This is a genomic window from Bartonella acomydis (genome assembly GCF_039543025.1).
Taxonomy (GTDB): Bacteria; Pseudomonadota; Alphaproteobacteria; order Rhizobiales; family Rhizobiaceae; genus Bartonella; species Bartonella acomydis.
Window position 1 is genome coordinate 288357 of sequence record NZ_BAABIY010000012.1, and the last position, 57671, is coordinate 346027.

General features: G+C 38.8%; 43 protein-coding genes, 1 tRNA gene and 1 pseudogene (1 of these 45 only partly in view). 25 read left to right on the forward strand and 20 right to left on the reverse strand.

What is annotated here, in order from left to right; all coding sequences use genetic code 11:
• A protein-coding gene (hrcA, locus tag ABD909_RS03120; protein WP_345096586.1) for a heat-inducible transcriptional repressor HrcA crosses the window boundary here: on the forward strand, window positions 1-917 show its 3' portion. It extends 154 nt beyond the left edge of the window; 917 of the gene's 1071 nt are visible here — the last part of the coding sequence; the start codon falls outside the window, past its left edge; its stop codon occupies window positions 915-917.
• Between the two features lie 124 nt (window positions 918-1041).
• Window positions 1042-1704 (forward strand): nucleotide exchange factor GrpE, encoded by a 663-nt coding sequence (gene grpE / locus ABD909_RS03125; protein WP_345096500.1) that lies wholly within the window; start codon window positions 1042-1044, stop codon window positions 1702-1704.
• A gap of 115 nt (window positions 1705-1819) precedes the next feature.
• Here the strand turns inward: grpE and thpR are convergent, their stop codons facing one another.
• The 6 genes from thpR to ABD909_RS03155 all read right to left on the reverse strand — a co-directional run bounded on the left by thpR (window position 1820) and on the right by ABD909_RS03155 (window position 6655).
• A complete protein-coding gene (gene thpR, locus ABD909_RS03130; protein ID WP_345096501.1) occupies window positions 1820-2359 on the reverse strand; it encodes an RNA 2',3'-cyclic phosphodiesterase in 540 nt (179 codons plus the stop codon).
• A gap of 419 nt (window positions 2360-2778) precedes the next feature.
• Window positions 2779-3075, reverse strand: coding sequence for an HPr family phosphocarrier protein (locus tag ABD909_RS03135; protein ID WP_345096502.1), 297 nt, complete (start codon window positions 3073-3075; stop codon window positions 2779-2781).
• Between the two features lie 25 nt (window positions 3076-3100).
• Window positions 3101-3490, reverse strand: coding sequence for a PTS sugar transporter subunit IIA (locus ABD909_RS03140; protein WP_345096503.1), 390 nt, complete (start codon window positions 3488-3490; stop codon window positions 3101-3103).
• Between the two features lie 131 nt (window positions 3491-3621).
• A complete protein-coding gene (locus ABD909_RS03145; RefSeq protein WP_345096504.1) occupies window positions 3622-4086 on the reverse strand; it encodes an HPr kinase/phosphatase C-terminal domain-containing protein in 465 nt (154 codons plus the stop codon).
• Window positions 4087-4108: 22 nt separating this feature from the next.
• Window positions 4109-5893, reverse strand: a complete 1785-nt coding sequence (locus tag ABD909_RS03150) for a stimulus-sensing domain-containing protein (RefSeq protein WP_345096505.1) — start codon at window positions 5891-5893, stop codon at window positions 4109-4111.
• Window positions 5894-5932: 39 nt separating this feature from the next.
• Window positions 5933-6655 (reverse strand): response regulator transcription factor, encoded by a 723-nt coding sequence (locus ABD909_RS03155; protein WP_006590020.1) that lies wholly within the window; start codon window positions 6653-6655, stop codon window positions 5933-5935.
• A gap of 375 nt (window positions 6656-7030) precedes the next feature.
• On the opposite strand from ABD909_RS03155, the gene lysM reads away from it, so the two are divergent.
• Window positions 7031-7486 (forward strand): peptidoglycan-binding protein LysM, encoded by a 456-nt coding sequence (gene lysM, locus ABD909_RS03160; RefSeq protein ID WP_345096506.1) that lies wholly within the window; start codon window positions 7031-7033, stop codon window positions 7484-7486.
• Between the two features lie 119 nt (window positions 7487-7605).
• Here the strand turns inward: lysM and ABD909_RS03165 are convergent, their stop codons facing one another.
• On the reverse strand, window positions 7606-8160 hold the full coding sequence (locus tag ABD909_RS03165) for a copper chaperone PCu(A)C (protein WP_345096507.1): 555 nt from the start codon (window positions 8158-8160) through the stop codon (window positions 7606-7608).
• 840 nt (window positions 8161-9000) lie between these two features.
• Here ABD909_RS03165 and dnaK point away from each other — a divergent pair.
• The 5 genes from dnaK to lepA all read left to right on the forward strand — a co-directional run bounded on the left by dnaK (window position 9001) and on the right by lepA (window position 16902).
• Window positions 9001-10893 carry a molecular chaperone DnaK gene (dnaK, locus tag ABD909_RS03170; RefSeq protein ID WP_345096508.1) on the forward strand — a complete coding sequence of 631 codons (1893 nt, stop codon included), beginning with the start codon at window positions 9001-9003 and terminating at the stop codon, window positions 10891-10893.
• Between the two features lie 158 nt (window positions 10894-11051).
• Window positions 11052-12197, forward strand: a complete 1146-nt coding sequence (dnaJ, locus tag ABD909_RS03175; RefSeq protein ID WP_345096588.1) for a molecular chaperone DnaJ — start codon at window positions 11052-11054, stop codon at window positions 12195-12197.
• Window positions 12198-12841: 644 nt separating this feature from the next.
• Window positions 12842-13753, forward strand: coding sequence for an acetylglutamate kinase (gene argB, locus ABD909_RS03180; protein WP_345096509.1), 912 nt, complete (start codon window positions 12842-12844; stop codon window positions 13751-13753).
• A 33-nt stretch (window positions 13754-13786) separates the two neighbouring features.
• Complete coding sequence (locus ABD909_RS03185) at window positions 13787-14701, forward strand: DMT family transporter (RefSeq protein WP_345096510.1); 915 nt, start codon at window positions 13787-13789, stop codon at window positions 14699-14701.
• A gap of 395 nt (window positions 14702-15096) precedes the next feature.
• The gene (lepA, locus tag ABD909_RS03190) at window positions 15097-16902 is read left to right on the forward strand and encodes a translation elongation factor 4 (RefSeq protein ID WP_345096511.1); all 1806 of its coding nucleotides are present in this window, start codon (window positions 15097-15099) and stop codon (window positions 16900-16902) included.
• 77 nt (window positions 16903-16979) lie between these two features.
• Here the strand turns inward: lepA and dapD are convergent, their stop codons facing one another.
• Entirely contained in the window at window positions 16980-17828 is an 849-nt protein-coding gene (dapD, locus tag ABD909_RS03195; RefSeq protein ID WP_345096512.1) for a 2,3,4,5-tetrahydropyridine-2,6-dicarboxylate N-succinyltransferase, read from the reverse strand.
• Between the two features lie 106 nt (window positions 17829-17934).
• On the opposite strand from dapD, the pseudogene ABD909_RS03200 reads away from it, so the two are divergent.
• Window positions 17935-18795, forward strand: a pseudogene (locus ABD909_RS03200) (LOG family protein).
• Between the two features lie 32 nt (window positions 18796-18827).
• Here ABD909_RS03200 and truA read toward each other — a convergent pair.
• Genes truA through def form a run of 3 tightly spaced genes read right to left on the reverse strand, consistent with a single transcriptional unit; the run spans window position 18828 to window position 21032 of the window.
• Window positions 18828-19571: a tRNA pseudouridine(38-40) synthase TruA gene (gene truA / locus ABD909_RS03205; RefSeq protein ID WP_345096513.1), complete on the reverse strand. Its 744-nt coding sequence runs from the start codon at window positions 19569-19571 to the stop codon at window positions 18828-18830.
• 1 nt (window position 19572) lies between these two features.
• Window positions 19573-20502, reverse strand: a complete 930-nt coding sequence (fmt, locus tag ABD909_RS03210) for a methionyl-tRNA formyltransferase (protein ID WP_345096514.1) — start codon at window positions 20500-20502, stop codon at window positions 19573-19575.
• Window positions 20502-21032: a peptide deformylase gene (gene def, locus ABD909_RS03215; protein WP_345096589.1), complete on the reverse strand. Its 531-nt coding sequence runs from the start codon at window positions 21030-21032 to the stop codon at window positions 20502-20504. The genes fmt and def overlap by 1 nt, the downstream gene beginning before the upstream one ends.
• Window positions 21033-21123: 91 nt before the next feature.
• Between def and ABD909_RS03220 the strand changes: the two genes are divergently transcribed.
• Together ABD909_RS03220 and ABD909_RS03225 are read left to right on the forward strand one after the other, a co-directional pair.
• Window positions 21124-22308 carry a DNA recombination protein RmuC gene (locus tag ABD909_RS03220; RefSeq protein ID WP_345096515.1) on the forward strand — a complete coding sequence of 395 codons (1185 nt, stop codon included), beginning with the start codon at window positions 21124-21126 and terminating at the stop codon, window positions 22306-22308.
• A gap of 109 nt (window positions 22309-22417) precedes the next feature.
• Window positions 22418-23005, forward strand: coding sequence for a transglycosylase SLT domain-containing protein (locus ABD909_RS03225; RefSeq protein WP_345096516.1), 588 nt, complete (start codon window positions 22418-22420; stop codon window positions 23003-23005).
• Between the two features lie 294 nt (window positions 23006-23299).
• On the opposite strand, the gene ABD909_RS03230 is transcribed toward ABD909_RS03225, so the two are convergent.
• Together ABD909_RS03230 and ABD909_RS03235 are read right to left on the reverse strand one after the other, a co-directional pair.
• A complete protein-coding gene (locus tag ABD909_RS03230) occupies window positions 23300-23551 on the reverse strand; it encodes a BQ00720 family protein (RefSeq protein WP_345096517.1) in 252 nt (83 codons plus the stop codon).
• 26 nt (window positions 23552-23577) lie between these two features.
• On the reverse strand, window positions 23578-24009 hold the full coding sequence (locus tag ABD909_RS03235) for an Hsp20 family protein (protein ID WP_345096518.1): 432 nt from the start codon (window positions 24007-24009) through the stop codon (window positions 23578-23580).
• 123 nt (window positions 24010-24132) lie between these two features.
• Here ABD909_RS03235 and nth point away from each other — a divergent pair, with 123 nt between their 5' ends.
• From nth to ABD909_RS03285, 10 genes are all read left to right on the forward strand, one after another.
• Entirely contained in the window at window positions 24133-24879 is a 747-nt protein-coding gene (gene nth / locus ABD909_RS03240; protein ID WP_345096519.1) for an endonuclease III, read from the forward strand.
• 179 nt (window positions 24880-25058) lie between these two features.
• On the forward strand, window positions 25059-25262 hold the full coding sequence (gene rpmI, locus ABD909_RS03245; RefSeq protein ID WP_345096520.1) for a 50S ribosomal protein L35: 204 nt from the start codon (window positions 25059-25061) through the stop codon (window positions 25260-25262).
• A 34-nt stretch (window positions 25263-25296) separates the two neighbouring features.
• Window positions 25297-25698 carry a 50S ribosomal protein L20 gene (gene rplT, locus ABD909_RS03250; RefSeq protein ID WP_345096521.1) on the forward strand — a complete coding sequence of 134 codons (402 nt, stop codon included), beginning with the start codon at window positions 25297-25299 and terminating at the stop codon, window positions 25696-25698.
• A gap of 95 nt (window positions 25699-25793) precedes the next feature.
• The gene (gene pheS / locus ABD909_RS03255; RefSeq protein ID WP_345096522.1) at window positions 25794-26867 is read left to right on the forward strand and encodes a phenylalanine--tRNA ligase subunit alpha; all 1074 of its coding nucleotides are present in this window, start codon (window positions 25794-25796) and stop codon (window positions 26865-26867) included.
• 43 nt (window positions 26868-26910) lie between these two features.
• The gene (gene pheT, locus ABD909_RS03260; RefSeq protein ID WP_345096524.1) at window positions 26911-29325 is read left to right on the forward strand and encodes a phenylalanine--tRNA ligase subunit beta; all 2415 of its coding nucleotides are present in this window, start codon (window positions 26911-26913) and stop codon (window positions 29323-29325) included.
• Between the two features lie 290 nt (window positions 29326-29615).
• Entirely contained in the window at window positions 29616-30524 is a 909-nt protein-coding gene (locus tag ABD909_RS03265; protein WP_345096525.1) for a metal ABC transporter substrate-binding protein, read from the forward strand.
• Window positions 30521-31351, forward strand: coding sequence for a manganese/iron ABC transporter ATP-binding protein (locus tag ABD909_RS03270; RefSeq protein WP_345096526.1), 831 nt, complete (start codon window positions 30521-30523; stop codon window positions 31349-31351). Before ABD909_RS03265 ends, ABD909_RS03270 begins: the two co-directional genes overlap by 4 nt.
• Window positions 31348-32214: a metal ABC transporter permease gene (locus ABD909_RS03275; protein ID WP_345096527.1), complete on the forward strand. Its 867-nt coding sequence runs from the start codon at window positions 31348-31350 to the stop codon at window positions 32212-32214. Before ABD909_RS03270 ends, ABD909_RS03275 begins: the two co-directional genes overlap by 4 nt.
• Window positions 32211-33116 (forward strand): metal ABC transporter permease, encoded by a 906-nt coding sequence (locus ABD909_RS03280; RefSeq protein WP_345096528.1) that lies wholly within the window; start codon window positions 32211-32213, stop codon window positions 33114-33116. Before ABD909_RS03275 ends, ABD909_RS03280 begins: the two co-directional genes overlap by 4 nt.
• A gap of 409 nt (window positions 33117-33525) precedes the next feature.
• Window positions 33526-33915, forward strand: coding sequence for a YbaN family protein (locus ABD909_RS03285; RefSeq protein WP_345096529.1), 390 nt, complete (start codon window positions 33526-33528; stop codon window positions 33913-33915).
• 323 nt (window positions 33916-34238) lie between these two features.
• Here the strand turns inward: ABD909_RS03285 and pncB are convergent, their stop codons facing one another.
• The 5 genes from pncB to aroA all read right to left on the reverse strand — a co-directional run bounded on the left by pncB (window position 34239) and on the right by aroA (window position 48285).
• Window positions 34239-35543, reverse strand: a complete 1305-nt coding sequence (gene pncB / locus ABD909_RS03290; protein ID WP_345096530.1) for a nicotinate phosphoribosyltransferase — start codon at window positions 35541-35543, stop codon at window positions 34239-34241.
• Between the two features lie 116 nt (window positions 35544-35659).
• Window positions 35660-44245 (reverse strand): glycoside hydrolase family 94 protein, encoded by an 8586-nt coding sequence (locus ABD909_RS03295; RefSeq protein WP_345096531.1) that lies wholly within the window; start codon window positions 44243-44245, stop codon window positions 35660-35662.
• Between the two features lie 233 nt (window positions 44246-44478).
• On the reverse strand, window positions 44479-46179 hold the full coding sequence (rpsA, locus tag ABD909_RS03300) for a 30S ribosomal protein S1 (protein ID WP_345096532.1): 1701 nt from the start codon (window positions 46177-46179) through the stop codon (window positions 44479-44481).
• A 133-nt stretch (window positions 46180-46312) separates the two neighbouring features.
• Window positions 46313-46960: a (d)CMP kinase gene (cmk, locus tag ABD909_RS03305; protein WP_345096533.1), complete on the reverse strand. Its 648-nt coding sequence runs from the start codon at window positions 46958-46960 to the stop codon at window positions 46313-46315.
• Complete coding sequence (gene aroA, locus ABD909_RS03310; protein ID WP_345096534.1) at window positions 46957-48285, reverse strand: 3-phosphoshikimate 1-carboxyvinyltransferase; 1329 nt, start codon at window positions 48283-48285, stop codon at window positions 46957-46959. The genes cmk and aroA overlap by 4 nt, the downstream gene beginning before the upstream one ends.
• A gap of 188 nt (window positions 48286-48473) precedes the next feature.
• Here aroA and ABD909_RS03315 point away from each other — a divergent pair, with 188 nt between their 5' ends.
• The 3 genes from ABD909_RS03315 (at window position 48474) to ilvD (ending at window position 51429) form a co-directional block, all read left to right on the forward strand.
• A complete protein-coding gene (locus ABD909_RS03315; protein ID WP_345096535.1) occupies window positions 48474-48854 on the forward strand; it encodes a TIGR02300 family protein in 381 nt (126 codons plus the stop codon).
• A 135-nt stretch (window positions 48855-48989) separates the two neighbouring features.
• Window positions 48990-49065: transfer RNA gene (locus ABD909_RS03320), tRNA-Ala, on the forward strand.
• A gap of 525 nt (window positions 49066-49590) precedes the next feature.
• Entirely contained in the window at window positions 49591-51429 is a 1839-nt protein-coding gene (gene ilvD / locus ABD909_RS03325) for a dihydroxy-acid dehydratase (RefSeq protein WP_345096536.1), read from the forward strand.
• A gap of 342 nt (window positions 51430-51771) precedes the next feature.
• Here ilvD and mutS read toward each other — a convergent pair whose 3' ends face one another.
• Window positions 51772-54516: a DNA mismatch repair protein MutS gene (gene mutS, locus ABD909_RS03330; RefSeq protein WP_345096537.1), complete on the reverse strand. Its 2745-nt coding sequence runs from the start codon at window positions 54514-54516 to the stop codon at window positions 51772-51774.
• A gap of 214 nt (window positions 54517-54730) precedes the next feature.
• Between mutS and ABD909_RS03335 the strand changes: the two genes are divergently transcribed.
• Complete coding sequence (locus ABD909_RS03335; RefSeq protein ID WP_345096538.1) at window positions 54731-57028, forward strand: NADP-dependent malic enzyme; 2298 nt, start codon at window positions 54731-54733, stop codon at window positions 57026-57028.
• 54 nt (window positions 57029-57082) lie between these two features.
• On the opposite strand, the gene secB is transcribed toward ABD909_RS03335, so the two are convergent.
• Complete coding sequence (gene secB / locus ABD909_RS03340; protein WP_345096539.1) at window positions 57083-57565, reverse strand: protein-export chaperone SecB; 483 nt, start codon at window positions 57563-57565, stop codon at window positions 57083-57085.
• Window positions 57566-57671 lie beyond the last annotated feature (106 nt).

The window sequence follows — 57671 nt, forward strand, 5'->3', positions numbered from 1 at the left end:
CGATTCGCAATGTGATGAGTGATCTTGAACATCTTGGTTTAATTTATGCACCTCATGTCTCTGCAGGGCGAATGCCAACACAATCAGGATTACGATTTTTTGTTGATGCGTTTATGGAAGCTGGTGATTTGCCAAACGAGGAACGTGAAAGTATTGAAATGCAAGTAAAAGAGGCTGGTCACGCACAATCCGTTGAACATTTTCTTATTCAAGCAAGTCGCGTTCTTTCAGATCTTTCACGTGGTGCAGGACTTGTTTTGGCAACTAAGTACGAAGGAACATTGAAGCATATTGAATTTGTGCGGCTTGATAGAGAGCATGCTCTTGCTGTTTTAGTCACGCAACAAGGTGAGGTTGAAAATCGTATTGTTCACTTACCGGAAGGGGTTACCCATGCGCAATTGACAGAAGCAACAAATTTTCTCAATGCTCATATTCAGGGACGCACATTGAGTGAAGCGAAAGAAGAAATTGCCCGTTTATGCGCAGAAACACGAGCTGCTCTTGATCATTTGACTCATCATCTTGTTGAAACGGGATTAGCCCTCCTAGGAGGAGAAGATGCTAATCATAAAATACACCTTATTGTGCGTGGGCGTAGCAATTTACTTGAAGATGTGAAGGCAGAAGAAGATTTAGAGCGGCTACGGCATTTGTTTGATGACCTTGAAACACTTGAAAGTATGGCGCAACTTCTTGATTTAACGGATGAAGGTTCAGGAGTTCGTATCTTTATTGGTTCAGAAAATAAGTTGTTTTCGCTTTCTGGTTCTTCTTTAGTGGTAGCACCTTATCGTGATTCAAAACAGAGAGTTATCGGTGCTGTAGGAGTTATTGGGCCCACACGGCTTAATTATGCAAGGATTGTTCCTATGGTTGATTATACGGCGCAACTGGTATCACAATTGTTGCGTTAAAATAATCGAGTGCATATTTATAATACGGATATTCGTTGTACGAAGATGTATAAATACCCCTTGATTTTTGTCTGCAAAATTTCGATATCGAGAATAACAAATCTTATGAAGGAATGGAATTTTTATGTCTGATGAAAAAAACAAATTGACTGATGCTTCATTTGAAAATTGCGATTTGAAAAATCCAGCTGATCGCGATGCACTTAAAAAAGCTGCTGATGCATTTTTAAAAACACATAAAGCTGATGCACACGCAGAAGTTGAAGAGGAAAAAAGTGAATTCATTGATCCTGTAGTTGCTTTACAGGAAGAAAATAAAGAGCTGAAAGATCAACTTTTACGTCTTGCGGCAGATATGGAAAATCTTCGACGTCGTACTACGCGTGATGTATCGGATGCAAGAACTTATTCAATTGCTAATTTTGCGCGTGACATGTTATCTGTTTCGGATAATCTTAATCGTGCTTTAGAAGCAATTCCAGAGGGAGCAAAGGAAAATGACGCTGGTTTGAAAACATTAGCTGAAGGTGTGGAAATGACTGAACGTGCCATGATAGCAGCACTAGAACGTCATGGTGTACAAAAAATTCACCCAGAAGGGCAGAAATTTGACCCTCACTTTCATCAAGCGATGTTTGAAATCCCTAATTCTGATGTGCCAGATAATACCGTTCAGCAAGTTGTGCAGGCAGGTTATATTATCGGTGAACGCGTTTTGCGCCCAGCTATAGTAGGTGTGGCCAAAGGAGGGACGAAAAATCCTTCGGATGAATCTGATTCAGCTTAAATTGCACCAATAATAAGACTTTGAACAAATAATAGAGTTTCAAAAATGTATTTCTCATTCGTGAAGCATTTATAAAAGAGAGCTTTCAAAGATAAAAGGGTGTTAAAACACCCTTTTATCTTTGAAGTGGCCAATTTCCTTTTACAATATATGGGCTATTGCTTGAGGGAGATGGCGATAAAAATAAAACAAAATGATCAACCTCAAAAGGAGGAAATGAAAAATCACCTTGAGAGGACAGATAAGGAGAAAGATCTTCAGGTTTAATATCAAGCAATCGTGCAATAGTAATATGCGGAGTAAATTGTTTTTCATCAGGCGTTAGACCTAAATGACTACGAATACATTGCATCTTTTCGTATAAAATATTGAGAATCTCACAAGGTTCAATGCAAACAACAAGAGAATGTGGAGCCTTTTCTGAACCAAAAACGTCAAAACCCTTCATTTGTAGCATAAAAGGAGCGATTTTTATTGTGTCAAAGGCGTGCATAAGCGCATCTGCTGTAGCACTTTCTACTTCACCGAAAAAAGACAAAGTGACGTGAAAATTTTGCGGATTAATCCACTGCGCATTTGGTAAACCATTTTGCAAGGATACGAGTTGTTGTGTTGTTTGTTGAGGGATTTGGAGAGCGCTAAATAGGCGGGACATGGTATCTCCTTAAAGTGAAAAAGCACCACTACAAGTACAATGGCAAATAATAAAGGCAAAGCACACCAGAAAGATAAGGCGATTATGTAGAAAAATAATGTCTAAAAAATGTTTATATTGATAACAATAACCATGTTTACGTGTATTTTATCGCAAAGATATACAGTAAAAGGTAGTTTATAAAAGTTAACGTATCCAGTAAGGGATAAAAGTTTTTCTTTACTGTAAATATTTCATCATACATATTAAGTATGATAACAGCTATAACGGGTAGCAAATGCTTATGATAAACGTAACGCTCATTGTTAGTGGCTATGAATATTGGTACTTTTAAGAAAAACACAGAAAGCCAATCAGAATAATAAAGGCAAGAAGTCTTGTTTCGAGAGTAGCCATATATCTTGATGGGGTTATAAACTCTAGTTTTCTTCTCCAAATTTATTATTGATGAGTTTTTCCAGAGCATTGAGAGCATCAGTTGCTTCTGGTCCCCAAACGCGAATGGTGAGATTACAACCGTGGGAAGCTGCTAACATCATAAGTCCCATGATTGACGAACCGCCGACGATTTTTCCATCTTTTTCAACTTCAACAATGGCATTAAAATTGTCAACAGTTTGGACAAATTTTGCAGAAGCACGTGCATGTAATCCACGTTTATTACAAATATTGAAATGACGGCTTATTTTAGAGGGGAGAGGGTCTTTGAAAAGCATGAGTGGTTAATTATCCGCTATAAAATTATATTGGTACATTGATATATTTACGTCCTGCTTCTTGTGCTATTCTTAAAGCTTCTGATAATGAAATATCAGGGGATTGTCGAATAGAAATAAGTTTAATGAGCATAGGCAAATTAACACCTGAAATCATTTCAACACGTCCTTTTTCAATAGCAGGAATAGCTATATTTGAAGGTGTTCCACCGAATACATCCGTTAATATAATGACGCCATGGTCTGTATCTGTAGAGGAAACAGCGGCTATAATATCACCTCGGCGCTGATCTATGTCATCATTAGGGTAGACGCATATTGTTGCGAATTTTTCTTGTGTTCCAACAACATGTTCTACCGCATGTAAAAATTCAATAGCCAGCTCACCGTGCGTTACAAGCACGAGTCCAATCATTTACACAAACTCCTGTTCACTAAAAATCCAACCGTATTGGTGGAAACTGTATTTTACAAAGCTTTATTCTGCTGCCAAGAAAAATTTACAAAAAAAAGGCAAAAATAAAGATTTTTTTTATATTTTAAAAATTAGACTGATTTATGCCATATTTTTCTAAAGAAGATTGCTTCAATAGCTTGACAAATAGCCGTACAATCAGCTTCGTGAAGGCTTGGGAGTTTTAAAAGAGGAATATGTAGATCTGCAAATTGAAAAGTTTGATTTGTGGAAAAACGTTCATATTCAGGACCAAGAAGAATAACGTAATTAATAATGGTTTTTTTTTCAAACTCTATCATATAAAGGCCAGCGCCGCGAATCTCGATACCACCTTGCAAACCTTCTGGGGTATATCCATAAAGTTTTTCATTTTCCACACGCAGCATTGTATAATCATCACTGATAAGTTTTGCTTCACGTTTTGACCATTCAGCACGCTCAATCAAAGAGAGGGTAAGGGTTGATTTTCCTGAACCCGATGGCCCTATAATCAACAGACCCTTTCCTCCCAGTTGAAGACAATTTGCATGGAGTATTTCATTTTCTGTTGTCATGCCTTTTGCTTTGTATAAAGATTTATTTAGCGAGAGGAAGCATAATAATAAAGCGTGCACCAGTTTTATGATTTTCAAGTTCTGGATCAACAATATTTTCAGCTTTGATTGTCCCATTATGGGCTTCGATGATTTGCCGACTAATAGAAAGACCAAGGCCTGAGTTTTGACCAAAACTATCTTCATTTGGTCGGTCAGTATAGAAACGTTCAAAAATGCGTTCAATATTTTCTGAGCGAATACCAGGGCCATTATCTTCAATGGTCAAGATAAGAGTTGAAGCATGACTGTTCATAGTGATACAAATTTTACCGTTCTCATGGGGAATAAAAGAACGTGCATTTTCAATAAGATTGGAAATAACTTGTCCCAAACGAAGCTCATGTCCCAATACGAGATAGGCTTTTCCATGAGGGCGCGGAACAATATTAAGGCTTATATCAATGGATTGCCTATTACGGTATACTTCCTGAACAGCATGAACAAGACTTTCCAAAAGCAGTGTCATATCAACGATCTGTGCAGTTTCACGTGCAAGTTCTGCATCCAGTCGTGAAGCATCAGAAATATCAGTAATCAAACGATCAAGACGACGCACATCATGTTGAATAATTTCAAATAATTGTTCTTGAGCTTCTTCATTTTTAGCCAAAGGAAGTGTTTCAACAGCACTACGCAGAGAGGTTAGAGGATTTTTTAATTCATGGCTTACATCAGCAGCAAAGCGCTCAATGGCTTCAATACGCATATAAAGGGCGTTTGTCATATCACGAATAGAGGTTGAAAGATGACCAATTTCATCTTCACGCATTGAAAAATCAGGAATTTCCACGCGCTTATTATTACCATTACGCACACGGTTAGCAGAGGCAGATAATTTGCTCAAGGGGTGTGCAATCGTATGGGCTAAAAAGAGAGAAAGAACCAAAAGCACACTCCCTACCACAGCAAAGACTTTAAAAATAACCAGTCTTTCACCTTTTACAATATTATCAATATCTGAACCGGTTGTTGAAAGAAGAAGTGCTCCCACTACTGCACGATAGCGTTGAACAGGAACGGCAACAGAAACGATGAGTTGGCCTTGTCTATTACGTCTTTTGGCAGTTGCAAGAGATCCGTTTAATGCGCGATACACCTCTGGATAAGCAATACCACTGTTTTTCATCTGCTCTCTATCAAGAGCAATATTATTACCATAAAATGTGTGTGAAAACCATGAGGTGAGGCTCTCCCATATGTTTTGTTCCGTTTTAAGTGGAGGTAAGTCATAGCTAAAAACTTCACCACTAGAATAAAGAACACGCGAATCAAGAAGTAAAGTCGCATCACGATCATAGATACGTGCCCTTGTTGTTTTGGGTGTGATGAGGCGTCGTAAAAGAGGGGCAACTTGTTCAGGGTTAATGGGAAAGTCCCAAGAGTCGGTTGACTGAGGTGCAGGTGTAACACTTTCACCAGCATGTAATTCTAAAAGTTTTTGAGGATCAATAAGAATAGAATTGGTATCTACCGTTGCAGAAGCGGCAATGGCTCCAGCGATAATTTTTCCTTGAGTGCATAAACTTTTGATTTTAGCTTCAATGAGACCATCGCGAAATTGATTAAGATATAAAATACCTGTTACCAAAACGGCAAGAGCAGCAATATTTAACATAACAATGCGACGTGTAAGACTGGAAAAAAGCAATTGTCTCAGAAGATGTTGTACTCGAATATGCAAATGAGTAAACATGGGAAATGGCGTTGATGGAATACCATTTTTTGTCGTTTTTTGCAGAGTTTCCAGTTGAATATCTTTTGTCATCGATTTGATCGCTGTTCAAATTTTTGCGACAAAATAGTTTCACACCTCGTGGAAACGATATCCTACACCATAAAGTGTTTCAATCATTGCAAAATCATCATCCACTTGTTTAAACTTTTTACGCAGACGTTTAATGTGACTATCAATGGTGCGGTCATCTACATAGACTTGATCACTATAAGCAGCATCCATTAAAGCATCACGACTTTTTACTACTCCTGGTCTTTGTGCTAGGGTCTGTAGAATCAAAAATTCTGTGACAGTCAAGATAACAGGTTTATCTTTCCATGTACAGGTATGACGCTCTTGATCCATCACTAGATCTCCGCGCTTGAGGGAAGAGGTGGGAGAAGTTCCTGTCGCAAGTGGTTGGTTGCGCGCATTGGAACGACGCAGAATAGCTTTGACACGCTCAATGAGAAGACGTTGAGAGAAAGGTTTGGTAATAAAATCATCAGCTCCCATTTTAAGACCAAACAGTTCATCAATTTCGTCATCTTTAGAGGTGAGAAAAATAACAGGAATATCAGATTTTTGACGCAATCGACGCAAAAGCTCCATCCCATCCATTCGGGGCATTTTAATATCGAAAATAGCTAAATGTGGGGGATGGAGTGTTAAACCTTTGAGTGCAGATGCTCCATCTGTATAGCTTTCGACCCGATAGCCTTCTGTCTCAAGCGCAAAAGATAAAGATGTCAAAATGTTGCGATCATCATCAACAAGTACAATCGTTTGCGTGATTGTTGGTGTATCTTTCATGGCTTCTTAGACCTTTCTATTGCTATGATAGCAAACTATCCACGCTATTTATATGGGAGTTCATATTTTTTTTGCAAAACAAATGTGGTACAAATTGTAGCAAAGTAAACCCCCTTTCATTTTTACGGTAAAATCTTGTCTTATATTTGCAATTTTATAATGCTTTTGTGCATATAAAGATCCCTTCATTTTAGAAAAAAATTGCATTGAAGTGTTTTTTCCCAAAATTGAGTATTGTTTTGTTCCAGAATTAAACAAGTTTGTTTTTGATTGTTGAAGTTTAGAAAAACCGCCTATCTGTTTTTAACAGCAAAGAAAAGAGTGTAGTGACATATGTGCAAAAAAATTGTTTCTACTGCACGAAAGGAGAGCATAATGGGATTGTTTAATTTTATGAAAACAGTTGGCGAAAAATTTGGTATTGGAAATCATGAGCCAGAAGAAAAGGACTTTAAAGCTGCATTTGATAATTTCCAACTTGGTACAGAAAAAGTGAAAATTAAGGTTAAAAACGGTCAAGCTATTTTGAGTGGCGAGGTTTCAGATAGGGAAACACTTGAAAAAGCACTTTTAGTTGTTGGTAATTCGCAAGGTATCTCTTCTGTTGATATTGATCAATTAAAGATTACAGATACTGCACCTGTAAAAGCTTCTCAATTTTATGAAGTTAAATCTGGTGATAACCTTTGGAAAATTGCCGAAAAAGTTTATGGAAAAGGGCAAGGTGATAAAAATACATTTATTTTTGAAGCCAATAAGCCGATGCTAAAATCTCCTGATAAAATTTATCCTGGACAAGTTTTGCGTATTCCTGAGATTAATCACGCTTAAATAAAGGAAGAAAATAAATTTTTTATTTCTTTATAGTTTGTTTTATAGTGTTAAACAAAAATAAAGAGCGTGAAAAAATTTCCACGCTCTTTATTTTAATTGAATAGAGATGAAAGAACTTAGTGATGAGACACTGATTTTGCTGGTGATTTTCCTGCCATAGCGTTTACAGAGAAATCAACATCAATTGTTCCTGCTTTCTCAAATGTCAATTTTGCACTAATTTTTTCACCTCGTTTTAATGGTTGTGAAAGCCCTATGAACATAAGGTGATCACCACCAGGCTTAAGGGTAATTTCACCATTGCCTGGAATTTCAATACCATGGTGCATTTTTTCCATTTTCATAATATCATTAACAACTGCCATGGAATGGATTTCTGTTGTTTGTACCCCTTTTGTTAAAACAGAAACCAAACGATCAGGCAGATTACCATGATTAATGATATAGAGATAACCGCTACCAACTTTTATACCTCTAGGTGTTTCACGCGTCCAAGGGTGAAGGATTTCTATGTCACCAACTTTATATTGTTGTGCGGATGCAGGATAGGCTATACAAGAGAAAAGAAGAGCCCACATGATATTTGTAACAACTTTTTTGAATGAATATTGTGCGCAAGTTATATATTGAGATATGAGTTTTTCTGTTTTTTCGATGATAACTGTTATCATTGATTCACCCTCCTTTTTTAGATTTACTTTGAATGCTGCCTATTATTTTTAACAGAGTTTTTATTCAAAATAAAAGAAAGAATTATCAGAGTTATATAAATCAAAGAAAGAGAGCATAAACCTCTTGGATTTTAATAGTACACTGAAAAGGGCAAAAGAGGGTATTCTTCGCTCTATTGGTGGATTTAATCTGACAAAGAAGAAGGTGATATGAGGTGTATTCAAAGCATAGTTTTTAAATAAGCAGTAAATTTAAGCTTTTAATAGTAGAGTTGTTTAAGAGTAGATTAACAAATAATATTTTCGCAAACGGTACATTAAGAAAGATGAGGTGTAACGCTGTAGATGAGGTGATATAAAAAAATATCACGTTTATGATCATATAAGGAATGGTTATTTCAGATATTTGGTTAAAAGAGCTTATAATATTTATGCGACAAATTATTTACCTTTTGAATGATTTTAAATTCTCTATAAGAATTTTATGTGGCTATGAGAAATTAAGGAAAAAGACGCACTATTATTTTTCCAATTTTATAGGTTGATATGTCTATAAATTTCGTAAAAAAAGATATGCTATAATGCTCGCCTTAAGAGCATTTGCGTGTGAGTAAAATGTCTATTTTAAAAGAAAATTTTTATTTTAAGAATGTTTCTCTCATGACTCTCTTGTAGCGATAAGAGCCTGTTCTTATATACGAGGCAGAAAGGCTTGTTGCGACTTACAGTTTATTGTTTGTGTAACTTGAAATGAAGTACAGGCTTTGAGTGTTATGAGGAGCTGTCTTAGAGAAATGCTTGATGAAGGTTGAGGTAGCTTGCTGAAATGGAGAATATAATATGGCAAAAGTAATTGGTATTGATTTAGGGACAACGAACTCTTGTGTTGCTGTCATGGATGGCAAAAACGCAAAGGTTATTGAAAATTCAGAAGGAGCGCGTACAACACCTTCTGTTGTTGCCTTTACAGATGGGGGAGAGCGGCTTGTTGGGCAACCTGCTAAACGGCAAGCGGTGACAAACCCTGAAGGAACGGTTTTTGCAGTTAAACGCTTAATTGGCCGTCGTTTTGATGATCCCATGGTTGAAAAAGATAAAGCGCTTGTGCCTTATAAAATTGTTAAAGGTGACAATGGTGATGCATGGGTTGAAGAAGCGGGCAAGAAATATTCTCCTTCACAAATTTCAGCGATGATTTTACAAAAGATGAAGGAAACAGCAGAGTCTTATCTTGGTGAAAAAGTTGAGCAAGCGGTTATTACTGTTCCTGCTTATTTCAATGATGCACAACGCCAAGCTACCAAAGATGCAGGTAAGATTGCTGGATTAGAGGTTTTACGGATTATCAATGAGCCAACGGCAGCTGCTTTAGCATATGGTTTGGATAAAAAAGATGGAAAAACCATTGCGGTTTATGATCTTGGTGGCGGTACATTTGATATTTCTGTCCTTGAAATTGGCGATGGCGTTTTTGAAGTTAAATCAACCAATGGAGATACGTTTTTAGGTGGTGAAGATTTTGATATGCGCTTGGTCGGTTATTTTGCCGATGAATTCAAGAAAGAACAAGGGATTGATCTAAAGAATGATAAGCTCGCATTGCAACGCTTAAAAGAAGCGGCAGAAAAAGCAAAGATTGAACTTTCTTCCTCACAACAAACGGAAATCAATTTGCCATTTATTACTGCTGATCAATCTGGTCCAAAACATTTAACGATGAAATTAACGCGGGCAAAATTTGAATCTCTCGTTGATGATTTGGTTCAACGGACTATCGAGCCTTGTAAAGCCGCATTGAAAGATGCAGGGCTGAAAGCTGGTGAGATTAACGAAGTTGTTTTAGTGGGTGGTATGACACGTATGCCCAAGATTCAAGAAGTTGTGCAAAGCTTCTTTGGCAAAGATCCACACAAGGGTGTGAATCCTGATGAAGTCGTTGCTATGGGTGCAGCCATTCAAGGGGGTGTATTACAAGGTGATGTAAAAGATGTATTGTTGTTGGATGTAACACCTTTATCTTTGGGTATTGAAACATTGGGTGGAGTCTTTACACGTCTTATTGAACGCAATACCACTATCCCAACGAAAAAATCGCAAGTTTTTTCAACTGCTGATGATAATCAAAGTGCTGTAACTATTCGTGTATTCCAAGGTGAACGCGAGATGGCAAGTGATAACAAATTATTGGCTCAGTTTGATCTTGTCGGTATTCCACCAGCGCCGCGTGGTATGCCTCAAATTGAGGTTACTTTTGATATTGATGCAAATGGTATTGTCAATGTTTCGGCGAAAGATAAAGGAACGGGTAAAGAGCATCAGATTCGTATTCAAGCATCAGGTGGTTTAAGTGATGCTGACATTGAAAAAATGGTAAAAGACGCAGAAGAGCATGCGGCCGAAGACAAAAAGCGCCGTGAAAGTGTTGAAGCGAGAAATCAAGCGGAAGGTCTTATTCATTCAACTGAAAAATCACTGAAAGAGTATGGCGATAAGGTTTCTTCTGAAGAGAAGGAACAGATTGAAACAGCAATATCTGATTTAAAGTCTGCACTTGATGGTGCCGATACTGAAGAAGTAACAACAAAAATGCAAAAATTAGCAGAAGTGAGTATGAAGCTTGGACAGGCGATGTATGAAGCTTCACAAGCAGCAACAGAAAATACTGAAACAGATACGAAGAATGATGATGTTGTTGATGCTGATTTTGAAGAAATTAATGATAAAAAGAAATAATGTAAGCAAATGTGTTGATTAATGAATAACCCAGCCTTTAAAGATTAAGGCTGGGCTTTGTTATTTGAGATAAGTTGCACTTTTTTTCTAAAAATATAAATTAAAAGTAAATTATGATCCATGAAAATGGATGACAAAGAAATTATCAGGAATACATGATGAAGGTTGATTATTATGAAGTTCTTGGCGTAACGCGCGAATGTGACGATAAAAAGCTAAAGTCTGCTTTTCGTAAGTTAGCAATGCAATACCATCCTGATCGCAACGCAGGGGATAAAGAGGCAGAGCGAAAGTTCAAGGAAATTGGCGAAGCTTATGAAGTTCTCAAAGACCCTCAAAAGCGTGCTGCTTATGACCGCTTTGGTCACGCTGCCTTTGAAAATAATGGCCATGAAGGGGCAAATCCCTTTGGTGGTTTTGCTGCAAGTGGTGGTTTTGCTGACATTTTTGAAGATTTTTTTGGTGAAATTATGGGTGGAATGCAGCGTAAACGTGGCGACAGGCGCGAACGTGGTGCTGATTTGAGTTATAATATGGAAGTGACTTTGGAGGAGGCATTTTCAGGAAAAACTGCACAGATTAATATTCCAAGTTCCGTTACTTGTGATGCGTGTGAAGGATCAGGCGCGAAAAAAGGCTCTCAACCACAAGTCTGTGGAACTTGTCATGGAGCTGGTCGTGTGCGTGCTGCACAAGGTTTCTTTTCTATTGAGCGCACATGCCCTGCTTGTCACGGACGTGGTGAAACCATTACGAATCCATGCCCAAAATGCCAAGGGACAAGACGGGTGGAAAAAAAACGTTCATTGAGTGTGAACATTCCAGCTGGTATTGAAGATGGTACACGTATTCGTCTTTCTGGTGAAGGAGATGCGGGCATTCGTGGTGGTCCTAGCGGTGATCTTTATATTTTTCTTTCCATTAAACCGCATGAGTTTTTTCAGCGAGAAGGAGCAGATATTCACTGTCGAGTTCCTATTTCAATGGTAACAGCTGTTTTAGGAGGTGAGTTTGAGGTTTCTGACCTTGATGGTGTCAAAGCACGTGTGAAAGTTCCAGAAGGTACACAAAATGGACGTCAATTCCGCCTTAAGGGAAAAGGTATGCCCATGTTGGGTCGTCAGCAAGAAAGGGGTGATCTTTATATTCATATCACGATTGAAACACCGCAGAAATTAACACAAGAACAACGCGAATTGTTGCAAAAATTTGAAACGCTTTCAAATCATGAGAATTCGCCACAGTCTCATGGTTTCTTTTCACGTATGAAGGAATTTTTTGAAAATATTTCGAGACAAAATTAATGAATGTGCATGAGTATTTATTGTGGGAAAAAATGTGCATCTTTAAATGGTTTTAGCTATACGCAGAGACCACTTTATGTATAGAGGGTCGGTTGTATTGGTTCATTTATGAAGAGTTACATTTAAGTTGAAAATGATAAATTATTATAATAAACCAATATATTGTATCTTTCTATAACATTTGTAATAATAAATAATTTAATTGATCTTTTCTTATTTTCAATGATTGGGAAAAAAGCAGGATAGATACATGATAGAGCTATTTTCATTTATGATAATATGGTGTTTCAGTTAATCATTATTTTTTATTTTCATCTTATGAAATCAATGGTTGTATATCTTTTTATTCATTGTTAAAGATTCAAGAGTAAATCAATAAGTTTAGATGTATAAAGGCGTGGCTTGAAAGTTCTTCTGATTCTGCTTCCATTTGATATAAGGTCATATAACAATGACATTTTGTATGTCTATTTTGTTTCATTTTAAATGCTCATTGTTTTAAAAAAGCTACCTTTGTTCACCTCGTTATAACTTTGGTATTAATTTAAAAAATAAGTGTTTTCAGGTGAATGGAGTAAAATTTGTTTTCACTTTTTCTAATTTTTCCCTAAGAGAGGGTAAAAAGTGATGAGGAGGCCTTTTTGATGTCTAAAGTCGAAAATAATAATGATATTGCAGATGTTTTTGAAAAACAAGCGGCATTCTTATCATCTGCCCTTCCCTATATGCAAAAATACGAAAATGAAACGGTTGTTGTAAAATACGGCGGTCACGCTATGGGTGATCCTTCTTTGGGGAGGGCATTTGCGCGTGATATTGCTCTGTTGAAGCAATCAGGAATCAATCCTATTGTCGTCCATGGTGGTGGACCTCAAATTGCTGAAATTTTAATGAAAATGGGGATTGAATCAAGGTTTGAAAATGGTTTACGCGTCACCAATGAGCGAATTGTTGAAGTTGTTGAAATGGTTTTGGCAGGTTCCATAAACAAAGAAATTGTTGCTCTCATCAATGCAGAGGGTGAATGGGCAATAGGGTTATGTGGCAAGGATGGCAATATGGTTTTTGCTGAGAAGGCCTATAAAACTGTCATTGATCCTGATTCGCATATAGAACGTGTTTTAGATTTAGGTTTTGTTGGTGAACCTGTTGAAGTTGATCGTACATTGCTAGATCTCTTAGCATGTTCTGAGATGATTCCAGTTCTTGCTCCTGTAGCTCCAGGTCGTGATGGTAAAACCTATAATATTAATGCTGATATTTTTGCTGGAGCTATTGCCGGTGCATTAGAGGCCAAACGTCTTTTATTTTTAACCGATGTTCCTGGTGTTTTAGATAAACAGGGTAAACTTTTAAAGGAATTAACAATTTCTGAAGCTGAAAATCTCATTAAAAATGGAACAATTTCAGGTGGTATGATTCCAAAAGTGGAAACTTGTATAAAAGCCCTTCAAAATGGTGTAGAAGGTGTTGTCGTTTTAAACGGCAAAACTCCTCATTCTGTCTTACTAGAACTATTTACCGAACCAGGAGTTGGAACACTTATTGTTTCATAAGGTATAGAGAAGAATTGGAAGAAGAAACCTTTCATGGTTAACATAAAACAGTTGAAACATTCTTTATTAAGCAAGCCAGAATTAGCATTATTTGCGGCGACCATATTGTGGGGTGTTACATTTTTAGTGATACACATTGCAGTATGCTATAGCGGCCCTCTATTTTTTGTTGGATTCCGTTTTATTGTTGCATCACTGATATGTGGAGCAATTTTTTGGCGCTCTATGAGAGGTATAACTGTTTATGAGATTTTTGCTGGGATGGCTATTGGTATAGGAATGTTTTTGGGTTACGCCTTACAAGCAATGGGGCTTCAAACCATTATTAGTAGTCAGTCTGCATTTATCACGGCGCTTTATATTCCGATAGTTCCAATATTACAGTGGATTGTTTTTAGAAAGCCTCCCCGATTAACTTGTTGGGTTGGTATTATTTTTGCTTTTGTGGGGCTTATTTTTATTTCTGGACAAAAGCCGGGAAATTTTGATTTTTCAAAAGGTGAAATTCTTACTTTGTTAGGTGCTTTAGCAATTGCTGGGGAGGTTATACTCATCGGTATTTTTGCCAATAGAGTTGATAGCCGGCGCGTAACAATTATACAGTTATTCTTTAGCGGTCTTTTTTCATTTTTTTGTATGCCTTTTATGGGTGAAAGCATTCCTGAATTTTCATGGGTATGGTTGACTATCGGAGTAGGTTTGGCATTGATGAGTGCGATCATTCAATTGGTGATGAATTGGGCACAAAAGTCTATTTCGCCAACACGCGCAACACTCATTTATGCAGGTGAACCTGTATGGGCTGGTATTGTTGGGCGTTTGGCTGGTGAGCTTTTATCCCCTTTAGCTTTATTGGGAGGAGCGCTCATTCTAATTGGGATTGTGGTGGCTGAATTACAACCTTCACAATGGCGTAAGAAAGCTAAAAGAACTGAAAAGATTAATTAATTTTTCTTTAATAAGATTAAGTGAGTTATTGTTACAATTAATTATAACATATTGATTTATCGTGATAATTTATATGTTTAATGAGAAACTCTTATTTCAAACCCTTTATATATTACAGAAAATGAAATCAGGTTATTTGCATATCATAAGTAGCGGGCATGTGGATAAAATCATTTTAAAAAGAAGTAAAAAGTCTTTTTATGAATACTTTCAAATGTAATGGCTGTTGGCAACATCGAGAGTTGTTATAATGGTGATAGCTTGTATGCTTCGTAAGTGTAAAAGTTTGTGATGTCTCATGGACACTACACCATTTTCATTTATATTTTTGAAAGGTTTTTGGAGAGGTATAATTGGTCTTTGCCTTTTGTACTATTCTCTGCTAAATCGCCCCTATGACATTAGATCGTAATTATATCCGTAATTTTTCCATCGTGGCGCATATCGACCATGGAAAGTCGACTTTAGCCGATCGTCTGATTCAAATGACAGGAGGGCTTGAGACCCGAGAGATGAAAGAGCAAGTGCTCGATTCCATGGATATTGAGCGCGAACGTGGGATTACCATTAAAGCACAAACGGTACGTTTGCATTATGAAGCAAAAAATGGTGAAACCTATATTTTAAATCTCATTGATACACCAGGTCATGTGGATTTTGCTTATGAGGTTTCGCGGTCGCTGGCAGCGTGTGAAGGTTCACTGTTAGTGGTAGATGCGAGTCAAGGTGTAGAGGCACAAACCTTGGCAAATGTTTATCAAGCGATTGATAATTCACATGAATTAGTTGTTGTGCTTAATAAGGTTGATCTGCCTGCGGCAGAACCTGAGCGTGTAAAAGAACAAATTGAAGATGTGATAGGCATTGATACATCTCAAGCTGTGGAGATATCGGCAAAGACAGGTTTAGGCATTCCTGATGTTTTAGAAGCAATTGTTACACAATTACCACCTCCCCATACAGGTGATGTTCATAAGCCTTTAAAGGCGATGTTGGTTGATAGCTGGTATGATGCATATCTTGGTGTTATCGTTTTGGTACGAGTCATTGATGGTGTGTTGAAAAAAGGTCAAATCATTCGCATGATGGGGACAGGGGCAAAATACCCAGTTGAACGCGTTGGGGTTTTTACGCCGAAAATGATTCAGATGGATGAATTAGGTCCGGGCGAGATTGGCTTTATAACTGCTTCTATCAAAGAAGTTGCAGATACACGGGTCGGTGATACCATTACAGAAGAACGCCGCCCTTGTGAAGAGGCATTACCAGGTTTTAAATCTGCACAACCCGTTGTTTTTTGTGGACTTTTTCCTATAGATGCAGCTGATTTTGAAAATTTGCGTGCAGCTATGGGCAAATTGCGCTTAAATGATGCGAGTTTTTCCTTTGAAATGGAAACATCAGCGGCTTTAGGATTTGGTTTTCGTTGTGGTTTTTTAGGGCTTCTTCATCTTGAAATTATTCAAGAGCGACTAGAGCGCGAATTTAATTTGGATTTGATTGCCACTGCTCCTTCGGTTGTTTATCGCATGAATATGAATGATGGTTCTATCAAAGAACTCCATAATCCAGCAGATATGCCTGATATTGTTAAAATTTCTTCTATCGAAGAACCATGGATTAGAGCAACGATTATGACTCCTGATAACTATCTTGGGCCAGTTTTGGAACTTTGCCAAGAACGCCGAGGAATACAGGTGAGTTTGTCTTATGTTGGAATACGTGCCATGGTGACGTACGATTTGCCACTCAATGAAGTTGTTTTTGATTTTTATGATCGTTTAAAATCAATCTCAAAGGGTTATGCTTCCTTCGATTATCAGATAAAGGATTATGCGGAAGGTGACTTAGTGAAAATGTCTATTTTGGTGAATGGAGAGCCTATTGATGCATTATCTATGCTTGTACACCGCACGATTGCAGAAAAGCGTGGGCGTTCATTGTGTGAAAAACTAAAGGATCTTATTCCACAGCATATGTTTCAGATTCCAGTTCAAGCAGCAATAGGTGGTAAAATCATTGCACGTGAAACAATTCGTGCCTTGCGTAAAGATGTAACAGCGAAATGTTATGGAGGCGATGTCACGCGTAAGCGCAAACTTTTAGAAAAACAAAAAGAAGGCAAAAAGCGGATGCGTCAATTTGGAAAGGTAGAAATTCCACAGTCGGCTTTTATTCAAGCACTCAAAATGAGTAAATAACAAAATAAGGGAGGATACTCCCTTAATGAATTGTGCTTTTTTATTTTATTTATTGGCCAGAGTTTTTAGAAAGCACGTTAGTGGCGCAAAAGGTCATTAATAGATGTTTTTTCTCGTGTTTTTTGATCAACACGTTTCACTATAACAGCACAATAAAGGTTTGGACCTGCTTCACCGTTTGGCAGTGGTTTACCGGGGAGAGAACCTGGAACAACAACAGAATAAGATGGCACTTCTCCTATAAAAGTTTCACCTGTTATACGATCAATAATCTTTGTGGATTTTCCAATAAAGACTCCCATTCCTAAAACAGCGCCTTCACGAATAATACAGCCTTCAACAACTTCAGAGCGTGCACCAATAAAACAATGATCCTCAATAATAGTTGGATTTGCTTGCAGTGGTTCTAAAACACCTCCGATTCCGACACCACCAGAAAGATGAACATGTTTGCCAATTTGTGCACAAGAGCCAACGGTGGTCCATGTGTCAACCATTGTGCCCTCATCGATAAAAGCACCAAGATTGACAAAAGATGGCATCAATATAACATCAGGTGCGATAAAAGCAGAATGACGTACAATCGCTCCTGGAACAGAACGAAATCCCGCTTTTTGAAAGTCAGCTTCTTGCCAACCAGAAAATTTCGAAGGGACTTTATCCCACCAACATGATTGATTGATACCACCAGAAATGATATGCATGGGATTGAGGCGAAAAGAGAGAAGGACAGCTTTTTTCAACCATTGATGAACATGCCATTGTCCATTTTTTTGACGTTCTGCAACCCGCATTTCTCCTTTATCAAGAAGGTTTAATGCATGCTCAACGCTCTCACGAATTTCCCCTTTTGTTGTGGTATTGATAGAATTGCGGTCGTCAAATGCTTTTTCAATAATCATTTCAAGTTGTGTGAGATGAGTCATGACCAGATTTCCATTAAACAAGTTGAAAACTTCAAAATTTATAACTCTATGAACTACGCGAAGAAATCTATTCAGTCAATAAAACGATAAGAAATAGGAAAGATGTATGAGAAAAGGCTATAAAAAAATGCGAAGTGAAACAAAACAATTGGACACCACTTCTTCATGCGAAGGATGCTTTGCAACAGGTAAAAAAAGTCTCTGATTCAGCACAAATGCGTTCATCTACTTACCGTTTGGCTTATATTGATCAAGAATTTATGATGCGTCCAGAACTGCGTTCACAAAGAATTGGTCTTGAGTTTTTAAAGCCAGAAATAACCTTTCAAGAATATGATATTCAATCAACAGTTGTTTTATTTGGTGGTGCGCGGATTCCTGAAACTGGACAAGTAGCATGGGCAGCAAAAAATGAAACACAAAAGAAAAATTTGCATGCTATGTCGCATTACTATGATGAGGTAATGGAGTTTGCACGTTTATGCTCACGCTATTCTGCTACCACTGAGTATCGTGAATTTGGCGTTGTCACAGGTGGGGGACCAGGCATAATGGAAGCCGGAAATCGCGGTGCCGTTGATGTGGGAGCACCAACGGTTGGTTTGAATGTTATGTTACCCCATGAGCAAGAACCTAATCCTTATGTGCCCCCCCATTTATGTTTTAACTTTCACTATTTAGGGATGCGCAAAATGCACTTTCTCATGCGGGCAAAAGCATTAGCAATTTTTCCTGGAGGATTTGGAACTTTAGATGAGTATTTGAGTCATTAACTTTAATACAGACGGGACGTATGAAACAAGTTCCGATTTTACTCTTTTGCAAAGAATTTTGGCATAATGTGATTAACTTTGATTATTTGTCAGAGCAGGGTACAATCTCTCCTTCCGATATTGATTTGGTAAAATTTGTCAACAGTGTAGCGGAAGCTTTTAAAGAAATTCGTTCTTTTTATAAGCTTCCTTAATTACTTTTGAAAAAGTTATTTTTATGAGACAGTTAATATTCCACTTTCGTTAAATAAAGTCCTGAAGGTGGTGCAACAACACCACAACGTGCGCGATCTTTAGCATGGAGAGCTTCTTCAAGATCTTGCGCACTCCAGCGCCCAACACCAACTTCCATGAGGCTTCCTGCAAAGGAACGGATTTGATGATGCAGAAAAGAACGCGCTCGTGCATAAAGAAAAATTTCTTCTCCTTTTCTCTTTACATCAAGGCTTTCAAGGGTACGAATAGGGCTTTGGGCTTGACAATGTGCAGAGCGGAAAGTGGTAAAATCATGTTTTCCTACAAGTCTTTGGGCCGCTTCATGCATGGCTTGCGCATTAAGGGGTTTTGGCAACCACCACACGCGTTTAGCATTTAGAGCTGGTGGAGAGCGGCGATTGAGAATTTTAAAAAGATAATGGCGTTTGATAGCGGAAAATCGCGCATCAAAATCAACAGAGACATTTTCTACATTTAAGATTGAAATATTTTCACCCTGTTTTTGCAAATACGCATTAAGTGCGTCATGGATAGTATGTGTGTGCCAGCTTTTTTTAAAATCAACATGGGCAACTTGCCCCGTGGCATGAACACCTGCATCCGTCCGCCCCGCTGTTGTGATGGTTAATTGTTGTCCACTGAAGCGAAAAATTGCCTGTTCAAGAGCACCTTGTATAGTGTGAAGCTCTGCTTGACGCTGCCAGCCAGCATAATTTGAGCCGTCATATTCAAGAGTGAGTTTAAAACGTGGCATATCAAAAAACAGCAGAGATATGAGCGCCTCGCAAAAAGGTTGCGCTCTCAAGGATTTTACCACCAGCTCTTTGTAAATGGGTTATTTCAAGGCGTCCTTGTCCACAATGGATAATCAAAGAATCTTGTTCTATTCGACCAATTTCAAGAGATGGACCTGTTGTTAAGCGGCTTCCAAGAATTTTTACGCGTTCTTCTTGTCCTCCGATATGCATGTTACACCAGCAACCAGGAAAGGGAGAGAGGGCGCGGATATACCTATGAATAAATTCAGCAGGCTTTGCCCAATCAATGCGTGTTTCTTCCTTTTTGATTTTTGCAGCATAGGTGATGCCTTCTGCTGATTGCGGGGTAAGTTGGAGTTGTCCTTTTTCTAGAGCTAATAGAGCTTCTATCATAAGTTTTGCACCGATATGGGCAAGCTCGTTTGAAAGTTCATCCGTGGTGGTGGTATCAGTGATGGGAATGGAGCGTGAAAGGGCAATAGGCCCTGTATCAAGCCCTTCGTCCATTTTCATAATCATCATTCCTGTTTCTTTATCACCAGCCATAATTGCACGCTGAAGAGGTGCAGCACCACGCCACCGTGGTAAGAGTGAAGCATGGGCATTAAAACAACCAAAACGTGGTGTTTCAAGAATAGCTTTCGGTAAGAGGAGTCCATAGGCAACCACAACAGCAACATCAACACAAAGTGCTGCAAATTGGGCTTGCTGTTCGGCTGTTTTGAGTGTTTGGGGTGTGAATACAGGAATAGATTTTTCTTCTGCTGCATTTTGCACAGGTGTGGGGATGCGTTTGAGACCACGTCGTCCTGTTGGGCGAGGGGGTTGACTATAAACGGCAACAATATCATGCCCAGCATCTAACAAAGCATGCAAAATGGGAACAGAAAAACTTGGTGTTCCCATAAAACTCAACCGTAATGCCATTACAAAACTGCTTCCTGTGTTGTTTTTTCTTTTGCGCGCTTTTTAAATTTTCGTATCACCATATCACGTTTGATTTTTGAAATATAATCAATAAACAAACGACCATCTAAATGATCAATTTCATGTTGCAAGCAAGTCGCTAATAGACCATCTGCTTCAATTTCTGTCTGTTTTCCTTCACGATCTTGATAGCGAATACGCAGGCGTTTAGGGCGTTCAACTTCAGCAAAATATTCCGGAATAGAAAGACAACCTTCTTTGTGAATATTACGTTCTTCTGAAAGCCATAAGATTTCTGGATTGATAATAACAAACGGATTTTTGGGCGCATCATTTGGAGATACATCCATGACCAGCATGCGCAGTGGTATGCCAATCTGAATAGCAGCAAGACCAACGCCGTGGGCATGATACATAGTTTCCAGCATATCATCAGCAAGCTTTTGTAGGGTCGTATCAACATGCTCGATAGGCTTGGAGACTTCCCGTAAAATCGGATCTGGTAAAATAACTAAAGATCGTATTGGCATGGAGAATAGATTAATCAATGCTTTATTATGGGTCAATATTGAATAACAAATTCTTGCGCTTTTTTACGATGAAGGCGTTATATTCTTTCTCATGTTTGATTCGTTTTTTTCTTTTATACTTGCTGATGAGTCTTTGACGAAATTAAGTATTCTGCTTTTATTTATATTCGTTTGCTTAGCATTTTTTATGTTGGTGTATTCTCATCGAAAAAAGGCATTTTTAGAAAGAGAGGTTGCTAAGCATGCTCGTGAGGCACAAGAGCAAATGGCTACATTGCTTAAAACGCAAGCTGAAATGCAAGGACGAATGCAAACTATGGCTGAGATTTTTGGTCAACGGCAGGCTGAATTGAATAAGTCACTTAGTGAGCAACTCAATGGCATGACGGCCAATATAGGTCAAACACTTCAGGTACAGACAAAATCGACTTATGAGAATTTGAATCGTTTGCAAGAGCGTTTAGCGGTTATTGATGCAGCACAAAATAATATTCAGTCGCTAACTGGACAGGTTGTGCAACTGCAAGCCATTTTAAGCAATAAGCAGACGCGTGGAACTTTTGGCCAAGGGCGGATGGAAGCTATTATTGCAGATGCTTTACCAACAAATTCTTATGTTTTTCAGGCTGTTCTTTCAAATGGAAAACGTCCAGATTGTCTCATTCACATGCCAAATAAAGCACCTTCTCTTGTTGTGGATGCTAAATTTCCTCTGGAAGCTTGGAATGCCATGCGTAAAGCAACGACAGCTCAAGAACGTCAAGAAGCAGAACGCCAATTTCGCACCGATATGGAAGTTCATATTCGTGATATTGCACAAAAATATTTCATTCCTGGAGAAACCCATGACACCGCTTTTCTTTTTGTGCCATCGGAATCTATTTTTGCCACAATTTATGAGGATTTTGAACCAGTAGTACAAAAAGCCAATAAAGCCCATGTAATTATTGTATCACCGTCTTTGTTGATGCTTTCTGTTCAGGTTGTCCAAACCATTATGAAAGATGCGCGGATGCGAGAACAAGCGCATTTGATTCAGTCAGAAGTGGCAAAATTAATGGAAGATTTTGGACGAATGGATAGCCGTGTTCGCGCTTTACAGAAGCATTTTTACAAAGCTGGTGAAGATATAGAAGGAATTTTAATATCATCCTCCAAAATTATGAAACGGGCGAACCGTATTGAGTCGTACGAATTAAAAGGTAATGACGTTAAGCAAAACGAAATGGCAACAGCTCTTCAGTCCCAAACATTGCGTTTGGTTGATGAGGAATAAAACAAAGTTCCCAGTGACAATAACTATGCGCATATTCTTTATGGATTGGTAATAATTTTTTAGTATTCATGCTTTGTATTATTTCATAAGATTAAGAGGAAGAAAAAATATGCGGCACCTTTTGTTTTTAGGGGCACTGGTGTTTCTGTTGGGAGGATGCGCAACAACTTCCCACATTCCTACACATAACGCTTGTGCCATTTTGGCACATAAGGATGGTATTTTTGATAATTGGGGAAAGGCGTCTAAAAGAGCAGAAATGCGCTACGGGATTCCTATGCCTATTATTCTTGCAACCATTAATATGGAATCGAGTTTTCGTCACAATGCACGCCCTCCACGCAAAAAATTGCTTGGTTTTATTCCATGGAAACGTCGGTCGACAGCTTATGGTTATTCTCAAGCGCTTGATAGTACATGGGCAATGTATGTTCGCTCTACGGGCAAGTCTTTTGCATGGCGTACCAATTTTGCAGATGCTGCTGATTTTGTTGCTTGGTACCATCGCCAAAGTGTTGAACGAAATGGTGTGAGGTTTGATGATGCCTATAACCTTTATTTAAATTATCATATGGGGCATGGAGGTTATGCACGAAGCCGAGGATATACAACGGGCGCACTTGCACAAGCGGCACAGCGTATGACAAGAATGTCTAGGCAATACGATCAGCAATTAAGGGCATGTGGGCGTCGTTAGGAAGGATAATGAAGACCTCAATCAAGAGATAAGCTTCATCTTCAAATGAAAAAAAGAATAGTGATATCAGTTTGTACCTTCATGAACGTAAAGATGGTGGTATCCAAAGGCGTTTACGTTTTGAATACAAAAAATAGTACAATATTTGCAGTTGGAAAATAGAATAATGATGAGATCTTTATACTTTCACAACTATAAAGATAGATATCTCCAATGAAACTGTAACCACACTCTATTACGAAAAACAACGAACAGAATTGATGAAAATAGTTCTGCTGTTTTTTGTGAAGCAATTTAATGTAGAGTTACAATTTGTAACTCATGTTCATTAGCTCCTGCAAGAGCAATAGCGCGCTCATCGGATAAAATAATTGGATAACCTGTTTCACCAAAGAGAGCCCATATTGTAATGCCTGGGGTCATTGGTGGAAGATCTGGAAAATTTTTAGCCAAATCATCTGTACAAACTTTTTTCAAATAAGCAATCTGCCCCACATCAGGATAGGATGCATTTTGTAAAGACAAGTTTTGTTTATGTTCTCCCATTTCCTTATTCCTTTACACTTTAACTCTTATACCTCACCATTGCTAACTTTAATCGGAATCTGTTTTGTTTGTTTTTTTAACTTTGGTTGATGTAGGTTAATGGATAACAGTCCATTTTTCAACTCAGCATTTGTAACGTGCATTCCTTCAGCAAGAACAAAGACCCGTTGGAATTGGCGTGACGCTATGCCATGATATAAATATTGGTGATTTTGATTGTCTGTTTGTTTACCATGAATGATCAGTTGATTGTCGTCGAGGAGGATATTGAGATTATCGACTTTAAATCCAGCAACAGCTAAAGTTATGCGTATATGATTTGCCTCATCATTTTTATGCAAACGCTCGATATTGTAAGCTGGATAAGCCTCATCAGCTTTACCAATACGTCGCAGTGTTTTTTCTATCGTTTCAAATCCTAAAAGAAAGGGATTGGAGAAAGGCGTCACATGTGTCATTGTGAATATCCTCTTTAAAGCGGCTTTACTTGACCAAACTCTATAAAAGTGTTCGCTGCATTTCTCTCACATATGGCGAGTGTAGATGATAACTTCAAGAGAGAAGATGGAGAGACTTCAAGAATGACTCAAAGAACCATAAAAATAAAATTGTCAAAAGTACAAAAATCTTCTGGAAATTTATACAGGGAAGGTGAAATTGAAGAAATATTTTATCGTTTTTCTATTCAACGTCCGACCCCTAGGAGTGATTTGATCTATACAAATGTTTTTACTCTTTTGATTGCTGTTGTACTTTCGGCTCAAGCGACAGATATCAGTGTTAATAAAGCAACAAAAGAATTATTTCGCATTGCTGATAGACCAGAACAAATGTTTGCATTGGGAGAAGAAGAAATTGCCCATCATATTCGTAGTATTGGTCTTTGGCGTGCAAAAGCACGCAATGTTTATGCACTTTGCAGTTTTTTAATTGAGCATTATGGTGGTCAAGTGCCAAATAACCGTGAAGCACTTATGGCACTTCCTGGAGTAGGACGTAAAACGGCGAATGTTGTTTTAAATATTGCTTTTGGTCAGCCTACACTGGCGGTTGATACTCATATTTTTCGCTTAAGCAACCGTATTGGTTTAGCGCCTGGTAAAACACCAGAGAGTGTTGAAGAAAAGCTACTCAAGATTATACCACCCCATTATTTACGCCATGCGCATCATTGGCTCATTTTGCATGGGCGTTACGTTTGCCAAGCACGTAAAGCACAATGTATACACTGCATTATTGCTGATCTTTGTAAAGCAGCAATTAAAACGAATGCAATTCCAGCACCTTTGGTTGAAGTTCAAGACAATGGATCTCCCATTTTTTTTTGATATGCCCTTGCTATTTTGTGTATATTAGCTTATGAAAACCCTGTTGGAACCGTCCGGCAGGGCATGCCGTGTCTGTTTAAATGCTTGTTCAAGCGTTGGTCCGCTTGAGTGAATAAATCCACTTTTATGAACAAAATAAATTTTATGAATAAATATTGTATATTGTATGGAGTAGCAAAATGCCCAAGATGAAGACCAAATCATCCGCTAAAAAGCGGTTTAAAATCACTGCGTCAGGCAAAGTTAAAGTAGCGGCTGCAGGTAAACGTCATGGCATGATTAAACGTTCGAATAAATTTATTCGCGATGCACGTGGAACGATGGTTTTGTGCGAACAAGATGCCAAAAAAGTTGTTCAGCATTATTTGCCAAATGGTCTTTAAACCTTACGCTTTATGATTTTAAGGAGAATGTTACATGGCACGTGTAAAAAGAGGTGTAACGACGCACGCTAAACACAAAAAAGTTTTGAAACAGGCTGAAGGTTTTTACGGTCGTCGTAAAAATACCATTCGTGCAGCTAAGGCAGCCGTTGATCGTTCAAAACAGTATGCTTATCGTGACCGCAAAAATAGAAAACGTACTTTCCGTGCGTTGTGGATACAAAGAATTAATGCGGCTGTTCGCGCGGAAGGTTTAACGTATGGGCGCTTTATTGATGGTTTATCGAAAGCGGGTATAGAGGTTGATCGTAAAGTTCTTTCAGAGATAGCAATTCATGAAAAAGCAGCGTTTTCTGCTTTAGTGGCTTCTGCAAAGAAGGCGTTGGAATATTTGAAAAATACAACGCCTAATGCTTTTGAAGGCGCTGTCAAATAAGCCAGTCGTGTTCTCTTAAAGCATTCATTTATTCGGGATCCCGTACTGGTTTTTGCTAGTGCGGGTTTTTTTCTATTCAAAAAATAGGCAATGATATGAGCGACATTGAGCGTTTGGAACAAGAAATTTGTTTAGCTTTAGAAGGGGCTCGCGATGAACAAGCACTTGAAATAGTGCGTATTGCGGCATTAGGCAAAAAGGGCAGTATCTCTGAAAGATTAAAAGCATTAGGAAAAATGGATGCTGATGAGCGCCAAAAAATTGGTCCAGTCCTTAATGGGTTAAAAAATCGCATTTTAGAATTATGGACGCAAAAGCGTGATTTTTTGAGGCGCCAAGCCATGGATGCACGCCTTTCTTGTGAAAAAATTGATGTAACTTTACCTGTTCGCTCTTCGCCTATGGAACAGGGGCGTATTCATCCGATTTCACAGGTCATTGAGGAAATTATAGCCATTTACACGAAGATGGGTTTTTCTCTTGCAGAGGGACCAGATATTGAAACAGATTATTATAATTTTACGGCATTGAATTTTCCTGAAGATCATCCAGCGCGTGAAATGCACGATACTTTCTTTTTTGATGTTGATAAAATGGGAAAGCGGAAATTATTGCGCACCCATACCTCGCCCGTACAAATTCGTACCATGGAAAAGCAAAAAGCACCGATACGCATTATTATTCCTGGGAAAACATATCGTATGGATTCAGACGCAACACATTCACCCATGTTCCATCAGGTAGAAGGCCTTGTAATTGATAAAACTTCTACCATTGCCCATATGATGTGGCTGCATGAGACTTTTTGTAAAGCCTTTTTTGAAGTTCCCTCTGTAAAGATGCGTTTTCGTCCCTCTTTTTTCCCTTTTACCGAACCATCTATGGAAGTCGATATTCAATGTGATCGTTCTGGTTCAGAAGTAAAATTCGGGGAAGGAAAGGATTGGCTGGAAATTTTAGGATGTGGAATGGTACATCCTCATGTTTTAAAAAACGTTGGTTTAGATCCCGATGAGTATCAAGGTTTTGCATGGGGCATGGGCATTGATCGCATTGCCATGTTGAAATACGGTATGCCTGATTTGCGGGCTTTTTTTGATGCTGATTTGCGTTGGTTAGATCATTATGGTTTTCGTTGTTTTGATATGCCAGCTTTTTCCCGAGTTTAAAAAATGTGTGATCTTATCAGAAGCTTTGATGTGAGGTTTTAAAATGAAATTTACATTGTCGTGGTTAAAAGATCACTTAGAGACAGATGCATCTTTGGATGAAATTTGTGAGAAACTAACGGCTATAGGCCTTGAGGTTGATGATGTTGATGATTGCTCTGCTTTAAAAGGGTTTGTTATTGCGAAAGTTTTAACAGCAGAAAAACATCCTGATGCAGATAAACTTCAGATTTTGTCAGTAGATACAGGCTCTGGTACACCTCTACAAGTTATTTGCGGAGCACCAAATGCACACGCGGGGCTTATTGGTGTTCTCGCACTACCAGGGACTTATATTCCAGGACTTGATGTGACACTATCGGTAGGAAAAATCCGTGGTGTTGAGAGTTTTGGGATGATGTGTTCATGGAACGAGCTTGCGTTATCAAATGAACATGATGGGATTATCGAGCTTTCAGAAGATGCACCTATTGGAGGGGTATTTGCGGCTTATGCTGGTTTAGATGATCCAATTCTTGATATTGGTTTGACCCCCAATCGTTCTGATTGTACAGGTGTTCGCGGTATTGCCCGTGATCTTGCTGCTGCTGGAATAGGAAAATTAAAAGAATTATCCTTGCCACAATTTGATGCTACCTTCGAAACATCGCTTGATGTTTCTTTAGATTTCTCATCAAGCGCTTCGTTATGTTTAGGGTTTGCCTGGTGTGAAGTGCGTAATGTTCAAAATGGTCCATCACCGCAATGGATGCAACAGCGTTTAAGTGCAATCGGTTTGAGACCGATTAATGCGCTGGTTGATATGACAAATTACATCAGTTTTGATCTTGGTCGTCCGCTTCATGTTTTTGATGCGGATAAGATTAAAGGCAATTTGTATGTTCGTTGTGCTCATGAAGGTGAACAGCTTCAGGCGCTGAATGGAAAAATCTATCATTTGAGCATGAAAGATTGTGTCATTGCCGATGAAGAGGGTGTTGTTTCCATTGCTGGTATCATGGGTGGTGAAAGAACAAGCTGTGATGAGACAACGCGTCGTGTGATTATTGAATCCGCATTGTGGGATGCACAGAGCATTGCACAAACAGGTCGTGGTTTAGGTCTTATCAGTGATGCGCGTTATCGGTTTGAACGAGGCGTTGATCCAGCTTTTATGGAAACAGGACTTGAGATTGCAACGGAATTTGCCTTACGTCTTTGTGGTGGTGAAGGTTCCAAGAAAAGGGTTGTTGGTTATCAGCAACCAGAAATCAAACAGATTGCTTTTCCTTTTTCTGAAATTAAACGTTTGACACATTTGCAAATAGAGCGCGAACAAGTCATCACTATTTTAGACAAGCTTGGTTTTTATGTTGAAGGAAAGGGAGATGTGGTTACGGTTAAAGTTCCAACATGGCGTCCTGATGTTGTTGGTAAAGCCGATTTAGTGGAAGAAGTGATGAGGATTTATGGGTTAGATAAAATTGAGTCGATTCCATTGGAAAATTTTACAGAAGATAAAGGCCCAGTTTTAACAGTTTCACAGCTTCGTTCACGTCTTACACGTTTGGCTTTAGCGCATCGCGGTATGAAAGAGGCTGTGACGTGGTCTTTTATTTCTGAAAATCAAGCGCTTGCTTTTGGTGGCGCTAGGGCACAGCTTAAATTGGTAAATCCTATTTCTGCAGATATGTCGGTGATGCGTCCTTCTCTTTTGCCTGGCTTGCTAATGGCAGCGCAAAGAAATGCTGATCGTGGTTTTCCAGATCTTGCTTTGTTTGAAGTCTCCAGCGTTTATGAAGATGATACGCCTGATAAACAACATCGTGTTGTGAGTGGTATTCGTCGTGGAACAGAACAATTTAAAGGAGCTGGGCGCTTTTGGGATGGAAATGCGACAGCTGTTGATGTTTTTGATGCAAAAGCAGATGCATTGGCTGTTTTAGAAGCATGTGGTATAGACAGTGACAAGGTGCAAATTGAAATTGGAACCCCTGATTGGTATCATCCTGGTCGTTCAGGAATTATGAAGCTTGGATCAAAGATTATCCTTGGTTTTTTTGGTGTTTTTCATCCAGCGACTTTAGAAAAGTTAGATGTTAGTGGTCCCGTATGTGGTTTTGAAGTTTTTCTTGATCAAATTCCAGAATCAAAGAAAAAAACAACTAAAAGCCGTCCTCCTTTGAAACTCTCACCTTTTCAAATGGTACGGCGTGATTTTGCCTTTGTAGCGGATAAAACTGTTGCCTCGTCTCTTATTGTGCGTGCTGCAAGTGGAGCCGATAAAAAGCTTATTCATTCAGTGCAGGTTTTTGATATTTTTGAAGATTCAAGCCTTGGTGAAGATAAAAAATCTGTTGCGATTGAAGTAACTATTCAGCCTATGGAGCGAACTTTAACAGATGAAGATTTAGAAGAGCTTGCTTTAAAGGTGGTGGAGAATGTTAGCAAAATGACAGGTGCATGTTTGCGCTGTTGAGTGTTCTCATTTTTTATAAGATATTTCCATAAAGTGGGAGCATTTTTGAGTGCTGCCTTTTTGTTTAGCATTCAAGAATTAGAGAACTTCTTGAAAGAGATTTTTTATCAAAACAAGCCCACTTTAAATCATCAATTTTTTTCAAGATGCAAAGGGCTATTTTGAAACATTTTAAAAAGTTATTTTTCTCCTCATCCTTCATTGCAAATGAAAAAGATAACTGCTATTGCTAAATGATAATGCAAATTATTCGCAATAAAGATAAGGCATATAAAGGAAAGAGAGAATTAATGAACGTAAGAATGTTTTTCACCATAGTTTTTGGGAGTATTGTTTTTTTTATGCCCAATTTCGCTTTGTGTGCTGGTAAATTTAAAGCTGTTACGACATTCACTATCATTGCTGATATGGCACGCAATGTAGCAGGTGATGCAGCTGATGTTGAATCCATTACAAAACCAGGAGCTGAAATTCATGAATATCAACCCACCCCTCGTGATCTTATGCGTGCTCAGGGAGCAAATCTTGTATTATGGAATGGATTAGAGCTAGAGCTTTGGTTTGAAAAGTTTTTTCAAAATATCAAAGATGTTCCAAGTGTTATTGTTTCAAAAGGTATTGTACCCATTACAATTGGTGAGGGCCCCTTTAGTGGTAAACCAAATCCTCATGCATGGATGTCACCGACTTCTGCTTTGATTTACGTTGATAATATTCGCGATGCTTTTGTAAAATATGATCCTGAACATGCGGCTATTTATAAAGAAAATGCTGAAATTTATAAGCAGAAGATTCGCGCTACGATTGATCCCATTAGAGCTGCATTAGAAGTGGTACCGCAAGATAAGCGTTGGCTTGTAACCAGTGAGGGTGCATTTAGCTATTTGGCGCGTGATTTTGATCTAAAAGAACTTTATTTATGGCCCATTAATGCGGATCAGCAAGGAACACCGCAGCAAGTTAAGCATGTTATTGATATGGTTCGTAAATACAATATTCATGCAGTTTTTTCTGAGAGCACTATTTCCCCTGCGCCTGCTAAGCAGGTTGCCAGAGAAACAGGGGCTAAATACGGTGGTGTCCTTTATGTTGATTCTCTAAGTGAGAAAAATGGTGAGGTACCCACTTATATTGATTTATTACGTGTTACAAGTGGACGTATTAGCAATGCCTTATTAGAGGGAGTGAAAAGCCAATGACAAAATCTGGAATATTTGCTCAAGGGGTAACAGTAACTTATCGTAATGGACATACAGCTTTACGCGAAGTAAATTTTGAAAGCCCAATGGGTTCTATTACGGCATTGGTTGGCGTGAATGGATCGGGTAAGTCAACATTATTTAAAGCGATTATGGGGTTTGTGCGCCCTTCAAAAGGAAAAATTCGCATGTTTGGTTTGCCCGTTGATACGGCTTTGAAAAAAAATCTCATTGCTTATGTTCCTCAGAGTGAAGATGTTGATTGGAATTTTCCTGTTCTTGTTGAAGATGTTGTCTTGATGGGACGTTATGGCCACATGAATTTCTTTCGTTATGCACGGGCACGGGATTATGAAGCTGTCCGTGTTGCCTTAGAACGGGTTGATATGTTGGCATTTGCCAAGCGCCAAATTGGTGAACTTTCCGGTGGGCAGAAAAAGCGTGTTTTTCTAGCGCGTGCTCTAGCACAGCAGGCAAAAGCTATTTTATTAGACGAGCCATTTACAGGGGTTGATGTCACAACAGAGGATAAAATTATTGCTTTGTTACAAGATCTTCGTAAAGAGGGTGCAGTGATATTAGTTTCTACTCACAATTTAGGCTCTGTTCGTGAATTTTGTGATCACACAGTTTTAATAAAAGGAACAGTTTTGGCTTCGGGGCTAACAGAAACTGTTTTTACCAAGGAAAATTTGGAGAAAACTTTTGGTGGCGCTTTGCATCATCACATTTTTGATCTTCAATGTGTGAACAAAGAAGATGTTTGTATGGGGGAAAAGCAGTCTGCTGTTCATGAGAATGTTCAAAGAATGGAGCACGTTGCATGATTTCTTGGTTGCTTGAGCCACTGAGTTATCAATATATGGTGAATGCGATGTGGGTTTCGGGATTAGTTGGCTGTGTTTGTGCCTTTCTTTCTGCTTTTTTGATGTTAAAAGGTTGGTCGCTCATTGGCGATGCACTTTCTCATTCTATTGTTCCTGGTGTCGCAGGGGCTTATCTTCTAGGCTTACCTTTTTCTGTTGGAGCTTTTTTTTCTGGCGGTCTTGCTGCGGCAGCAATGCTATTTTTTAATCAGAGGACAAAACTGAAAGAAGATACCATTATTGGGCTCATTTTTTCTTCCTTTTTTGCTTTTGGATTGTTTCTCAAATCATTAAAACCAATGGCTGTCAATATTGATACGATTGTTTTAGGAAATATTTTAGCAGTGAGTTCATCAGATATTATACAGTTGGCTTTTATTGGTTTTTTCTCTTTATTGGTATTGCTTTTGAAATGGAAAGATCTTTTTGTTTCTTTATTTGATGAAACACACGCCCGTGCCATTGGATTGAACATCAAGTTTTTAAAGATTCTCTTTTTCACATTGCTTGCTGCTTGTACTGTTGCTGCTATGCAAACGGTTGGAGCATTTTTGGTCATTTGTTTGGTTGTAACGCCTGGGGCGACAGCTTATCTTTTAAGTGATCGTTTTGTGAATGTTTTGATCATTGCAGTTATCATTGGGACATTCACAAGCGTATTGGGTGTTTATGTGAGTTATTTTTTGAATGCGCAAACGGGTGGTGTTGTTGTGCTTTTTCAAGCATTTCTCTTTATGTTAGCTTTTATTTTTGCTCCTAAACATGGTTTTATTGCTGCGCGTTTACGGATAAATGCAGCAAAAAAAGGTGTGATGTTATCATGATTGATCAATTACTACTTCCTTTTCAGTTTTCTTTTATGCTGAAAGGCATGCTTATTGTTATGATTCTTTCCGTTCCAATGGCGATGCTTTCCTGTTTTCTTATTTTGAAAGGATGGGCGCTGTTAGGCGATGCTATTTCCCATGCAGTTTTTCCTGGTGTTGTCGTTGGTTATATGACAACACCGTGGGTGATAGCATTTTTGACTTCTTTGCCATTTGCTTGGTTCCAGCGTATACGTCCAGAGAATGTTACAATGACTTTAATTACTTGCGGTGCTTTTGTTGCCGGTATGGTTTGTGCACTTACAACAGGTTTTTTGGGAAGCAATAGTCGTATCAAACAAGATACGGTGATGGGCGTTGTGTTTTCATCGATGTTTGGTTTAGGGCTTGTTTTAGCAACATCTATTTATAGTAGCTTAGATTTAAATCATATTCTATTTGGTAATCTTTTAGGAGTTAATTGGCTTGATATTACTCAGACAGCGGTCATTTCCGCTATTGTTACTTTTATTCTAGGGGCAAAATGGCGCGATTTTATGCTGTATATTTTTGATTCAGCGCAAGGTCGTGCAATGGGATTGCGAATATCACTGCTCCACTATACTCTTTTAACGATGATCTCTCTCACGATTGTTGCAGCTTTGAAAGCAGTTGGTATCGTTCTCGTTATTTCTTTATTAATAGCACCAGGGGCAATTGCTTATCTCGTTACGAAGCGGTTTTCTTTTATGTTGGTGATCGCTGTCTTTGTTGCAGCTTTTTCTGGTTTTTTAGGAATTTATCTAAGTTTATTTATTGGCTCTGATTCTGCTTCCACCATTGTATTGATTTTGACACTAATTTTTATTGCTATTTTCATGTCGATTTTTTTTCGTCGAACCACGATTAAAGAAATTTGAGTTTGCTAAAATTTATTGCATATCAGCCATGCATTTTTATGTGTTGTTTCTCGTGTTTTTTTTGAATAAAAGCCGCACGGCGCTAGGTTATTTTCCTTCTAACACCTAGCAGGATGAATGCAGTCTGTATTTCTCCCCCCCCCCCCAACACTGCATTCATAATTAAGAGGCTGCATTGATTTATTCTGCAGCCTTTTTATTTTTTCTTTTTCTGAAAATTTATTCATATTTCTTGAAAATTTTAAAATCGTCATCATATTGCGTAAGCTGTTTTGTGCTTTAGAAGCAGTTATCACAGAAAATACAGTTATGAATAAAGTAATATGTGTGCGTGATTGTGTAGTTAAAGCTTATAAAAAGCAAAAAAATATTTAGAGTCATCTTGCATGGAAAGAAATAGTACGAGAGGATGAAAAAAGATTTTAAAATATCTCCCCCTTTGCGTATTTGCTATTATATAGCAGGTTGGGCAATGATTGTATTCGCAGTTGTCGGTATAGTATTACCTATCATGCCAACTGTACCGTTTTTATTAATTGCTTCATGGTGTTTTGCTCGCTCCTCACCGCGTTTTCATCGTTGGTTGCATAATCATCGCATTTTCGGTCCACCTATTAAGCAATGGGAAGAAAAAAGGGCTATTTCCACATTTGTTAAAGTTTTAGCGGTCGTAAGTATAACAGGTGGTTTTTTATCTTTTCTCGTAATAGCACATCCTGTTTTATGGCTTGCTTTATTGGTTTCTGCACTTTTACTGTGTATTGTTCTTTATATAGTGACGCGTCCATCTCCATCGTGAAAGAAAAGGCACAAACCAAATAGTTTTTTGATTGGCAGATTCACAAGAGCTAAGAGATTTTTCACTCAAAATTACCGGATAACATCTAAGTATCAAAAGTGTATATGAGATAATAAGCTTTTTTAGGGGGATTTATTGGAGAAAATGATATATTCGTAAAGTCATAAATACCTTAATCAGAGGTTGGTAAAGCCGCTTTTGGGGGAATGATAGAGTATCTTCATAGAAGACCTAATTTTCACCCTAAGAGAATCTGCAACTATCTATTAGCATCAAATGACTCTTAATTATTTGTTTTAATTTTATAAAGATACGCTTATGATTTAAGTTTTTATAGGTTTTGCAATACGTTTTTTATTGCCAAAAAAATTGAGATAACGTTGTATTTCTTGTAGTTCACCGATGGTTTTTTCAGGATTATCTGAAAGTTTTACAGCTGGTTTCCCGTTAGCATGGGAAACTTTACAAACAAGAGAAAGAGCATCAAAAGTTGCAATTTCTTGTGGTGCACAGCCCGCAAAATCATTTGTCAAGTCTGTTCCCCAGCCAAAACTCATACGCACTCTTCCATGGAAGTGGTGATAAGTTTTTTCAATGGTATCGACGTCAAGTGCATCGGAAAAAATCAAGAGTTTTTCCAGTGGATTTTTTCCCTTTTCTTTCCACCATTGAATAATGCGTTCACCCCCTTCAATGGGAGGGGCACTGTCAGGTCTAAAACCTGTCCAATCAGCGACCCAATCTGGCGCATTGTGCAAGAAAGCTTCTGTGCCAAAGGTATCAGGCAAAACAATGAGAAGATTGCCACCATAATAACGGTTCCAATCTTGCAAGACTTGATACGGTGCTTTGTGTAAATCATCATCATTGTTGCTGAGAGCAGCAATGACCATAGGTAATTCATGTGCATTTGTCCCAAGGGCTTCTAAATCGGTATCCATGGCGAGAAGCACATTGGAAGTTCCAGTAAAAGAATCGCCAATACCTTCTTTTAATGCTTCAACACACCAACGTTGCCATAAAAAAGAATGACGACGTCTTGTGCCAAAGTCAGATATTTTAATATCAGGTAATTTTTTGAGACGTTCAACTTTACTCCACATTTTTGCTTTAGCACGGGCATAAAGCACATCAAGAGCAAAACGATCTAAGTTTTTCATAGCAGCACGTGAACGTAATTCACTAATAATAGCAAGGGCAGGAATTTCCCACATGGAGCTATGGGTCCATGGGCCATGAAAATGGAGGGTATATTGTCCATCTTTGCGGGTGAGTTCATATTCTGGAAGCTGAAAATTTTCAAGCCAACGCAGGAAATCCGGTGCAAAAATTTGTTTACGTCCATAAAAAGTGTTACCAGCAAGCCAGATCATTTCTTTTTTCGTAAAGCGCAAACTGAGGGCGTGATCAAGTTGGGCACGCAATTCACTCTCATCAATATCGTCAGCAAGCCGTATTGTTTTTGTGCGGTTTATGAGAGAAAAGGTGACATTGACATTGGGATAAAGTCCCCAAATCATCTGTACCATAAGAAGTTTATAGAAATCTGTATCAAGCAGTGAACGAATAATAGGATCAAGCTTCCAGGTATGATTGTAAACACGTCTCGCGATATCTGGATGATTCATAATCCTTTTTCTTTCGGTTTTATAGAATTTAAAATTATTGTGTTCCAACATCGTCCATATAGGAATGAGAGCAACTATAACAACTCTAAGATTTTGGGCAAGAATAAAAAAGCCTTTTATCTTTTCTGTTTTAAGGATTGAAGTGTACGAATGATTTCATGTTTTCCTGTTTTTTCTAATTTTATCCCTGCTTGAACATGAGCATATTTTTTCCCATTAACAGTAAGTGTATTTTCAGATCCCCATTTTACTTTAAGAATATAAACAGCCTCATAAAATTTCATTTTTGCTTCATATTCGGGCCAGAAGGAAGGCAAATGTGGACGTAAAAATAATTGATCATTTTGACGATCAATGCCAAGAATAGCTTGTGTTGCAGCGCGGTAAAACCAACCTGCTGAGTCTGTATACCATGTCCAACCGCCCTGTCCACGATGTGGTTCAACGGCATAAATATCTGCTGCCATGACATAAGGTTCAACACGATAGATTTCAGGATTTTGTCCGTGATGAATAGGATTAATCATGGAAAATAAACGATAAGCTTTATCGCTTTCATCCATTTGTGCAAGCGCTAAAATGCTCCAAATAGCACCATGGGTGTATTGCCCACCATTTTCTCGAATGCCTGGGGGATACCCTTTTATATAACCGGGTTCGAGAGTTGTTTTATCAAAAGGGGGCCAGAAAAGGCGTAGAAGTTTTCCTTTTTCGTCATAAAGATGTTCAAGCATTGAAGCCATAGCTTGTTTTTGGCGCTCCAGTGGTGCCATTTGAGAAATAACAGCCCAAGATTGAGCAATGGTATCAATTTGGCATTCATCATTGTTTTGAGAGCCAAGAGGAGTCCCGTCATCAAAATAACCACGTCGATACCAAGCACCATCCCAAGCATTTTTTTCTAGGGATTTTTTCAAACGCTTAAAATATGCAGTCCATGTTTCAACACGGGTATTATCACTAAGGTTTTGAGCTAAAGGGATGAATGCTTGTAGTGTTGTACCAAGAAACCATCCCAACCAAGTGCTTTCCCCTTTTCTTTGTATACCAACTAAATTCATACCATCATTCCAATCACCTCCTAAAATAAGCGGAAGTCCATGTGGCCCACAGCGTTTGATGGCAAGGTCTAAGGCCAAAGCACAATGTTCATAAACTGTTGCAACTTTTGAAGATTGTGTGGGCCTAAAATAAGCATCTTTTTGTTCTGTGGTAAGGGAGGCTCCTTCAATAAAAGCAATGGGAGTATCAAGCAGTGTAGTGTCGCCAGTGGCATTGACATAAAGAGCTGTTCCATAGGCAAGCCAAACGATATCATCACAGATGTGCGTGCGGATACCAGCTTGCGTATCAGGCAACCACCAATGTTGTACATCGCCTTCAAGAAATTGATGCGCGGCAGCATTTAACAATTGTTCACGTGCCAGTTGTGGTTTCAGTAGTAATAAAGAAAGGCTATCTTGTAATTGATCCCGAAAACCAAATGCACCACTGGCTTGATAAAAGCCAGCACGCGCCATGAGGCGGCATGCATAGATTTGATAAGGTAGCCAGTAATTGACCATAATATCAAAGGAGGGATCAGGTGTTTTTACTTGGAGTGGAGCAACAAAATCGCTCCAATATTGTTTTTGTTGGGTAAGCAAAGTTTCAAAATCACTCGTACGTACTTGATTGAGTAATTTTTCTGCCTCTTGCCTGTTTTCAGCACTGCCAAGGTAGAAAATGATTTCTTTTGTTTGTCCTGGGAGAAGATCAATATCATAAGTGAATGCTGAGCAGGGATCACATCCTGCTTCTACTCTATTTGAAAGGGCGAAAGCTTTACGGATTGCCTGTGGATGTGTCACTGTTCCTGTGAGGCCGATAAACTCGCTACGATCACTGGTAGTACTGGTTGGCATTTCTGATGCTGATAAAAATGTTACCTGTTGGGATTTTTCGTGATGATAGGGATTTTGAATAAAATGTGCCCCATTTATGGGATCATAACAGGGAACAATGAAGGGTGCATATTTTGTACAAGTATTACCCAAAACCCATTCAACATAGTTATAAAGGCGTAAATTGTGTGTTTTTTTTCCTTCATTTTTAAGGGTGAGACGTGAAAGCCGAACCGGTTTTTCTTGATCGAGTGTATGGGTCAACTCTAATGCAATGTCTGAATGTGTGGATTTAAAGGTTGAAAATCCAAAACCATGGCAAGCTTCATAGACAACACTTTCATCACGTTCTACAGCAGAAACGGGTGAAAAGCGCTTTAAAGACAAGCGGTCTACAAGATAAAGGGCTTCCCCTGGGTGATTAGAAACAGGATCATTGCTCCAAGGGGTTAATTGATAATCGCGACTATTGTGAGCCCAAGTAAAGAGTGCACCTTCAGCAGAGACATGAAAACCAAAATGTTTATTAGCAATAACATTAATCCATGGATGTGGCGTGGTGGTATGTCCATGAAGACGTATCACATAATGATTATGATAGTTAAAACCACCATACCCATTCCAATATTGTAGATCTTCTCCATTAATGGGGAAAGTGATACGTTTTTGTTGACTGAGAAGACCAAGGGAAGCAAAGAGGCTCTGTTCTGTTTGTGTTGTATTTTGTCCTCTTTCATGATGTTTTGGGATGTTTAATTCATCATGAGATCTTTGATGGTTTTTACGGATTGTGAGAGTGAAATCACTCTCATCAAGCTGTTTTAGTTGTTCAAACAAAGAACCATTTTGAGCATCAAGAATAATGCGCGCTGATGCAAGAAGCGTTTTAAAACTCTGTTCACTTATTTGATCACGTTGAAGCGTGAAAATATGTTTGCGTTCATTCGTTTCATGGTTGTGGTGGCGGTAAGATTCGCATATCGATTCAAGAGTGCGTTGCGTATCTTGTATATAGGAGAAAGCTTGTTCATTAAGAATGACAAGATCAACGGTAAGTCCGCGCATACGCCAATATTCATGTGCTTTTAGAATTTCATGCACAACAGCAATATCTCCCTCGTTATTTAATCTGAGAAGACAGAGTGGAATGTCACCTGAAATAGACATAGGCCAGAGATCAGATTGTTTACCAAGAGTTTTTGCTAAGTTGTTTGGAGACAGACGCCATGTTTGCTCAGGATAGATAAGCGGTGTTGCATATTTTTGATATATAAGAGCTTCTTTAAGCTGGGTCGCGCTTTGATATAGTGAAACTTGCGAACGTGTCCATGCCTTTGAAAGTTCTTTCTGGAATATATCGGGTTGTCGATAATGTTGAAGATGATGATGTAAGATTTCTTTTGTGTTGGCAGCAAACGTCCAAAAGATAAGTTCAGCTTTTTCATGGGCTGGAACTTTTATACGGCATCGCAGTGAAATAATGGGATCAAGAACACAACCTTGACTGTTACTAAAATGAGCATTTTGATCAAATGCAGCGGGATGATGAAGAGAGCGCCCTCGGCCAATAAACAACGAGCGATCTGTTTCAGCTTCTGTTTCTTGGAGAAGATCTGTTGTACTCGTGACAAAATGGGCAATGTGGATCTCGGAGTCATGAGGAGAGCATTTACGCCTTTTAGCAAAAATTGTTGTACCTTTCTCAACAATTTCTGTTTCTATAAACATACGTGAAAAAGCAGGATGAACTTGGTCTGTATTTATTTTAGCAAGCGCTAATTCACCATAAGAAGTTACTTCAATGAGTCGGTCTTCATTTGTTGTATTCATAAGTTGAATACGTCTACCTTCACCATTTCCCTCAGAGGCAATAAGACATTCCAATGTTGATTTGATGCCATCAACCATTTTTGTATATTCAGCTTTTTCATCAGTGAAAATGCTAATGGCTTCTTCTTCAACAATACGTGTTGGCTCACTGGTCACAGACCACCAGCGTTTACTGTGTATATCACGTAGGAAGAATAAAGTCCCTTGTTGATCTTCTGTCGTATCAGGAATAAAGCGCGTAATCGCATAATCGTGCCAACGGCTATAACCAGAGCCTTTGGCTGTTAACATGAGAGAATAAGAGCCATTAGATAAGAGCAAAGTTGCACGTGGTTTAAGCAGTGGGTTCGTGATTATGCGCGAAGAAACAGCATCAAATCCTTTGGAGCTCTTGCGTATGCGATGAACTGTTTTATTATGAATGACAGGAATGAGATGTGGTGCTCTTTCCTGGAGGAGTAATTGAGTAGCTTCAATGATGGGATCACGATGAAAGCGATCGCGCATACGACCTTGAAAAATGACATTGTTAAGAGAAAGAATGGACATACCATGATGATGCGCATAATAATTGCGCACAACAGCGTATTTTTCTCCTGTTTTTATGCGCGCAGGGGTAAAGTCGATAGAGTCATAATAACCATATGTTCCTAAAGCTCCAAGATCACGCAGTTGCTTTAAATTTTTTACAGCTTTATGAGGTACATATTGTGCCGCTAAAAGACTAGCATAGGGAGCAATGACAGTATTGCGTGAGAGACCACGTTGGAGCCCAAGGCTTGGAACACCAAAATGAGCATATTGGTAATTCATTAAGTGATCGCGAACATTAAAGGCTGCTTCTGAAATACCCCACGGTAATCCTTGTTTATGGGCATATTGTATTTGATGATGAATAATCAATCGATTGGTTTGATCAAGGAGAGATCCTAACGGTTCATGCATAACAAGAGATGGCATGAGATATTCAAACATGGAACCAGACCATGATAATAATGCACCTTTCCAACCGATGGGAACAAGGAGTCGACCAAGATGAAACCAATGTTTAAATTGAATATCTCCTTTTGCGATGGCAAAAAAGCTTGCAAGACGCGCTTCTGAAGCAAGTAGATCATAACAATTTTCATCGAGTTTATTTTCTTCAACACGATATCCAATAGACAAAAGATGCCGTTCAGGTTGTTCTAAAAAATCAAATTCCATATCAAAGGCGATTTGCCGCGTCTCGATAGCCAAACTATTTAATTTTTTGGATAATTTTTCACTGTCGTAGTCATAACAAGCATCATGATGATGGGCATCACAGGTTTCTAAAAGACATTTTGCCCAAAAGAGAGCATGAGTAGATTCTATCGTTTGAATTTTTTGATGAAGCTTATCTATTAAGCGCACAATATCACGGGCGATAAATGAAAGATTCGTGATGTGAGAAAGAAGCGTATTTGATTGTTCTATGAATGCAATAGAGGAGAAATGAAAATGGGCGATACGCTTTTCGATTTGTTGGCGTAAGGGGCGTAAAATGGCTTTATTATCTGGAATTTCTTTGACAGTTTCTTCAAGAATAGCATGAACATCAGAGAAGCCTTCTCGATGACTTTTAAGAAAAATATTAGGTTTTTCAGCCCACCTTCTTAAAGCTGAAGAGAGTGTGACCAGATGTCCAGCAAGGTTTCCTGAATCAACGGTTGACACATAAGTAGGCAAAAGAGGTTTAAGGCTATCAGTTGCATACCAATTATAAAAATGCCCACGAAATTTTTCCATTTTTGCAAGAGAATTTAATGTAGATTCAATGCGGCTTATGGTTTCTTTACAGCTAATCCAGCCGAAATCACGTGCAGCTATAACAGAAAGAAGATAAAGCCCAATATTGGTAGGAGATGTGCGCTGTGCAATCAGAGGCTCAGGATCTTCTTGGAAATTATCGGGAGGCAAATAATTGCTTTGTGCATTGACAAAACTTGCATAATAAAGCCATGTCCGTCGTGCAATAGACCGTAGAATTTTTTTATCTTCAGAAGATCCCTGAAGTGTATCTTGAAAGGTTGAAGGTTGACTGACTATCCACGCAATGAAGGGTGAAAAAAACCATGCTACCCCGAAAGGCAAAGCAAGAAAGCTTGCAAAAGTATCAAAAAGAAGGGGCAATGCTATGGCAAAAATACCAAGAAGCGATGCTGGCCACATGATAAGGATATAAAAACGCAAGCTATTAGGAGTCAATTTTGTTGCAGCTGAGGTTTTCCACTCAAGGAGATGATGTTTTGAAATTATCATGCGATAGAGTGCACGAAGAATAGCATCCGTCATAAAATAAGCGGAATGAGCAAGAAATGTCATTTTAAGAAATATATTTGCGTGTGTAAGGGTTATTTTATTCACAATTAATTGAATTTGTTCGCGCAAGGAATAGTCAATATGGGATGGAATGAGCGTTTTTAATACGTCTAAAATGGGTGAGATGAAAAGGCTCAAGAGTAAGAATATTTGCCAGATGATTGCGCTTTTTAATGGTAAAAGAGACCATCCTGTAATTGCCGCAATCAACCACATTAGTGGTGTAAGAGAACGGCGCAAATTATCTTGGATTTTCCACCGTGTAATGGAGCTTATTCTATTGCGGGAGAAAAGATAAGGCAAAAGTTGCCAATCACCGCGAATCCAACGGTGATATCGCATAACATCAATATTATAGGCTGTTGGATAATCTTCAATGACTTCTACATCACTCACCAATGCAGTACGTGCATATCCTCCTTCCAAAAGGTCATGACTGAGAACAGTATTTTCTTTAATTTTTCCGTCAAGTGCTTGTTGAAAGGCATCAATATGATAAAGACCTTTACCAATAAAACTTCCTTCTCCCAAAAGATCTTGATAGGTATCCGAAACAGCAAAGACATAAGGATCTATACCACGGTTGGTAGAAAAAGTCCGCTGTAGAAATGATGTTTCTTTTCCTGTTGTAAGAGAAGGGGTAATACGGGGTTGTAAAATACTATATCCCTTTAAAACATTTCCGTTTTGCAGGTCGAAAATGGGATAATTAAGCGGATGGTTAAGTTTTCCAACGAGTTTTGTGACGCTTTCAGGGGTAAGACGTGTATCGGCATCCAGTGTCATAACAAAACGGCAATCCATAGGGAGATCTGGATTGGTTGGATAAAAACTCGTATTTTTATCACCTCTTAATAATAAATTGAGTTCATGAAGTTTGCCACGTTTGCGTTCCCATCCCATCCAGCATTTTTCGCTAGAATTATAAAGACGTCGACGATGTAAAAGGAAAAAGAGGGGAACATCAGCACGATGATAACAACAATTGAGTTTATCAATACTCTTTTGTGCATAATGCAAAAGATCAAGATCATCTTGTGTTTGCTCGAGGGGAGCATCAATCCAATCTGTGATGAGTGCAAAATGGATGGCACCGTTGGGATTGCAAAGATAATGGACTTCAAGATTGTGCACTTGTTCATCAATAGAGTCGCGTGAGGTGATTAAAGTAGGCACAACAACCATTGTGCGTGCGTCTTTCGGAATACCTTCTTTATATTCATAACCGATGAGTTGTTTTGGTGGAATAGTCCATGAAACAATAGTGTTAAAGAAAGCAAAAGCAGCATCCATAGCAGGGAAAAGCGCTAATGCAATAAAAAGCACAGACATCCATGGTGATATACTAGATGTTTGTAAGAGAGTGTAGATTGCAAGTAAAAGAGTAAGCGTTAAACAAGAAATAGGAATGGCAATAATTCTTATCTTTGAGCAGATAAAAAATCGTGCCCATTTTATAAGCAAAGATGGGGTGTAGCCACAGGCTTTTTCAAAAACATAACGCCCATCACCGACAAGATACCACCCAATAGAGGAATAATAATGTGCCTTTTCAGAAGTGGAATGTACCATTTCTATAGCTTTGCGTGCAACTTCCAGTTCATTAAGAGGTGAAAAGCGTGCAATTTTTTCTATGACTTGCCGATAGATATTGCGTGAATGAGAATCGATCGCGGAAAAATCACTCTTTTCACGCAAGATAGAATCTACAGAACTGACAGTTTCAAACCACACTGTCCAATCAATGTTATCAATAGCCTTAAGAGCACGGATAATATTGCCCATAGTCACACCATCTGCAACTTGGTGTGTATGTTCATTAGCTGTGGTAATTTCTGGGCTACTGTTTTGCTTTTGTAATTGTTTCTCAAGCCAAATTAATGCTGGTGTTGAATCAACAGATGCATTGCGTAGACGATAGAATAAATGTGCTGAAAAGGTTGGATCAACAGTAAAAGGTTCATAACGCTTAAGAAGAGAATGTAATTTTGTTTCATTATCTGCAAGAAAAATTTGATGAGCAACTTTATTGGCGAGATAACGCATATGCCGTGTTTGTTCGATGCGCAGTGAAAGACGACGTACATTTTCAATGAGCAACATTTGTATGACAGAAGGAAGTGCCCATAATTCACCAATTTTTAAGGCACAAATTTCTTGAAATCCATCGATCATAGCTGTGAGATTTTTTTGTGAAAATCCACTATCCGTATGGGCAATATAAAGCCAAGCTAAAGCAAAGATACGTGGTATATTTGTTCCTTGTTGATAAAGAGGAAGTTGCTTGATGAAGGATTTAGATAAGTTGCGGCGTAGCTGTTGTATGGTTTTGTCAATTGTATAATGATTATCAATAAGCCATTGAGCAGATGGTGCAATGGTTTCATCATTATGAGCGGCAATATCACAAGTTTGAAAGGCACGGAGGATGAGTTTGGCATTTTCAGTCAATCTTTTGTGAAAATGACTTTCTCCTTTATATTCAGGAAGGAAAATTTCTTTTTTAGATGCTATATCCTTGCCTAATTTGTAAAGTTCATCCTGTGATTTATAAGTTGAGCGAAGAGGAGAATGGGTTTTCGTAAAATGATGCCTTTTGTTTTTTTGAGAAAAAAAACACTTCATGAAAGATATTGTGAATACCATAATATTCTATTGCTATTCAATATGGAGTTTTTTACATTTAATAAGTTGTGAGCATTTTATCTCAATAATGAGCGGTTTATAGGCAAAAAACAAACTTTTTGTTTTTCTTTGAGAATATTTGCAATTTTTAATGAAGCAACTGAAAAAGCAAACAATATATTTTTTGAAAAATAAAAAAGGTCGCCTAAAAAATGAGCGACCTTAATTTAAACAATCATTTTAACAATTGCATATTAATCCTGTTCTTGCTTTTTCAAAGCAGCACCAAGAATATCACCAAGAGAAGCACCTGAATCTGTAGAACCGTATTGTGCAACAGCTTCTTTTTCCTCTGCGATTTCTAACGCTTTGATAGACACTGAAATTTTACGTGTTTTCTTATCAAATGCAATGATGCGAGCATCTACTCTCTGACCAATGGAAAAGCGTTCAGGGCGCTGCTCATCACGATCACGCGCAAGATCAGCACGACGAATGGTTGTTTCAAGATTGTGATCAATCAATTTTACATTGATGTCATTTTCATTTATGGCTGTCACTTCACATGTCACCACAGCGCCTTTGCGAAGTTCACCAGAAGCGGCTGCTTCTCCAACCTTATCGCTGGAAAGTTGTTTAATTCCAAGAGAAATACGTTCTTTTTCAATATCAACATCCAAAACCACAGCTTTAACGATATCGCCTTTATTGTAGGTATCAATGACCTGTTCACCAGGACGATTCCAATCAAGATCAGAGAGATGAACCATACCATCAACATCGCCTTCAAGACCAATGAAGAGACCAAACTCGGTTTTATTTTTAACCTCTCCTTCAATTTGTGAATTGACAGGGAATTTATTCGCAAAAGCTTCCCATGGGTTTTCAAATGTTTGCTTTAAGCCAAGGGAAATACGCCGTTTAGAAGGGTCAATTTCAAGTACAACCACTTCCACTTCTTGTGATGTAGATAAAATTTTCCCAGGATGAACATTTTTCTTTGTCCAACTCATTTCGGAAACATGGATCAATCCTTCGATTCCAGGCTCTATTTCAACAAAACCACCGTAATCCGTAATGTTGGTAACAGCTCCAGTAATTTTTTTACCCACAGGGTATCTTGCACTGATGCTTTCCCAAGGATCACTTTCAAGTTGTTTCATGCCAAGAGAAATACGGTGTGTATCTTGATTGATGCGAATAATTTGGACTTTAATCGTTTGCCCAATGGTGAGCACTTCAGATGGATGGTTAACACGCCGCCAAGCCATATCTGTAACGTGTAAAAGACCGTCGATTCCACCAAGATCAACAAAGGCTCCGTAATCAGTGATATTTTTAACCACACCTTCAACGATTTGGTTTTCTTCAAGATTTTGTACGATTTCTGAACGTTGTTCAGCACGACTTTCCTCTAAGACAGTACGACGTGAGACAACAATATTGCCACGACGACGATCCATTTTTAAAATTTCAAAGGATTGTGCATTATGCATGAGAGGTGAGACATCACGAATGGGGCGAATATCAACTTGGCTACGAGGCAAAAAAGCAACAGCACCATCAAGATCAACCGTAAAGCCACCTTTTACCTGGCTAAAGATCACACCGTCAACGCGCGCGCCCGCATTGAATTTTTCTTCTAAACGAATCCAGCTTTCTTCACGCCGTGCTTTTTCACGTGATAAAACAGCTTCTCCCATGGCATTTTCAATGCGCTCAATGTAAACTTCAACTTCATCGCCAATTTGCAAGGAGCCATCTTTTCCTTTAGCTCCAAATTCTTTGAGTGGAATACGTCCTTCGACTTTTAGTCCAGCATCAATAATGGCCATGTCTTTTTCGATTGCAATGATACGGCCTTTAACAACGGATCCTTCACTAAGGTCATTGGTTTGAAAAGATTCCATAAGAAGAGCTTCGAAATCCGCTGTTGTAGGATTGTATTGTGACATAAGAACTCCTGATACATACCTTAAATTTAAAAGGTATAAGCGCTAGGTTAGTGTTGATACAATGTAACTTCCTGCCTTTTCCCTTAATACAGGAAGAAAAATTAGCGCACGGCCGGAAATCACCTTAACGGTTTCATTCAATTATATGCGCTTTTATGATTGGATCAATAAAAGTGCATGCAATTGCAAATGTTGCTTCTATACCCAATTCTGACGTATCAAGCAAGTATGCGTTTTTTGCTGGTCTTAGTGGGCTTTGTTTGCGGGTTATATCGCGGCTATCACGCTGTTCAAGTTGTGCCAAGATTTCATAATAGTCTGCTTGAATTCCCTTTTTTAAAACCTCTTGATAACGACGTTTTGCGCGTATTTGAACATTGGCTAGAACATAAAGCTTAATATCAGCATCAGGACAGACGACAGTGCCAATATCACGCCCATCAAGCACACTGCCGGGTAAAATTTTAGCAAAATCACGTTGTTTGGCGACAAGAATTTCACGCACAGCAGAATTGAGAGCTATTTTAGAGGCAACTTCACCAAGCTCATGAGAAGAGAGAAGAGCTGGATTTAGAGTATTAAAATCAAGTTCTTTAGCATAAATGAGAGCACTTTTTTCATCATCAAGAGGCAATTTTTGTTGTAAAAGTGCATGGGCAACACCGCGATAAGTAAGACCAGTATCGAGATAATGAAGGTGATAATGTGTAGCAATTTTACGTGCTAACGTTCCTTTTCCTGAAGCTGCTGGTCCATCAATTGCAATCACAAAAGGTTTCAAGCGATTTTCCCCCCAAGTTGTCTTATAAAAGGGATAAATTTTGGAAAACTAGTAGCAATCATTCGTTCATCATCAATACTAACAGGTTTTTCTGAGGCAAGTCCAAAGACAAGAAAGCACATAGCAATTCGATGATCAAGATGAGTGGTAACATGTCCACCACCCAAACCTTTAGCGGAACCTGTTCCATGCACAATAAGAAAATCTCTTCCTTCTTCACAATCAACATGATTGATTTTGAGTCCTTGAGCAAGTGCAGAAAGTCGATCTGATTCTTTAACACGTAATTCTTCAATTCCGAGCATCATTGTTTTGCCTTCAGCAAAGGCTGCAGCTACCGCCAAAGCGGGATATTCATCAATCATGGATGGGGCGCGTTCTTTAGGCACCCTGACACCCTTTAGCGTTGATGATTGAACCCGTAAATCGGCCGCATCTTCGCCTCCTGTTTGGCGTTGATTCAAAAGTTCAATGTGAGCTCCCATTTCCCATAATGTTTCGATAAGTCCCATGCGAGAAGGATTTATAAGAACATTTTCAAGTATGATATCAGAATTTTCTACAAGAAGAGCAGCGATAAGTGGAAAAGCAGCGGAAGAAGGGTCGCCTGGAACATATATCGTTTGTCCAGTAAGGTGTGGTTGACCACTCAGATGTATAAAACGTTCACCTTTTTCATCAATTTCTATTGCAATTTTAGCACCAAATGCTTTTAACATCTTTTCCGTATGATCTCGGGTGGGAACTGGTTCAATAACTGTTGTGATGCCAGCGGTATTAAGCCCAGCAAGTAGGATTGCGGATTTAACTTGGGCAGAAGCCATGGGAATACGGTAGCAAATCGGATTAGCCATTTTGGGTCCGTAAAGCGTTACAGGGAGACGATCACCATGGGTTGCTTCAATTTCAACACCCATGAGACGTAGTGGGTCAAGAATACGCCCCATCGGGCGTTTGGAGAGAGAGGCATCACCGATAAAGGTTGTTTTCATATGATAAGGTCCAACCATTCCCATAACCAAGCGAGCACCTGTTCCAGCATTACCAAAATTGAGAGGTTTTTGTGCCGCTAAAAGACAGCCATTTCCTGTTCCTCGAATAGTCCAAAGTCCATTTTTTTGAAGAATACAAGCACCCATAGCTTGCATAGCAGCAGCTGTATTGAGTACATCCTCACTTTCAAGCAGTCCATGAATCTGTGTTTCACCATTTGCGAGCCCTCCCAATATAAGAGAGCGATGAGAAATTGATTTATCTCCTGGTATTTTAATTTTTCCAGAAAGACTACTGGATTTGTAAGCGGTTATGGGGATTGCTTTTTGCATAGAAATTTTATTCAATTTTACCTATATTTTACTAAATTAAGCTCTCTTTAGCATATGCTTTGAAGAGCGTCATGGGGAAATCAATGTGGAATGATGTATTTATCTTTGACAAAGACATTATTTTTTGATTAAGCACCATAAAATTTATTTTTTAACGAAATTATAGTTAACCAAAAGAGGCACGGTTCATGGCAAAACAGGATCTTGGAACTAAGCGTGTTGATCCAGAAACGGGAAAAAAGTTTTATGATCTTAACCGCGACCCTATTGTGTCGCCTTACACAGGGATTTCTTATCCGCGTTCTTATTTTGAGGTTGCGGCAGCTGAAGCAAATAATGAAGAGGATGTTGATACTGAAGAGCTTGATACAGCGCTTGAAAAATCTGCCTTTATGCTTCTTGAAGAGGATGGCGATGATTCCAAAGATGATGATCTTCCTGATTTAGAGGATGGTGATGTTGATCTTGGTGATGATGATGATACTTTTTTATCTCACGACGAGGATGATGAGGATGATGATGTTTCCGATATTCTTGGAGGTGGCGTCTCTAACGACGATGATTCTTAAAGATTTAAGAGAATTGTAAAGATCTCATTTATCATGGAATGCAAATACTTCTTGATCTTCGATTGTGATCGTTCTAAAGATTTTTTCTCAAGGCTCTTAAGCTATCTTTACTTAAAGAGATAGGCGTCTTGATGTGGGGCTATAGCTCAGCTGGGAGAGCGCTTGCATGGCATGCAAGAGGTCAGCGGTTCGATCCCGCTTAGCTCCACCAAAAAAACCAATTTTTTAAGAGAATATTGATATTTAAAAATTTATATGTTGCGGTAAGAAACGTATTTTTAATCTATAGGAATGTTTCTTCATATTTTCAACAGTTCCATAATTGATCTTGTTATAATATTTGCTATGCGCTAATATTTATGCATGCAGTAATAGTAAATTGGGATTTTTTTGTCATAAAAGCGCAAGAGCATATTGGTGATATTTGGTAATTTAGCAAATATCTCTAGAATAAAAGTGAACATTTGTTCTCATTATTATTTACTTAAGTTTAAAGATTTTTATGCTGCTAAAAGATAGCTTTTATAAATTCTCAAAAGTTCTCGTAATCGTTTTTGAAGAATTTTATTTGGATGACAAACAATAGTTGTCACATAGAGCTTATGCATGGGCTTTTAATTTTGTGATTTAAATACCTCAATAACAGGCTTTTTTTATTTCACATGTGAGAACTCTTGTTTTTTAAGGTAGATTACAGCACAACAGAAAAACTGGAATTATTTGAGGGGAAAAAATAATGCCTTCTTACCGTTCAAGAATATCGACCCATGGGCGCAATATGGCAGGGGCTCGTGGTCTTTGGCGTGCAACAGGGATGAAAGAGGCTGATTTTGGCAAACCTATTATTGCCATTTCTAATTCTTTTACACAATTTGTGCCTGGGCATGTTCATTTAAAAGATCTTGGACAATTGGTCGCACAACAAATAGCTATTGCTGGCGGTGTTGCAAAGGAATTTAATACTATTGCTGTAGATGATGGAATTGCAATGGGGCATGATGGAATGCTCTATTCTTTACCCTCACGTGAAATTATTGCTGATTCTGTTGAATATATGGTCAACGCCCATTATGCTGATGCCCTTGTTTGTATTTCCAATTGTGACAAAATTACGCCTGGTATGTTAATGGCATCCTTACGCCTGAATATTCCAACAATCTTTGTTTCAGGTGGCCCTATGGAAGCAGGGAAGATTAAATGGAAAGATCAAGATCTTAAAGTTGATCTCGTTGATGCCATGGTTGCTGCGGCTTCGGAAGAAAATTCAGAAGAAGAAGTTGCTGAAATAGAACGTGCTGCTTGTCCTACATGTGGTTCTTGTTCAGGAATGTTTACTGCGAATTCTATGAATTGTTTGACTGAAGCATTAGGGCTTTCTCTTCCAGGCAATGGATCAGTATTAGCGACGCATAGAGATCGTCAGATGCTTTTTGAAGAGGCTGGACGACAGATTGTTGCACTGGTCAAGCGCTATTATGAACAAGGCGATGAGACAATTTTGCCACGTTCTATCGCTTCACGCAAGGCTTTTGAAAATGCCATGACTGTGGATATTGCTATGGGGGGATCAACCAATACTGTTCTGCATCTTTTAGCTGCGGCGCAAGAAGGTGAGGTGGATTTTACCATGTCCGATATTGATCGTCTTTCACGCCGCGTTCCTGTTTTATGCAAGGTTGCCCCTTCTGTTGTGAATGTGCATATGGAAGATGTTCATCGCGCTGGGGGTGTTATGGGGCTTTTAGGCGAATTGGATGCAGCCGGACTCATTGATACTTCTGTTTATACGGTTCATGCAAAAACAATGAAAGAAGCGCTTTATCACTGGGATGTAAAACAGACCGATGAGCCAATGATTCATCAATTTTATCGTGCAGCACCCGGTGGTGTTCCAACACAAACAGCCTTTAGTCAATTTTGTCGCTATGAAACCCTTGATCTTGACCGTGAAAAAGGTGTGATTCGCGATAAAGAACATGCTTATTTGCAAGATGGAGGATTGGCTGTTCTTTATGGCAATCTTGCAAAAGATGGCTGCATTGTGAAAACAGCAGGTGTTGATCAGTCTATTTTAACTTTTAAAGGTCCAGCAAGAATTTTTGAAAGCCAAGATTCTGCTGTTGCAGCAATCTTAAATGATAAAATTAAATCAGGTGATATTGTTTTAATCCGTTATGAAGGTCCACGCGGTGGACCTGGAATGCAAGAAATGCTTTATCCAACGAGCTATCTCAAATCCAAAGGATTAGGAAAAGTTTGTGCACTTATAACAGATGGCCGTTTTTCAGGGGGAAGTTCGGGGCTCTCTATAGGACATATTTCTCCAGAGGCTGCTGAAGGTGGAGCAATTGCTTTAGTAGAAGAGGGCGATATCATAGAAATTGATATTCCTAATCGTACCATTCATATGTTAGTTGATGATGTTGAGATGATGCAGCGTCATGCCAAAATGGAAGCAAAGGGAAAAGCAGCTTGGCAACCAATTGAGAAGCGTGAACGTAAGGTTTCGAAGGCTCTCAAAGCTTATGCAGCGATGACAACTTCTGCTTCAAAAGGTGCAGTCCGTAGCATATGATTGCGTGAAAAATTCGGTTTATGGAAAAGGAACAAAGTTATGAGAGCTTTTGGCAGGTATTCTTTGTAATATTCCAAGCTGCTGATTTTATGTGCTCTGGAAAAATTTTAAATTAAAATGAATAAGGTTTTAGAAGAAAAATAAAAATCAGAGCTTTAATTGCTGGGTACTACGAATTTCTTTTTTGTAGGAAAATAAGCAATTTGTTTTAGGAAATATCTAGCACTTGCTTTCTTTGTATCCATATGCTCTTAAAAGATTTTTCGTAAAAGCGATGATAACATTAAGTGCAAAGTCTAATATATTTAAGAACACTCAAGAACGGACATTTCGTTTGATTTGTTATAAGAGATTATTTTTTTCCAATTGTTTGAGATGATAAAGTGCTTCTAAAGCTTGCTTAGGAGATAGTTCATCAGGATGAATATTTGCTAAAGCTTCTTGGAGAGCGCAATGTTTTTGTGTTTGTTCGTTTACAGGAGATGCTGCTTTAAGGGAAAAGAGTGGTAAATCATCAATGAGTTTATGTCCTTTTCCAGCCATTTCACCCTGTTCTAATTGATGTAGCACATCTGTAGCGCGGGTAATAACGGCTGATGGGAGTCCAGCAAGTTTTGCAACTTGTACGCCATAAGATCGGTCTGCGGCTCCAGGTGTTACTTCATGAAGAAAAACTACATCGCCATCCCAATTTTTAACTTTCATTGTAACATTATGAAGGCGTTCAAGCTTTTCAGTCAGTGCGGTCATTTCATGAAAATGTGTAGCAAGAATAGCACGACAGTGATTCACTTCATGAAGATATTCAACGGCAGCCCAGGCAATGGAAAGTCCATCAAAGGTTGATGTTCCCCGTCCAATTTCATCAAGAATCACAAGAGACTTGTGACTCGCATGATTAAGAATTGTTGCTGTTTCGACCATTTCCATCATAAAAGTCGAACGTCCTCGTGCAAGGTCATCAGAAGCGCCAACACGGCTAAATAAGCGATCAACGACACCAATATGTGCTGAAGTTGCTGGAACGAATGAACCCATTTGCGCCATAATAACAATGAGAGCATTTTGCCGTAAAAAAGTAGATTTTCCTCCCATATTGGGACCAGTCAAAAGCCAAATTGCCGCATATTGATGATTTTCTTGTACAGAGAGATCACAGTTGTTGGCAACAAAAGGTTCTGCGGCTAGTTTACGGAGTGCTTGCTCTACAACAGGATGACGTCCTGCCGTGATATGAAAGGTGAGAGAGTGATCAATTTTAGGACGGCAATATCCTTGTTCTTCAGCCAGATGTGCTAATGCAATCGATACGTCTAAAATAGCAAGTGCTTCAGCAGCTTTACGAATGAAATCAACCTGCTCAGTAATTTCATGCACAAGAGTATCAAAAATTTCTAGCTCAAGTGTCATAGCATGGTTGGCGGCATGGGCAATACGGCTTTCAAGATCGGCAAGTTCTGTTGTGGTAAAGCGCATGGCACTTGCCATTGTTTGCCGATGAATAAAACGCGCTTTGGCTTGTGGACCATTGGTAAGTGCGGCTGCTTGTATATTGGTAACTTCAATGAAGTATCCTAGAATATTATTATGCTTGATTTTAAGAGTCTTAATATCTGTTTCTTGGGCATATTGCGTTTGAAGTTCCAAAATAACACGGCGAGATTCATCGCGTAAAGCACGCATTTCATCAAGCTCTTTATGATATTGCGGGCGAATAAAACCACCGTCACGTTTAAGCAGTGGCAGATCATCTGCTAATGCTTGTTCTAAATGATCATGTAAAGTAGTCGGCAACTGCGAGAAAATCTGTTGAACGTCACTTATTTCTTGAGGAAGCAATTCATTGTTAAGAAGTTGGTGAATTTCACGAATAATTTCAAAGCCGCGCTGAATGGCTGCCATGTCACGAGGCCCGCCTCGTCCAAGCGCCAAACGTGAAACTGCGCGGGGCATATCTGGTCCGCCTTTTAAGATAAGCTTTATGGCTTCTGCAAGGGAGGTGCTTCGTAAAAAAAAGGCAACTGAATCGAGACGATGATCAATAGCCGAAGGTGTGGTAAGAGGAGCAATAAGGCGATCGACAAGAAGGCGTGATCCACCTCCTGTTACCGTACGATCAATGGCTTTTAGTAAACTTCCATCTCGTTGTCCCGATGTGGTTCGGATCAATTCAAGACTGAGTCTGGTTGCAGCATCAATGAAAAGGGTCGCACTTTCATTTTGGCGTTCAGGGCGCATGAGTGGAGGACGATGTGTAATTTGTGTTTTTTCAATATAACGAATAGCAGCAGCAATTGCAGAAAGTTCGGGACGTGAATAATCGGCAACACCTTCAAGAGTTGAGAGTTTAAAATAACTGCAAATATCACGTTCAGCGGTGATTGCATCAAAGAGGTTCGCAGGTTGAGGAGAAATGATGCGGTCCAGCACATGAAAAAGTGATTTGTGGGATTTGTCATGAAAAAAAGAATCAGCCACAATGATTTCTTGTGGGTCCACGCGCATAATGTCTGCCAAAAGTTTTTCATGACGGCTTTCAGTTACACGAAAAATACCTGTTGAGATGTCAATCCAAGAAAGAGCAAAATCCTCTCCATCATTGGTTTGTATGCGGGCAAGGGTCATCAGATAATTTGCACGCATTGGATCAAGGAGCTTTTCTTCGGTGAGAGTTCCAGGTGTTACAAGGCGAACGACATCACGGCGAACAACCGATTTTGATCCACGCTTTTTAGCTTCTGCAGGATCTTCTGTTTGTTCACAAACAGCAACACGGTAACCACAAGTAATAAGTTTTTGCAAATAATCATCAGCGGCATGAACAGGGACTCCACACATAGGAATGTCTTCACCCAAATGTTTTCCACGTGTTGTGAGTGTGATTCCTAAAGCTTGAGCAGCTTCAACTGCATCATTAAAAAAGAGTTCATAGAAATCACCCATGCGATAAAAAAGCAAGGAATCATTATGAACTGCTTTGATTTCTATATATTGCTCCATCATAGGTGTAAGACGTTGTTGATGGGAAGCAGATGAAGGGGCAGGCTGTAGGATTAAATTATTTTTATGGTTTATTTTCTTCTCCATGTTTTACACGCCTGTCTTTTTCTCAAGTGAAGCTTTGATATCCTTTTTTATTTACTTCAATGTTTATCTTTATTATCTCTAAATTGAAACGCATAAATGAGATTGGTTAGAGCAAGCATAGCGATTTCTCGCATATGAATCAAATTTTAAAATTGGACAATGACACCCAATTATAGCGGAGAATTTACACTGTTTTTAGAGAAGATTGAGTGAAATGAAAAAAATTGAACAGGATCAAAAAATACCTCAAATGATTTATAATGCTAGTGAGCGAGAAGCCCTTGATTTTCATAGTCGTGGTCGGCCTGGCAAGCTTGAAATTATTGCAACAAAGTCTATGGCAACACAGCATGATTTAGCACTTGCTTATTCACCGGGTGTTGCTGTTCCGGTTAAAGCAATTGCTCAAAATCCAGCCTGTGCTTATGATTACACAGCAAAGGGCAATCTTGTTGCTGTTATATCAAATGGAACAGCTATTTTGGGTTTAGGCAATTTAGGTGCACTTGCATCCAAGCCGGTGATGGAAGGCAAAGCAGTGCTTTTTAAGCGCTTTGCCGATATTGATTCCATTGATCTAGAAATTGATACAAATGATCCAGAAGATTTTATCAATCTGGTGCGTCATTTGGAACCTTCTTTTGGTGGTATTAATCTTGAGGATATTAAAGCACCAGAGTGTTTTATGATTGAGAGTCGCTTACGCGAAGTGATGAATATTCCTGTTTTTCATGACGATCAACATGGTACAGCGATTATTGTAGCAGCTGGTGTGCTTAATGCTTTAAAGCTAACAGGGCGTGATATGCAAAATACGCGGTTAGTTTGTAATGGTGCTGGTTCTGCCGGCATTGCTTGTATTGAACTGATTAAGGCGATGGGATTTCGATCTGAAAATATCATCCTCTGTGATACAAAGGGCGTTGTCTATGAAGGGCGCAAAGAGGGAATGAATCAGTGGAAATCTGTCCATGCTGTTCGAACAGATAAACGTACACTTGTTGAAGCAATGGAAGGCGCTGACATGTTTTTTGGGGTTTCTGCTAAAGGTGCAATTACCCCTGAGATGGTAAAATCAATGGCACCACAGCCGATTATTTTTGCCATGGCTAATCCCGATCCAGAAATTACCCCAGAAGAAGTTATGCAAGTGCGTAATGATGCCATTGTGGCGACAGGTCGTTCGGATTATCCAAATCAGATTAACAATGTTCTTTGTTTTCCTTATATCTTTCGTGGTGCGCTTGATGTACGTGCCACGGTTATCAATGATGATATGAAGATTGCCGCTGCAAAAGCTCTTGCGCGTTTAGCGCATGAAGAAGTGCCTGACAGTGTTGCGCAAGCTTATCGTGGAAAGCGATTGAAATTCGGACCGAATTATATCATCCCCGTTCCTTTTGATCCGCGTTTGTTTACAGTTGTTTCAATGGCGGTGGCAAAAGCAGCAATGGAAAGCGGTGTTGCCCAAAAGCACATTGATGATTTAGAGGCTTATGAACGTGATTTAAGTGCAAGACGTGATCCCATTTCCTCTATGATGCGTGGAGTTTACAATCATGTTCGCCAAGCGCCAAAACAAATTGTTTTTGCAGAAGGTGAAGAAGAGCAAGTCATGCGAGCTGCCGTTTCCTATGTTCATCAAAAACTAGGAACAGCGATTTTAATTGGCCGTGAAGAACAAGTGAAAGAAACTGCTGCTGTTGCGGGGATTGATCTTGAGCGTGAAGGTATTTCACTTATGAACGCTAAGCTTTCTTGTCGCACAGATGCTTATGCGAATTATCTTTATAAAAAGATGCAACGCCAAGGCTGGCTGTTACGTGATTGTCACCGTCGTATCAATAATGACCGTAATTATTTTGCTGCCTGTATGGTAGCACTAGGGGATGCTGATGCCATGGTTACAGGGGTAACACGCAATTATGAAACAGCATTGATAGATATACGTCGGGTGATTGATGAAAAACCCAAAGAACGATTGATTGGTATCTCAATGGCTATTTGCCGTGGGCGAACTGTATTTATTGCGGATACTGCTGTTTATGAGGATCCTAGCGCAGAAGAACTTGCTGACATAGCGGAACAAACAGCGTCTTTTGTTTATGGGTTTGGATATCAGCCAAGGGTGGCATTTGTAGCGTTTTCTACTTTTGGTTATATGAAAGGAAAGGTTACGCAGCATATTCAAGATGCTGTTAATATTTTGCATGAACGCGAAGTTGCCTTTGAATTTGATGGAGAAATGAGTGCAGATGTGGCACTTAATTTGAAATTGATGCAGCAATATCCTTTTATGGGATTAACAGAACCAGCGAATATTTTAATAATGCCCGGATATCATGCTTCTTCTATTGCGAGCAAAATGTTGCAAGAGCTTGGTGAGGCAACCATTATTGGACCTATTCTGATTGGATTAGAAAAATCTGTTCAGATTGTTCCCTTTAGTGGAAATGATACTGATGTTGTTAATATTGCAATGCTTGCAGCTTACCATGCGAAAAAGTTGTAAAAAATAAAGGCCTCTGATATTTAAGGGCCTTTTTCATAATAAAAAAGCAAATTTTTAAGATGGTTGTGTTTGGCTCTGATTATTTTTTTGCTCTTCAGCAAGACGCTTTTGAAATAATGCTGCAAAATCAATCGGATCAAGAAACAAAGGTGGAAAACCACCATTTTGAGTTGCATCAGATATGATTTGCCGCGCAAATGGAAACAAAAGGCGAGGACATTCAATAAAAACAAGAGGCATAACATGCTCTTGTGGAATATTTTTAATATGGAAAACACCACCGTAAATGAGTTCTACATGAAACAATGTTTCAGCATCATCAGCAGCTTTGACGGAAAGGGACAAAACGACATCATAATTGTCATCACCGATTGGATTCGCGTTGACATTAATATTGATATCAATTTGTGGTGCTTTTTCATGCGGACGCAGAGAACGAGGAGCACTCGGGTTCTCGAACGAGAAATCTTTCAAATATTGAGTTAATACAGCAAAAACTGGCTCTCCACCACTGTTGTTTATTTCACTTTCGGCCATAGTACAAACCTTTTCATTATGATTATATATTTCTATTTTAGAACTAGAGATTAAGCTGGTTATCACGCCTTGCAAAAGGTTGCAAGAAATGCTCCTCTTGTCTTGC

Excerpts from the sequence above, each read along its gene's own strand:
- grpE (WP_345096500.1), top strand. The coding sequence starts at position 1,042 with ATGTCTGATGAAAAAAACAAATTGACTGATGCTTCATTTGAAAATTGC.
- thpR (WP_345096501.1), bottom strand. The coding sequence starts at position 2,359 with ATGTCCCGCCTATTTAGCGCTCTCCAAATCCCTCAACAAACAACACAA.
- ABD909_RS03135 (WP_345096502.1), bottom strand. The coding sequence starts at position 3,075 with ATGCTTTTCAAAGACCCTCTCCCCTCTAAAATAAGCCGTCATTTCAAT.
- ABD909_RS03140 (WP_345096503.1), bottom strand. The coding sequence starts at position 3,490 with ATGATTGGACTCGTGCTTGTAACGCACGGTGAGCTGGCTATTGAATTT.
- ABD909_RS03145 (WP_345096504.1), bottom strand. The coding sequence starts at position 4,086 with ATGACAACAGAAAATGAAATACTCCATGCAAATTGTCTTCAACTGGGA.
- ABD909_RS03150 (WP_345096505.1), bottom strand. The coding sequence starts at position 5,893 with ATGACAAAAGATATTCAACTGGAAACTCTGCAAAAAACGACAAAAAAT.
- ABD909_RS03155 (WP_006590020.1), bottom strand. The coding sequence starts at position 6,655 with ATGAAAGATACACCAACAATCACGCAAACGATTGTACTTGTTGATGAT.
- lysM (WP_345096506.1), top strand. The coding sequence starts at position 7,031 with ATGGGATTGTTTAATTTTATGAAAACAGTTGGCGAAAAATTTGGTATT.
- ABD909_RS03165 (WP_345096507.1), bottom strand. The coding sequence starts at position 8,160 with ATGATAACAGTTATCATCGAAAAAACAGAAAAACTCATATCTCAATAT.
- dnaK (WP_345096508.1), top strand. The coding sequence starts at position 9,001 with ATGGCAAAAGTAATTGGTATTGATTTAGGGACAACGAACTCTTGTGTT.
- dnaJ (WP_345096588.1), top strand. The coding sequence starts at position 11,052 with ATGAAGGTTGATTATTATGAAGTTCTTGGCGTAACGCGCGAATGTGAC.
- argB (WP_345096509.1), top strand. The coding sequence starts at position 12,842 with ATGTCTAAAGTCGAAAATAATAATGATATTGCAGATGTTTTTGAAAAA.
- ABD909_RS03185 (WP_345096510.1), top strand. The coding sequence starts at position 13,787 with ATGGTTAACATAAAACAGTTGAAACATTCTTTATTAAGCAAGCCAGAA.
- lepA (WP_345096511.1), top strand. The coding sequence starts at position 15,097 with ATGACATTAGATCGTAATTATATCCGTAATTTTTCCATCGTGGCGCAT.
- dapD (WP_345096512.1), bottom strand. The coding sequence starts at position 17,828 with ATGACTCATCTCACACAACTTGAAATGATTATTGAAAAAGCATTTGAC.
- truA (WP_345096513.1), bottom strand. The coding sequence starts at position 19,571 with ATGCCACGTTTTAAACTCACTCTTGAATATGACGGCTCAAATTATGCT.
- fmt (WP_345096514.1), bottom strand. The coding sequence starts at position 20,502 with ATGGCATTACGGTTGAGTTTTATGGGAACACCAAGTTTTTCTGTTCCC.
- def (WP_345096589.1), bottom strand. The coding sequence starts at position 21,032 with ATGCCAATACGATCTTTAGTTATTTTACCAGATCCGATTTTACGGGAA.
- ABD909_RS03220 (WP_345096515.1), top strand. The coding sequence starts at position 21,124 with ATGTTTGATTCGTTTTTTTCTTTTATACTTGCTGATGAGTCTTTGACG.
- ABD909_RS03225 (WP_345096516.1), top strand. The coding sequence starts at position 22,418 with ATGCGGCACCTTTTGTTTTTAGGGGCACTGGTGTTTCTGTTGGGAGGA.
- ABD909_RS03230 (WP_345096517.1), bottom strand. The coding sequence starts at position 23,551 with ATGGGAGAACATAAACAAAACTTGTCTTTACAAAATGCATCCTATCCT.
- ABD909_RS03235 (WP_345096518.1), bottom strand. The coding sequence starts at position 24,009 with ATGACACATGTGACGCCTTTCTCCAATCCCTTTCTTTTAGGATTTGAA.
- nth (WP_345096519.1), top strand. The coding sequence starts at position 24,133 with ATGACTCAAAGAACCATAAAAATAAAATTGTCAAAAGTACAAAAATCT.
- rpmI (WP_345096520.1), top strand. The coding sequence starts at position 25,059 with ATGCCCAAGATGAAGACCAAATCATCCGCTAAAAAGCGGTTTAAAATC.
- rplT (WP_345096521.1), top strand. The coding sequence starts at position 25,297 with ATGGCACGTGTAAAAAGAGGTGTAACGACGCACGCTAAACACAAAAAA.
- pheS (WP_345096522.1), top strand. The coding sequence starts at position 25,794 with ATGAGCGACATTGAGCGTTTGGAACAAGAAATTTGTTTAGCTTTAGAA.
- pheT (WP_345096524.1), top strand. The coding sequence starts at position 26,911 with ATGAAATTTACATTGTCGTGGTTAAAAGATCACTTAGAGACAGATGCA.
- ABD909_RS03265 (WP_345096525.1), top strand. The coding sequence starts at position 29,616 with ATGAACGTAAGAATGTTTTTCACCATAGTTTTTGGGAGTATTGTTTTT.
- ABD909_RS03270 (WP_345096526.1), top strand. The coding sequence starts at position 30,521 with ATGACAAAATCTGGAATATTTGCTCAAGGGGTAACAGTAACTTATCGT.
- ABD909_RS03275 (WP_345096527.1), top strand. The coding sequence starts at position 31,348 with ATGATTTCTTGGTTGCTTGAGCCACTGAGTTATCAATATATGGTGAAT.
- ABD909_RS03280 (WP_345096528.1), top strand. The coding sequence starts at position 32,211 with ATGATTGATCAATTACTACTTCCTTTTCAGTTTTCTTTTATGCTGAAA.
- ABD909_RS03285 (WP_345096529.1), top strand. The coding sequence starts at position 33,526 with ATGAAAAAAGATTTTAAAATATCTCCCCCTTTGCGTATTTGCTATTAT.
- pncB (WP_345096530.1), bottom strand. The coding sequence starts at position 35,543 with ATGAATCATCCAGATATCGCGAGACGTGTTTACAATCATACCTGGAAG.
- ABD909_RS03295 (WP_345096531.1), bottom strand. The coding sequence starts at position 44,245 with ATGGTATTCACAATATCTTTCATGAAGTGTTTTTTTTCTCAAAAAAAC.
- rpsA (WP_345096532.1), bottom strand. The coding sequence starts at position 46,179 with ATGTCACAATACAATCCTACAACAGCGGATTTCGAAGCTCTTCTTATG.
- aroA (WP_345096534.1), bottom strand. The coding sequence starts at position 48,285 with ATGCAAAAAGCAATCCCCATAACCGCTTACAAATCCAGTAGTCTTTCT.
- ABD909_RS03315 (WP_345096535.1), top strand. The coding sequence starts at position 48,474 with ATGGCAAAACAGGATCTTGGAACTAAGCGTGTTGATCCAGAAACGGGA.
- ilvD (WP_345096536.1), top strand. The coding sequence starts at position 49,591 with ATGCCTTCTTACCGTTCAAGAATATCGACCCATGGGCGCAATATGGCA.
- mutS (WP_345096537.1), bottom strand. The coding sequence starts at position 54,516 with ATGGAGAAGAAAATAAACCATAAAAATAATTTAATCCTACAGCCTGCC.
- ABD909_RS03335 (WP_345096538.1), top strand. The coding sequence starts at position 54,731 with ATGAAAAAAATTGAACAGGATCAAAAAATACCTCAAATGATTTATAAT.
- secB (WP_345096539.1), bottom strand. The coding sequence starts at position 57,565 with ATGGCCGAAAGTGAAATAAACAACAGTGGTGGAGAGCCAGTTTTTGCT.